The 52,406-nt window shown below is 53.7% G+C and carries 41 protein-coding genes; 17 read left to right on the top strand and 24 right to left on the bottom strand.

Annotation, left to right across the window (positions count from 1 at the left end; genetic code table 11):
* Positions 1 to 7: 7 nt before the first annotated feature.
* On the bottom strand, positions 8 to 1,273 hold the full coding sequence (locus J2I48_RS27205) for an McrC family protein (RefSeq protein WP_207338694.1): 1,266 nt from the start codon (positions 1,271 to 1,273) through the stop codon (positions 8 to 10).
* Positions 1,274 to 1,278: 5 nt separating this feature from the next.
* Positions 1,279 to 2,127, bottom strand: coding sequence for an META domain-containing protein (locus J2I48_RS27210; protein ID WP_207338695.1), 849 nt, complete (start codon positions 2,125 to 2,127; stop codon positions 1,279 to 1,281).
* Positions 2,128 to 2,298: 171 nt separating this feature from the next.
* Here J2I48_RS27210 and J2I48_RS27215 point away from each other — a divergent pair, with 171 nt between their 5' ends.
* From J2I48_RS27215 to J2I48_RS27225, 3 genes are all read left to right on the top strand, one after another.
* The gene (locus J2I48_RS27215) at positions 2,299 to 3,303 is read left to right on the top strand and encodes an NAD(P)H-dependent glycerol-3-phosphate dehydrogenase (RefSeq protein WP_207338696.1); all 1,005 of its coding nucleotides are present in this window, start codon (positions 2,299 to 2,301) and stop codon (positions 3,301 to 3,303) included.
* A 153-nt stretch (positions 3,304 to 3,456) separates the two neighbouring features.
* Positions 3,457 to 6,405, top strand: a complete 2,949-nt coding sequence (locus tag J2I48_RS27220) for a M16 family metallopeptidase (protein WP_207338697.1) — start codon at positions 3,457 to 3,459, stop codon at positions 6,403 to 6,405.
* A gap of 19 nt (positions 6,406 to 6,424) precedes the next feature.
* Positions 6,425 to 6,820 (top strand): DoxX family protein, encoded by a 396-nt coding sequence (locus J2I48_RS27225; RefSeq protein ID WP_207338698.1) that lies wholly within the window; start codon positions 6,425 to 6,427, stop codon positions 6,818 to 6,820.
* 123 nt (positions 6,821 to 6,943) lie between these two features.
* On the opposite strand, the gene J2I48_RS27230 is transcribed toward J2I48_RS27225, so the two are convergent.
* Positions 6,944 to 8,176, bottom strand: a complete 1,233-nt coding sequence (locus tag J2I48_RS27230) for a DUF1501 domain-containing protein (protein WP_207338699.1) — start codon at positions 8,174 to 8,176, stop codon at positions 6,944 to 6,946.
* Between the two features lie 140 nt (positions 8,177 to 8,316).
* Positions 8,317 to 9,765, bottom strand: a complete 1,449-nt coding sequence (locus J2I48_RS27235; RefSeq protein WP_207338700.1) for a DUF1800 domain-containing protein — start codon at positions 9,763 to 9,765, stop codon at positions 8,317 to 8,319.
* Between the two features lie 164 nt (positions 9,766 to 9,929).
* On the opposite strand from J2I48_RS27235, the gene J2I48_RS27240 reads away from it, so the two are divergent.
* The gene (locus tag J2I48_RS27240; protein WP_207338701.1) at positions 9,930 to 10,367 is read left to right on the top strand and encodes a hypothetical protein; all 438 of its coding nucleotides are present in this window, start codon (positions 9,930 to 9,932) and stop codon (positions 10,365 to 10,367) included.
* Between the two features lie 32 nt (positions 10,368 to 10,399).
* On the opposite strand, the gene J2I48_RS27245 is transcribed toward J2I48_RS27240, so the two are convergent.
* From J2I48_RS27245 to J2I48_RS27260, 4 genes are all read right to left on the bottom strand, one after another.
* Complete coding sequence (locus J2I48_RS27245; RefSeq protein WP_207338702.1) at positions 10,400 to 10,921, bottom strand: DUF6169 family protein; 522 nt, start codon at positions 10,919 to 10,921, stop codon at positions 10,400 to 10,402.
* Positions 10,887 to 11,087 carry a hypothetical protein gene (locus J2I48_RS27250; protein WP_207338703.1) on the bottom strand — a complete coding sequence of 67 codons (201 nt, stop codon included), beginning with the start codon at positions 11,085 to 11,087 and terminating at the stop codon, positions 10,887 to 10,889. The genes J2I48_RS27245 and J2I48_RS27250 overlap by 35 nt, the downstream gene beginning before the upstream one ends.
* Positions 11,088 to 11,326: 239 nt before the next feature.
* Positions 11,327 to 12,685 carry a DNA cytosine methyltransferase gene (locus tag J2I48_RS27255; RefSeq protein ID WP_207338704.1) on the bottom strand — a complete coding sequence of 453 codons (1,359 nt, stop codon included), beginning with the start codon at positions 12,683 to 12,685 and terminating at the stop codon, positions 11,327 to 11,329.
* A gap of 104 nt (positions 12,686 to 12,789) precedes the next feature.
* A complete protein-coding gene (locus J2I48_RS27260; RefSeq protein ID WP_207338705.1) occupies positions 12,790 to 15,297 on the bottom strand; it encodes an ATP-binding protein in 2,508 nt (835 codons plus the stop codon).
* A gap of 52 nt (positions 15,298 to 15,349) precedes the next feature.
* On the opposite strand from J2I48_RS27260, the gene J2I48_RS27265 reads away from it, so the two are divergent.
* On the top strand, positions 15,350 to 15,781 hold the full coding sequence (locus tag J2I48_RS27265; RefSeq protein WP_207338706.1) for a very short patch repair endonuclease: 432 nt from the start codon (positions 15,350 to 15,352) through the stop codon (positions 15,779 to 15,781).
* A gap of 82 nt (positions 15,782 to 15,863) precedes the next feature.
* On the opposite strand, the gene carB is transcribed toward J2I48_RS27265, so the two are convergent.
* From carB to J2I48_RS27295, 6 genes are all read right to left on the bottom strand, one after another.
* Complete coding sequence (carB, locus tag J2I48_RS27270) at positions 15,864 to 18,737, bottom strand: carbamoyl-phosphate synthase large subunit (protein WP_207338707.1); 2,874 nt, start codon at positions 18,735 to 18,737, stop codon at positions 15,864 to 15,866.
* A gap of 354 nt (positions 18,738 to 19,091) precedes the next feature.
* On the bottom strand, positions 19,092 to 20,441 hold the full coding sequence (locus J2I48_RS27275; RefSeq protein ID WP_207338708.1) for a phospholipase D-like domain-containing protein: 1,350 nt from the start codon (positions 20,439 to 20,441) through the stop codon (positions 19,092 to 19,094).
* A gap of 59 nt (positions 20,442 to 20,500) precedes the next feature.
* Positions 20,501 to 20,806, bottom strand: a complete 306-nt coding sequence (locus J2I48_RS27280; protein ID WP_207338709.1) for a hypothetical protein — start codon at positions 20,804 to 20,806, stop codon at positions 20,501 to 20,503.
* Between the two features lie 3 nt (positions 20,807 to 20,809).
* A complete protein-coding gene (locus J2I48_RS27285; RefSeq protein ID WP_207338710.1) occupies positions 20,810 to 21,367 on the bottom strand; it encodes a hypothetical protein in 558 nt (185 codons plus the stop codon).
* A gap of 19 nt (positions 21,368 to 21,386) precedes the next feature.
* Positions 21,387 to 21,614, bottom strand: a complete 228-nt coding sequence (locus J2I48_RS27290; RefSeq protein WP_207338711.1) for a DUF433 domain-containing protein — start codon at positions 21,612 to 21,614, stop codon at positions 21,387 to 21,389.
* Between the two features lie 76 nt (positions 21,615 to 21,690).
* Positions 21,691 to 21,888: a hypothetical protein gene (locus J2I48_RS27295; RefSeq protein ID WP_207338712.1), complete on the bottom strand. Its 198-nt coding sequence runs from the start codon at positions 21,886 to 21,888 to the stop codon at positions 21,691 to 21,693.
* A 102-nt stretch (positions 21,889 to 21,990) separates the two neighbouring features.
* Here J2I48_RS27295 and J2I48_RS27300 point away from each other — a divergent pair, with 102 nt between their 5' ends.
* From J2I48_RS27300 to J2I48_RS27330, 7 genes are all read left to right on the top strand, one after another.
* A complete protein-coding gene (locus tag J2I48_RS27300; protein ID WP_207338713.1) occupies positions 21,991 to 23,151 on the top strand; it encodes a CaiB/BaiF CoA transferase family protein in 1,161 nt (386 codons plus the stop codon).
* A 357-nt stretch (positions 23,152 to 23,508) separates the two neighbouring features.
* A complete protein-coding gene (locus J2I48_RS27305; protein WP_207338714.1) occupies positions 23,509 to 25,161 on the top strand; it encodes a T9SS type B sorting domain-containing protein in 1,653 nt (550 codons plus the stop codon).
* 88 nt (positions 25,162 to 25,249) lie between these two features.
* Complete coding sequence (locus J2I48_RS27310; RefSeq protein ID WP_207338715.1) at positions 25,250 to 27,757, top strand: OmpA family protein; 2,508 nt, start codon at positions 25,250 to 25,252, stop codon at positions 27,755 to 27,757.
* A gap of 139 nt (positions 27,758 to 27,896) precedes the next feature.
* Positions 27,897 to 28,748 carry a 4-(cytidine 5'-diphospho)-2-C-methyl-D-erythritol kinase gene (locus J2I48_RS27315; protein ID WP_207338716.1) on the top strand — a complete coding sequence of 284 codons (852 nt, stop codon included), beginning with the start codon at positions 27,897 to 27,899 and terminating at the stop codon, positions 28,746 to 28,748.
* Between the two features lie 98 nt (positions 28,749 to 28,846).
* A complete protein-coding gene (locus J2I48_RS27320) occupies positions 28,847 to 29,449 on the top strand; it encodes a cytochrome c oxidase subunit 3 (protein ID WP_207338717.1) in 603 nt (200 codons plus the stop codon).
* 70 nt (positions 29,450 to 29,519) lie between these two features.
* A complete protein-coding gene (locus J2I48_RS27325) occupies positions 29,520 to 30,710 on the top strand; it encodes a putative sugar nucleotidyl transferase (protein ID WP_207338718.1) in 1,191 nt (396 codons plus the stop codon).
* An 84-nt stretch (positions 30,711 to 30,794) separates the two neighbouring features.
* Complete coding sequence (locus J2I48_RS27330) at positions 30,795 to 31,976, top strand: DNA polymerase III subunit (protein WP_207338719.1); 1,182 nt, start codon at positions 30,795 to 30,797, stop codon at positions 31,974 to 31,976.
* 108 nt (positions 31,977 to 32,084) lie between these two features.
* Here the strand turns inward: J2I48_RS27330 and J2I48_RS27335 are convergent, their stop codons facing one another.
* The gene (locus J2I48_RS27335; protein WP_207338720.1) at positions 32,085 to 36,458 is read right to left on the bottom strand and encodes a T9SS type A sorting domain-containing protein; all 4,374 of its coding nucleotides are present in this window, start codon (positions 36,456 to 36,458) and stop codon (positions 32,085 to 32,087) included.
* A 242-nt stretch (positions 36,459 to 36,700) separates the two neighbouring features.
* On the opposite strand from J2I48_RS27335, the gene J2I48_RS27340 reads away from it, so the two are divergent.
* The 3 genes from J2I48_RS27340 (at position 36,701) to J2I48_RS27350 (ending at position 40,548) form a co-directional block, all read left to right on the top strand.
* A complete protein-coding gene (locus J2I48_RS27340) occupies positions 36,701 to 38,128 on the top strand; it encodes an OmpA family protein (RefSeq protein ID WP_207338721.1) in 1,428 nt (475 codons plus the stop codon).
* 172 nt (positions 38,129 to 38,300) lie between these two features.
* Positions 38,301 to 39,101 (top strand): ion transporter, encoded by an 801-nt coding sequence (locus tag J2I48_RS27345; RefSeq protein ID WP_207338722.1) that lies wholly within the window; start codon positions 38,301 to 38,303, stop codon positions 39,099 to 39,101.
* Between the two features lie 295 nt (positions 39,102 to 39,396).
* Entirely contained in the window at positions 39,397 to 40,548 is a 1,152-nt protein-coding gene (locus tag J2I48_RS27350; RefSeq protein ID WP_207338723.1) for a pyridoxal phosphate-dependent aminotransferase, read from the top strand.
* Between the two features lie 81 nt (positions 40,549 to 40,629).
* Here the strand turns inward: J2I48_RS27350 and J2I48_RS27355 are convergent, their stop codons facing one another.
* Positions 40,630 to 41,766 (bottom strand): acyltransferase family protein, encoded by a 1,137-nt coding sequence (locus J2I48_RS27355; RefSeq protein WP_207338724.1) that lies wholly within the window; start codon positions 41,764 to 41,766, stop codon positions 40,630 to 40,632.
* Between the two features lie 179 nt (positions 41,767 to 41,945).
* Between J2I48_RS27355 and J2I48_RS27360 the strand changes: the two genes are divergently transcribed.
* Both J2I48_RS27360 and J2I48_RS27365 read left to right on the top strand, forming a co-directional pair.
* The gene (locus tag J2I48_RS27360) at positions 41,946 to 42,716 is read left to right on the top strand and encodes an ABC transporter ATP-binding protein (RefSeq protein ID WP_207338725.1); all 771 of its coding nucleotides are present in this window, start codon (positions 41,946 to 41,948) and stop codon (positions 42,714 to 42,716) included.
* A gap of 39 nt (positions 42,717 to 42,755) precedes the next feature.
* Positions 42,756 to 44,438 carry a hypothetical protein gene (locus J2I48_RS27365; RefSeq protein WP_207338726.1) on the top strand — a complete coding sequence of 561 codons (1,683 nt, stop codon included), beginning with the start codon at positions 42,756 to 42,758 and terminating at the stop codon, positions 44,436 to 44,438.
* Positions 44,439 to 44,492: 54 nt separating this feature from the next.
* On the opposite strand, the gene nuoF is transcribed toward J2I48_RS27365, so the two are convergent.
* The 8 genes from nuoF to J2I48_RS27405 form a co-directional block, all read right to left on the bottom strand.
* Positions 44,493 to 45,833, bottom strand: coding sequence for an NADH-quinone oxidoreductase subunit NuoF (nuoF, locus tag J2I48_RS27370; protein ID WP_207338727.1), 1,341 nt, complete (start codon positions 45,831 to 45,833; stop codon positions 44,493 to 44,495).
* A gap of 9 nt (positions 45,834 to 45,842) precedes the next feature.
* Positions 45,843 to 46,346: an NADH-quinone oxidoreductase subunit NuoE gene (nuoE, locus tag J2I48_RS27375; protein WP_207338728.1), complete on the bottom strand. Its 504-nt coding sequence runs from the start codon at positions 46,344 to 46,346 to the stop codon at positions 45,843 to 45,845.
* A 6-nt stretch (positions 46,347 to 46,352) separates the two neighbouring features.
* Complete coding sequence (locus J2I48_RS27380; RefSeq protein ID WP_207338729.1) at positions 46,353 to 47,597, bottom strand: NADH-quinone oxidoreductase subunit D; 1,245 nt, start codon at positions 47,595 to 47,597, stop codon at positions 46,353 to 46,355.
* A gap of 79 nt (positions 47,598 to 47,676) precedes the next feature.
* Positions 47,677 to 48,174, bottom strand: a complete 498-nt coding sequence (locus J2I48_RS27385) for an NADH-quinone oxidoreductase subunit C (protein ID WP_207338730.1) — start codon at positions 48,172 to 48,174, stop codon at positions 47,677 to 47,679.
* Positions 48,175 to 48,266: 92 nt separating this feature from the next.
* Positions 48,267 to 48,812 (bottom strand): NADH-quinone oxidoreductase subunit B, encoded by a 546-nt coding sequence (locus J2I48_RS27390; RefSeq protein WP_207338731.1) that lies wholly within the window; start codon positions 48,810 to 48,812, stop codon positions 48,267 to 48,269.
* Positions 48,813 to 48,831: 19 nt separating this feature from the next.
* Positions 48,832 to 49,206: an NADH-quinone oxidoreductase subunit A gene (locus J2I48_RS27395; protein ID WP_207338732.1), complete on the bottom strand. Its 375-nt coding sequence runs from the start codon at positions 49,204 to 49,206 to the stop codon at positions 48,832 to 48,834.
* Positions 49,207 to 49,347: 141 nt separating this feature from the next.
* A complete protein-coding gene (locus J2I48_RS27400; RefSeq protein ID WP_207338733.1) occupies positions 49,348 to 51,552 on the bottom strand; it encodes a T9SS type A sorting domain-containing protein in 2,205 nt (734 codons plus the stop codon).
* Between the two features lie 136 nt (positions 51,553 to 51,688).
* Positions 51,689 to 52,406, bottom strand: a 718-nt coding sequence (locus J2I48_RS27405) for a T9SS type A sorting domain-containing protein (RefSeq protein ID WP_207338734.1), incomplete at its 5' end; no start/stop codon positions are given.

Here is a 52,406-nt window from a genome sequence, read left to right on the forward strand (position 1 = left end):
ACGCCGACTAAACCCTAAATCCCCCCCCTCCTACTTCATCCAGCACCTTCGTCACTTCCTCATGCAGCGGTTGGGTCAGGTCAAACGGCACCACGTGGAGGTGCATGGTGTCGTCGTAGCCGAAGACGCGCAGGGGTTTTGTAAAGCCGACGTGGGCGGGGTAAATCAGGACCACTTGGGTGGCGTTGTACTTTTTGCCGTAGGCATAAAGCTGGTATAAATCGGCCTGTTCAATGCCGTAGTGGCCGTTTTGGTCGGTGGCGTCCAGCGTTTTCCACTTCGTGTCGAGCACAATGGTCTGCTCGTCTTGGCGGAGGAGCAGGTCGGGGCGGAGCTTGAATTTGGGTTGCCCGGCATGTTCGTCGATCAGGTGCGCCGATGATTCCTGCACCTCGGCACCCACCCGCCGAAACCCTGCCGCCACGTACTGCTCAAAGACGCGCTCCATGGGAAACAACAGGCAGTTGGTCACCGTCGACCCTACGCACAGGCCCGCGCCCTGCCCCCGTAGCAACCAGGTAGCCCAGCGTAAGGCCACGGCATAGCGTTGCAACAGGCGGTTGGTGGCGGTCACCGCCCGCAGGTCGGTAGTCAGGTTTTGTGAACTGGGAATATCGGCCAGAAAAGCCAGCAGCTGACGGCAGCGGGTCTGGCTCGCCACCACCTCCGAACGGGCCATAACGCGCAGCAGGGCCGCTTTTAGCACCCGGTTTACAGCAATATTAGCGGTGTGTTCGTCCTGGGTCACGGCCAGGCGGTCGGGCTGGAAATAGGGTTGCTGCACCTGTTCGGCCATCCGTATTTTCCCTCTAAGCGTGGCGGTTTCGGCTTCTTCGGCCACGTAGCTCCGTGCCAACCCCCGGCTAAGCGCCTGGGTAGTTTCGCGCAGAAAGGCGTCGATAAAGATTTCCCAAAGTGGCAGATCGGTGGCGCCGCTTTGGCCGGTATGCAGCCGGTGAAAGGCCGCGTCGGGCAGGTGGCGCAGCAGGGCGGGCAGGTAGCCCACGCGGGGCCGGATGTCGAGGCTGAGGCCACCGCGCAAATCGAGCAGGCCCACATAGCTGCGCAGGCGGACGGTATCGCGACCCCGGCTGAGGCTGTAAGTCAGGAGCGCGTCGGCGGTGGTATCGGGCGCGTCGGCGGCAAACTGCTTGATAATGTCGAAATCAACGTCGGGCAGCAGCCACTCGTCCGGCGCGGGGGTCATGTCCGGGTAGTCGGTCGCCCGGCGCAACGTAGCGCGTTCGGTGAGGACGTAGACCCGTTTTTTCATAAACTTTACTTCTCCGCCGGCTTCATGGTCAGCACATATTGCCCGTCTACCAGCAGGGTAAGGCGATCTTTTCCGATACGAAACAGCGTGGTTTGCGCCAGGGCAGCAAGGTAGTCTTCCTCAAACGGATTTGAGCATTTCTTGTTGGTCGTTGTTTTCACCACAAACTTCACATGGTCACCCTCTGCCGACACTTCGCCTTTCAGTTTATTGCAACCGGTGCTGCCTTCTACTTCGTTACCTTCCAGGTTAATGGTCAGTTCGGGCAGGGCGTTATTGGGAAATTGACCGGGGCGTACCCGTTGCCCTTTGAAGGTTTCCAGCGCCCAGGTGCCATTGAGGCGGTCGCTGCCTTTGATAAACGCCCCGTAACCTACGTATTTCCGGCCATTATTTTCCACGCGCACGGTGTAGGCATATAACCGACCCGTAAGGTTGTCACGGGTGACGGTAGGCTCAATAAACACCTTGATGCGGTTGTTTTTCGGCAGGTAATTTTTCTTGTTCGATGCCGCCACCAGGCCCGTTCCCACGCGGGCATCGAGCAGTACGCCACTGTTTTTGCCACTAGGCTGCGGCTTGGGCATGTCAGCCACCAGTGTAGAGCCGCTGAGTGGTTTGAAGACAATTTGTTTGGAAAAGTCAACGTCCATCGACCATTCTGAAGGCGTTATGCCTGCCGCCACAAAGTCGATGCCTGCCCGCCGTTTTTCGGTCCAGACCGACGACTCAGGTAGTAGCGTCGACTTAGTTTTTACGGTGGTGGAATGCGTCAGTGGAAGGGCAGCCCGTTCGCAACTGCCCAGCAAGATCAGCGCCAGGCCCGCCGCGCTCAACAGATTTCTTTGTTTCATAAGCATACTCTATAACGGCAATGGGGTAGGAATTAGTGCGAAAAAGGGAGTGGTGAGTGCTTAACGGTAGGTGGTGAGTTTGCTTTCGCGAGAAGAGATTTGGCGGCAGCAAACTCACCACTTACCGTTAAGCACTCACCACTCCCTTCTCCTCCTATCTATCTTTACCCCATGAAAAACGCCACTCCCATCCGCATTGCCATGATTGGCGGCGGAAGTTGGGCTACTGCTCTCGTTAAGATACTGTCAGAAAACAACGTGACCATCCGCTGGTGGCTGCGCAACGAGGTCGATGCTGCCCACATCAAACGCTTTAACCGGAACAAAAGCTACCTCAGCGACGTGCAGATCAACCCGCGCAAGGTGAAAGTAACCACCAAAATCAGGGAAGCCATCCGCGATGCCGACTACGTTATTCTGGCCGTGCCCGCCGCCTTCGTCTCCGACGCGCTACTGGGACTAACGCCCGCCCATTTCACCGGAAAACTCGTCGTTTCGGCCATTAAGGGCATGATTCCCAACATCAATCAGCTTGTAACGGACTGGGTTGAGGCGAAATTTGCCGTGCCCAAAGACCACATTTCCTGCATTGCCGGGCCGTGTCATGCCGAAGAAGTGGCCCTGGAGAAACAGTCGTACCTCACCATCGCGTCAACGGGTGCGGCCTGCGCCGAGGCGGTGTCGGCGTTGCTGACCTGCCGGTTTGTGAAGGCCTCACCGATCAATGATTTGTATGGCGTGGAATATTGCGCTGTCATGAAAAACATCATTGCGCTGGCCTGCGGCATCACCCACGGCCTGGGCTACGGCGACAATTTCCAGGCGGTGCTGGTGTCTAACGCCACCCAGGAAATCCGCCGGTTTGTCGACACGCTCTTCCCTGTGGCCCGCGACCTAAGCCAGTCGGCTTACCTCGGCGATCTGCTCGTGACCTGCTATTCGCCCTTCAGCCGCAACCGTACCTTCGGCAACCTCATTGGCCGGGGCTACACCATCCAGTCGGCGCAGATGGAGATGAACATGATTGCCGAAGGCTACTACGCCGTGCGCAGCATCTACGCCATCAACGAACCCCACCAGGTGCCCATGCCCATTGTGTCGGCGGTATATCGTATTCTCTACGAAGGAGCCTCGCCAGGGGCAGAGATGAACGCACTGAAGAGGGAGATGAGGTGAAAGGAGGAATGTACAATGCATAATGAACAATGTACAATGTTGCTGAACGGTCCGTTGGTTCGGCCAGAGTACGCCTGCGTCAGCAACATTGTACATTGTTCATTATGCATTGTACATTAACCCCTTCATTCCCAGTTCCCAAACTAAATCAACATGAAAAAGACGACTCACTTCTTTTTTTGCCTGTGGCTGCTCCTGACTTTTAGCGGGGTTAGTCGGGCGCAGACGGCTCAGCAGGGCTGGAAAACGGGTACCTCGCCGGGGGGGTACACCTACAAGTACCTGGCCAACGACCCTATGCAGGCCCGGATGTACACGTTGAAGAACGGCCTGACGGTGCTGCTGAGCGTGAACAAAAAAGAGCCGCGCATCTTCACGTTCATCCCCACGCGGGCAGGCTCCAACACCGACCCGCGCACCAATACCGGCCTGGCGCACTACCTCGAACATATGCTCTTTAAAGGCACCGACAAGTTTGGGTCGCTGGATTGGGCGAAGGAAAAACCCCTGCTGGATAAGGTGGATGCTCTGTATGAGCAGTATAACAAAACGACCGACGAGGCCAAACGCAAGGACATCTACAAACAGATCGACGTGGCATCGGGCGAGGCGGCCAAGTATGCCATTGCCAATGAGTACGATAAAATGCTGGCCTCGATGGGGGCGCAGGGCAGCAACGCCTTCACCTGGTATGAACAAACGGTGTACCTGGAAGACATTCCCGCTAACGCGCTGGATCGGTATTTGGCCGTACAGGCCGAACGCTTCCGTAAGCCCGTATTACGCATTTTTCATACCGAATTAGAGGCCGTTTACGAAGAGAAAAACCGGTCGCTCGATAACGACGGCAATAAGGTGGACGAGGCCCTGATGGCGGCGCTGTTCCCAACGCATAACTACGGGCAGCAGACCACCATTGGCACCGTTGAACACCTCAAAAACCCCTCGCTGGTTGAAATCCGCAACTATTTCGACAAGTACTACGTGCCCAACAACATGGCCGTGATCATGGCCGGCGACTTCAACCCCGACGTGGTCATTGCCAAAATTGATAAGGCGTTTGCCTACATGAAGCCCAAACCGGTCACGCTTTATAATCCCAAACCGGAGGCCCCGCTTACCACCGTGCAAACCCGCGAAGTAACTGGCCCCACGCCCGAATCGGTGCGGATTGGCTACCGGTTTCCGGGCGGCGTGGCCCAGAACCGGGCCGTGGCCATCATGGCCGATGAGTTGATGTCGAACTCGGCGGCGGGATTGATCGACCTTGACCTCAACAAGCAACAGAAGATATTGGGCGGCGGGTCATCGTCGCAGTTCATGAAAGATTACGGCGTCTGGAGCCTCTATGGGCGACCTAAACAGGGACAGTCGCTCGACGAAGTAAAAGGCTTGCTGCTGGGCGAAGTGGCCAAGCTGAAAAAGGGCGATTTCGACGCCACCGTGATGCAGTCGATTGTGAACAATTACAAAAAACGGCAGATCGAAACCTTTGAGAGCAACTACGGGCGGGCCGACAAACTCCTCGACGCCTTTATCCTGTCGGGCGGTAGTGCTTACCCCAGCATCATTGGCCTGAACGCTCAGCTGGCGGCGGTAACACAGCAGCAGGTGATCGACTTCGCCAACAAATACCTAGGCGACAACTACGTAGTGGTCTACAAACGCAAGGGCCAAGACAAAAACATTACCAAGGTAGACAAACCCGCCATTACGCCCGTGGAGGTGAACCGCGAGGCGCAGTCGCCGTTTTTGCAGCAGGTAAACAGCCTGCCCATGAGCGACGTGCAGCCCGTCTGGCTCGATTACAAAAAAGACATTCAGCGCGGCAAAGCTGGGAACGCCGAAGTGCTGTACGTAAACAACCCCGACAACGACCTGTTCCGGCTGGGCTACCGCATTCCGATGGGCACCTACCACAATAAGCTCCTGCCCATTGCCACGCAGTACCTGGCTTTTTTGAGCACCGACAAATACACCGCCGAGGACATCAGCAAAGCGTTCTACGGCCTGGCCAGCAACTATAACCTCTATTCCTCAGGCGATTACACAACCGTGCAGCTGTCGGGTTTGCAGGAAAACTTTGCCAAAAGCGTAGCCCTGCTCGACCACCTGCTGCGCCAGTGCAAGCCTAATGAAGAAGCCCTTGCCAGCCTGAAAGAGCGCATCATGAAGGGGCGGTCCGACAGCAAGCTCAACAAAGGGGCCATTATGCAGGGCCTGATCAACTACGCCCAGTACGGCCCCAAAAACCCCTACAACAACCAACTCACCAACGACGAACTGAAGGCCCTCACCTCGGCTCAGTTGATCGACGTATTACACACCCTGTTCGACTACCCGCAGCGGGTGATTTATTACGGCCCGCGCCCATTGGCGGCCCTCGGCACCGACCTGACCCAGGCTCACCAGATGCCCACTGCGTTTCGGGACGTGCCCACGCGGCAGGCGTTTGTGCAGGTGGCCCAGCAAAAGCCCGAAGTGCTTTTTGCCGATTACGACATGGTGCAGTCGGAGGTGTTTTGGGTGCGCAACACGGCCTCTTTCGACCCGGCGCAGCTGCCCACGGTATCGCTATTCAACAATTATTTCGGGGGCAACATGGCCTCGGTGGTGTTTCAGACCCTGCGCGAGTCGAAAGCCCTGGCCTACAGCACCTACGCCAACTATAACATTCCCGAACGCAAAGACCAGCAGTATTCGGTTAGTGCCTACATCGGTTCGCAGGCCGACAAGTTCAACGAGGCCGTGGCGGGCATGAACGAGTTACTCAACGCGCTGCCCGAATCGGGCAAGCTGCTCGAAACCACAAAGGTGGGCATGAAGAAGTCGATGCAGACCGAGCGCATTCTGAACGACGCCATCATCTACAGCTACCTCGACGCGGCTGAGCGCGGCCTCGACTACGACACTCGCCGCCAAACCTACGAGGCCCTCGACAAGCTCAGCTACGCCGACCTGAAAACGTTTGCTAGCACTCAACTGGCCAACAAGCCCTACACGCTCTGCGTGGTGGCCTCCGAAAAACGCATTTCCCCCACCGATTTGGCTAAAAACGGTGAGGTTAAAAAGCTGACACTGAACGAGATTTTTGGCTATTGATAGCAGAGACTTTTACACTATGAACCGTAACCTTGGTATTCTGGCCCTGCGGCTGGCATTTGGCTTTCAGCTGGTGAAAGTCTCGTACGAAAACGTGATTCACCCGGCAGCCAACATGCCGCAGTTTATCGATTACCTACACAGCCTGGGATTCCCGTTTCCTACGCCGGGCGCTTACGTATCGGCCTACACCGAGTTTATTGGCGGTATGTTGTGGCTGTTGGGCTTCCAGACGCGGCTGGCATCGCTGTTTATACTCATCAATTTCAGCGTCGCCTTCGGTATGGCGCACATCAACACCAACGACAGCTACCAGAACACCATGCCCTCGCTCAACCTGATGGCCGTAGCCTTTTTCCTGCTACTCAATGGCCCCGGCCGCTACTCCATCGACGAACGGGGATACCGGGTGTAGGTCAAGGGATTGGTAGTTGGTAGTTTGTGGTTCGTAGTTATCTGACCGGTCCGCCGGTGCGGCAAGCATACTCTCGCATTAGCCAACTACAAACCACAAACTACCAACCACTAACCCCTTGATCTACACTACCCCCAACCTATCAAATTTTTGCCCCAAAATGGCCGCGTCGTTGGTGCCGAGCCAATCGTGGAGGAGGGTGGCGTAGATACTGCGGAAATCAACCGAATAGCGCAGGTCGCCTTCGTCCAGATCGGTCAGCGTGGGGGCAGGGTTAAACACCTTGCGGTTGCCCATGCCGCCCAGCAAAAACACGTTGTTGGCCGTGCCGTGGTCAGTGCCGTTACTGGCGTTTTGCTTCACCCGACGGCCAAATTCGGAGAACGTCATCAGCAGCACGTCCTGCATCCGGCCCGACGCTTTCATGTCCTGCATAAACGCGCCTACGGCCTCGCCATATTGCTTCAGTAGCCGTTCCTGCTGACCCGGCTGGTTGATGTGCGTGTCGAAGCCACCAATAGACACGTAATACACCTGCGTCTCCACCCCCGACTGAATCAACTCCGATACCGTCTTGAGCCGGTTGCCCAGTTCATGTGCCGGGTAAGTCGTCTGCGTCTTGGCTACCTTCGTTTTGTCGTATACATAGGCCGCCGACGAGGTAGTTTCAGCCAGGGTTTTGTAGAGGTAAGCCACGTCGCCGTGGTGCGGGTCGGGTTTGGCGGCGGCGAGGGTTTCCACCAGGTTACCCCGCGTTTGGTTGAACAGCTTTTTCGGGTCAATCAGGGCCAGAGCGTTTTGGCCGCGCCCCTTCATCGATAGGCTCAGCGTATCATCCACCTCAATAGCCTTGGGCCGGTTGGCCACGCCGGGTTGCCCCGCACAGGCCGCGTCGAGATAGCGACCCACCCAGCCCGTTTGCAGGTATTGATCTGAATTTGAGGCCGTTTGCCAAATATCCATCGACCGGAAGTGCGACCGGTCGGGGTTGGGGTAGCCCACGTTGTTGATCACCGTCAGCAGGCCGTCGTCGTAAAGGGCGCGGAGGGGTGCCAGGGCGGGGTTCAGGCCCACTTCGTCGTTGAGGGTCAGCACCTTATCGGGCTTGATGGCAATGCCGGGCCGTTCGCGGTAGTAGATGTCGTTGCGGTAGGGTACCACGGTATTCAGCCCGTCGTTACCCCCCGACAGTTGCACCACGACCAGGATTTTACCCGTCGGCGAACTGCCCGTAAGGGCACCTGTAGCCCCGGCCAGGCCCTTTGCCTGCGTTTCAAATGCCTTCAAAAACGAAGGAATCAGCATGGTTCCCGCCGTAGCGAAAGCCGATTGTTGGAGGAAGTGTCTGCGTTTCATGGGTGAAAGAGCGAAAGAGCGAAAGAATAAAAGAATGAAAGAGTGCAGGTTGCTTACCAATCTACTAAGGTGGCTGGCGCAATCCTGGGCGTCAGCAATTTTCGCTCTTTCACTCATTTACTCTTTCACTCTTTCGACTTTTAACATAGTTGAAATTCAGGAAAGCTCATCATCGTTGTGGCCAGTTGCCGAATTGGGTTGGCCGATGATGGGTTGGTCTTTGTAAGCAAGTTACGTTGGTCGGGCGTAAGGGGCCAGGGCAGCAGGCAGGCGGCAATGGCGTCGGGCAGTTGGGCGGACGGAGTTTGGGCAAAAGCCTGCTCGAAACCGGCCCAGTCTACCTGCGTAGTGAACTTGTTGGCTCCTTTCCGCTCGAAGGGCTGCACGTTTACGTCACCATCTTCTTTGGCCCGGACGGCCACGTTGGCGTTTTTGAAGACGTAATCGGGCAGTTTCATGCGGAACAGCAAGCTCGACGAGTCGATCCAGTTGCGGCCACCGGGCCAGCCCGCCACATTGGGCGGGTAGAGCAGCAGTTGCCCCAGCGTGCGCTGAATGAACACCTGCGGCTGCGGCTCGGAGAAGGTCACGCCCACCAGGTGCCGGATACCCGCCAGCAGCTCCACCGGCGACTTGATGTGTGCCCCCACGTTGCGGTCGTCGTAGAACCAGTCGGCGGTGAAGATGCTCTCCATCAACTCGCTGATGTCGTAGTTGGATGCGTAGAACTGGTCGGCCAGCTTGTCAATGCGCTGCTGTTCGGTACGGTCCAGGTCGGCGGTTTCGTTCACAAACGCCCGGTAGAGTTTGGTCGTGATGTGCCGGGCCGTGTTGGGATTCTTGAGCAGCATGGCAATCACATCGTCGCCCCGATACGGACCGGTATGGCCAAAAATGGTCTTTTCACCGTCGTCGTGGACTTTCTCGCGGAAGATGAACTGACCTTCGGGCGTAAACTGCCAGCCCGTGAAGGCCCGCGCCGCCTCTTTCACGTCGCGTTCGGTGTAGTGCGGCGGACCAGAAACGGCCTTACCCAGAGTGAACAGCTCCATCACCTCGCGGGCGAAATTTTCGTTGGGCGCGTTCTTCCGATTCTGCTGATTGTTCAGAAACTGAAGCATGGCAGGCGTTTTCGACACTGCCAGCAGCAACTCGCCGAAGTTACCCAGCGCATGTTGCCGGATCACGTTCAGGTAGTCGAGCACAAAGCCGGGCTTCTGGTTGATGCGGCAGGCAAAGTGCCCGTGCCAAAACAAGGCCATTTTCTCACGCAAAGCCCCTTTTTGCCCCACCATCTGGTCGATCCAGGCCACGTTGAGACCGCGCTGAGCCAGAGCGGCTTCCTTGATCTTGGCTTTCAGTTCGAGCCGGTCGAGCTGACCCGCCCGCATCATCTGCTTCAGTTCACCTTTGTCAACCACCTCGCCACCAGCCAATTCCAGCGGCGTAAATGCCTGGCTATCAGCAAATAGCGATTTAACCGTGGCCCGAACAGAATGCCCACCGGCCTGTTCCAGTTGCGCCGGGGTAGCTCCAAACCCCGCCCGGCTGTAGAGGTGGCGGAGTTGCGCTGGTCGAATACGTTGCATCGGCTTCGTTGGTTAGTCTATTGATGTTAGAGAGATAACGGACGCAAGCGTTTAGTTGCACGGTAATTAAAAAATGAAATTACCAGGATTGGCAGTTACTACTATGATGGGCAGTGAGCAACCATTCGGCAGCGAGTAGGGTCTATAGAGCAAACGTATTGACCATGAAAAACATATGCCTGGCATTCCTGCTCTTGCTGGCATTGAGCAACTGCCAGAAAGATGCAGCATCCATCAACCCGCAAGCCACCGCCCTGACTGGCGACTGGGTCTGGATAGCCACGTCGGGTGGATTCACGGGCGGGCTTACCTACAAACCGGCTACCAACGAAGAGATTATCCTGCGTATCAAGGCTGGTAATCAGTTCGATGTGCTTCGTAACGGAACAGCGCTTTATTCGGGCACCTACACAACCGGAACTATGCGGAGCATTTACACCGGAAAAGACACGCCCTCTATCCAAACGCAACTACAGCAACCCTACCCGTCAGGATCGCCGCAACTAATAACCAACGGCGTTATTTCGAGCCTAAGGACCACCGGAATGGAAATTGACGATAACGCTTATGATGGGTTCGGGTGCAGCTACCGCCGGAAGTGATATGTGGTATTCTTCTGCCAGTTGCCCCGATGTCATTTGGCTACGTTATAGCCGTCCATCAACCGATTGAAAGCGGTAATGACGGCCATCTTGTTGGGGTTATTTGCCTTGATGATGAACGCGCAGTGGTACAATACGCCGTCTTTCTCGTCCAGCACGGCCTGATCGGCGCGGAAATAGTTATTGGCATTGAAATGGTCGTACCAGCGGTTGAATTTGTACCACCGGGCCATCTCGCGTCGGTCTGACGTATCACAGATGTAAATCGTGATTGTCAGGCTACTACGGTCATAAAAGTCTTTGATAATGGCCGCTACGGTGGGTGCAGTCAGGGCATCAAACGGTGGATTTTTATCAGTCGGCGAGTCCACCACCTTCAACACCAACTCGTAGATATGTTCACCAAAAGCAAAATCGTCGCCTAAGGCATAGGGACTAGGTTTGAATTTGACTTCATAACTGTTGTTGTTGTTTGTTATGAAACCATACACAGAGTCGACTCCACCAATGAAGATGTAGTTATAACCTAACAACGGGGGTTCCTCTTTCTTCATTCTCTTGTTTTAGCTTGGCAAAAGCCTCTCGTATAGCGGGATCTGATTTATACCGCTCACGGGTCTCCTGTTCGTCGCGCCGCTTTTCGTCCATATGTCTTTTCAAAAAGGCAACGAGCCTTTCATGACGTTCTTCGGCAGTCAGTTCGTGTTGGATCGTTTCCATAATCTTTGCCTGATAGCTGTTTATAAGTCAAATATATCACTTCATCGCCAAAACAAATAAGCCGCTCGAATCGGTTCTTCCCGATGCAAGCGGCTCTTAAACAGGAGAATAGCTCAATAAAATTACCGGCTCAGGTACAGGTTCCGCTCGGCGTAGACCTTCTGGAAGAAGTCGTCCTGGAGATCGTCGATGAAGTAGATGCCTTCGCCGGTGGATTTCATTTCGGGACCGAGTTCTTATCAGAAAAGGGTCGGCTGATCTTGTACAGGCTGAGGTGGAAGGCCCAGCTTAATACGGGCGCGGCGACTCCGGGTATTGTTGATGTCCATTAAAGAATCCAAGTCGGCAGTTCCTTCCAACAAATTATTCAATACTAGTCCGTGTGCTTGGGTAAATAGAGGCGGAACGGCTTCACCAATCATCTCCCGTATTTTATTCAAGTGGCCCCGCTCCAACGTTTTTCCCCAATCAAAATCCCACGGAAACGTTTGTAATAACGCACACTCACGAACGCTTAGGAGACGATTTTGGGTAGGATGAATGTTGATGTCACTACCGAGGTGGGCACTGGCAGTTGTAACGGTTGACGCGACTAGCCGCTCGTCTAAGCGTCTATAACTGGAATTACGGAAACCTTGAATAAGACGCCAATCACCAGTTTTCTTGTCTTTTACTACAGGACGCAATAGTGGATTACCACATTGAGGGCAAACAGCCATTTCGTCATTGATACTCTCGTTTTCATTGTTGCACCCTATTGAGCACGCTTTATTATCCCATGCACTTCCCCCGTTTAAAGCAGTTGCCTGAACCATTGCATAGCGCCTATCGTCAACTCCGTTATCCCAGACTGGCACTGCATGCAATGGGTCTTGGGCATCAACGGCTTCCTCTGCACGAAGTGGGTTGAGTGGGCTTAGGTTATACTGGGTGAAAAACTGACCAAAACTTATCCGTTTGTCTCCCTCGTGAGTAGGAATAGGAAATGGAATTTTTCGACTTTGATTCAACAAGACTAGACAAGGTTCATCACGGCGAACAAGCGTGATAAACGTTCTTTTTCGAGTTTGGGGTACTCCATAATCAGCCATATCGACGACAACTGGGAAAGCCGCATAGTCCACGCCGATCCGCTCAAGAAGCAAATTAGGAGCACTTATTCCGTCATCAGTATCTGGGTGTTTGACGAGGCGCGTTAAAAACTGAGGCACGTTTTCGAGCACGACCAGGCGTGGCTGTAGAGAACGCACAACATTAGCCACCACTTCTACCAGCAAGTTTCGCTCATCAACTTCCCACTTCTTAGGATCGCTGCCAGCACCCAGCCCGGCCCGCGCGGAACTCATACCCTGACAAGGCGGGCAAGCACAGAGAAGGTCTGGTCGATTACCCTCTTGGCGTTGATGCCAATCAGCAACTACCTGTTGCCAAGTGGTACGCAAATCACCTGGTACTCCTTTTGTTCCAGGGTGATTACGTTCGCAAACGTCTAAACGGTTGGGTTCTAGCTCAGCCATGACCTCAAACTGGAAGTCAGCTCTGCGATAGCCAACGTCTCCCGCTCCACAATTAGAAAAAAGGCTTACGGCTGTTAGCACGGTTGAGGCAAAATATTATGTAATGGTGAAAGTTCACACAAATATTGCAATTACTGTTCGCTAAAGCTACTCTTTTTTTTCAAAGTATCAATGGTCAAACAGCCTCAGTTACGATCTAATCTACTTATGATTAGATCCATAATCTTATCTGGTGACTGCTCCAAAAATATAAGGCTAGCTGGAATATTCAGCGTAATCAAAGGGTCTGCCAATATAGATAATGCCTGTAATTTTGCTTCGAAAATCTTTTTGTCTTTTAAAATATGTCTGTAGTCCTCCTGCCAGATGTTATGATATGTGATTGATTCATTTTCTCCAATCCTTATTTGCTCCTTCCAAATCCTGTTCAACAGAGGTTTATAATCGAAATGATCAAAAGGCTCACCCAAGGCTTCTATTTTTTGCATTTTTACAACTGGGGCCTCTACCTCAGTAAAGATCGTTTTCACGTGAGCCAATGAATAATAGTAGTTGTTCATAACTTCAGCAAGCTTAATTAATGCTTCAGTTTCCATAATTGACACACCTCCAACGGCATCACACTCTTTCAATACGGCAGGCAAGCCTTCAGGATTTTTATTAAACCCGGAGAATTTCCTAGTTATAACCACCGCATGTTCTGCTTTAGCCGCATCTCTATGTGCAGCGGCACTTGCTATTTCCGCACTATCATTTTGTAGCTCACCGGTGAGTTTCGCCTTAGCTTCGAAAGTCAGAATATACGATTCTGGACCACACGAAGCTTTCATTAAAATATCTTTTTGGCCAGAAGCACCATCACGAGTAGCAATGAAGCCCATAGATTCTAAGATGTTTACGATAGTGTGCTCAAAATTAGCTCCTGACGAACTTGCAGAAGCTTTTCTAAGGTCTTCGGCAAGTTTATGAACCGAATCGGACTTTGTTCTTGCAAGGTTCCTGTATTGACGATCCCTCCAAAAGAATATTTCTTGAATTATTCTTTCATCCAAGCCTAGATCGTATAGATACCCCTCAAAGGTTAGTTCAGATATAGCAAGTCGTTCAAACTCATTGATGAGCTTTCTTCCATTTTTTGTATTGGCCCCAAAAGTCGTTGACAAAGACTTATAATAAGGGTGCGCCGTATTGATTGCAATCAAACTGCCTCCATCAGTTAAAGCAGCTATCGCAATTTCTGAATTCAAAACTTTTCTTTCTATTGATGGAGGTCTAAGATCAAAATTCTCAAACTCCTCAGGGTAATATTGCCTACGTAAAGCTGTTATTGGCTCTTTAAAGAATTCTCTCGAATTAATAGGAATTGAATTTAGTAGAGTTGTGGATTCCTCTTCTGCTCTCTGGTCATCCAAGTCAGCTTGCCAGTTGGTTGTAACTAAGTAGATTGCATGCTGTAGGAAGGCTAATTCTTCAGCTTTGTCAGTTCCACGATGTATACGTTCTCTATCCGCCAAAAGATCTTCGTCTAACCCATCTACATTAAGAATGTACTGTGATTTATAAAAAGTACCAAACGATGGGTCATTAAGTAAAAACTTAGGATCGTTGTCATTTAATAATCTACCAAGTACCATTATAAAGAAGCCATAACTCCTCTGTGCTTCACTTGAATCTTGATTTTTTATCGACTCATTGTACAAAATGACTTTACCCCAAACTTTACCTAAGTTTGGGAACTCTATATACGAAATAGTTTTGCCGGGATTATTAGGATCTAATCCCATTTCTTCGTCAAAAATTAAATCGCCTGAAAGAAGTTTTTTTGTTACATAGTCTTCCCATCGTCTTTTTATACTATCTTTTAATTCTCTGTTTCCCAAGTCTGCACTTTTGGCTATCCCACTTTTCTCTAGAGTAGCAATTACAGGAGTTGAATCGACCCAAACTTTAAAATCAGGACGTAAAGGCATAGCATTACCTAGTACCCAAGCTAATCTACCATGGGTTATTTTTTTATCTTTTAAGTCCTCAATTATTGCTACAGTCCAACATTCATTCTCTAAGAATATATTTAAATCATCAGGAATTTTTTCAAACGCTTGTTTAATAAAACTTTCGGCCTGATTTTTTTCCAACGAGTAGATATTTACTTGTTTAGGCTCCGTGGCACTAGTACCATTTGAATAGTCGTGTTCGATTGACTGTATATCATCTTTCGAAGACGTGCCTATGTAAGCATTCTCATGCTCCATTAGTTTTTTGTAGTCCATTCGAACTGCCAAGTATTCATTGTTCTTTTTGCATATGTGCGATATGGAGTTTCCTAGAGTATAACTTGCAACTTTTCCAATTCCAAACTTTCCTATTACACTACGAATGTCCGTACCTTTTTGGACTGTTCTATTATTTTTCTTTGGGCTTTTTGAAATCTGCCACATAGCAGACAATCCGTCCACGTCCATTGAGTTACCATTGTCTAACACTAATATTCTACCAGGCGTATACTCACCATCTGTAAAAACCTTCACCTCAGTGGCGAATGCATCGAAGCCATTTATAACTAACTCCTCAATTGCTTTGTTAGGAGAGCCATACAAATGGTGAGAAAAATGCTCAATTATTGTGTAATCAATTGTAAGGGGGATATGACGAATAGGAAGACCAGCACTTGCGTCAATCAGAGGGATGTTCATATTACCAAGCACCATTATTGGTAGTATTTGTTATGTGTTAAAATGAATCGTTATGGAACAAAAGCAGGCAACTAGTGATAGAATGCGGGCGTGTAAGAGCAAGAATTCAAGTATTGAGCTTGCACTCCGAAGGGCCTTATGGGCTGAGGGTTATCGGTATCGCATAAATTACGCTAAACTACCTGGGAAGCCGGATATCGTACTATCAAAGCCCAAGATTGTTATTTTCTGTGACGGCGAGTTTTGGCATGGAAAGGATTGGGAGCGCAGGAAACATGACTTCAAAGCCAACAAGGAGTTCTGGATTAGCAAGGTTGAGCGGACCATGCAGCGCGATATTGAGACAACCGAAAAATTGCAGACGTTAGGCTGGATGGTGCTTCGCTTCTGGGAAAGCGACATAAATAAAAGACTACAGTATTGCCTAACTACCATTCGTAACGCTATCGAGTCGCGTTCGGAGAGGGAAGAAGTGTTTAATTAAGCTGATTAGCAGTCACTTGCCAAGAGAAGTCGCGTCCGCTGTCGCAACTTCTCTTGGCAAGTATTAGCACCAGTCCTCTGTCCTACCGACTAAGATATAGATTCCGCTCGGAATAGACCTTCTGGAAGAAGTCGTCCTGGAGGTCGTCGATGAAGTAGATGCCTTCGCCGGTGGATTTCATTTCGGGGCCGAGTTCCTTATTTACGTTGGGGAACTTGCTGAAGGAAAACACCGGAATCTTGATCGCGTATCCCTTCTTGACGGGGTTGAACGTGAAGTCCGTCACCTTCGCGCCGAGCATCACTTTCGTGGCGTAGTTCACGTACGGCTCCTGGTAGGCTTTGCAGATGAACGGCACCGTGCGGCTGGCACGGGGGTTGGCCTCAATCACGTAGACTTTCTCGTCTTTGATGGCAAACTGAATATTGATCAACCCCTTGGTTTTCAGCGCTACGGCAATCTTTTTGGTGTACTCCTCAATCTGGGCAATCACGCTTTCACTCAGATCGAACGTGGGTAGCAGGGCGTAGGAGTCGCCGGAGTGAACACCCGCCGGTTCGATGTGCTCCATGATACCGATGATGTAGACGTTTTCGCCGTCGCAAATAGCGTCGGATTCGGCTTCGATGGCGTTTTCGAGGAAATGGTCGAGCAGGATGTTGTTGTCGGGAATGTCGCTCAGGATCTTCATCACGTGCTGCTCCAGTTCCGTTTCGTTGATCACGATCTTCATGCTCTGCCCACCCAGCACGTAGCTGGGCCGCACTAGCAAGGGGAACCCAAGCTCACGCGATAGCTCAATGGCACTTTCCGACTCGCGCACCGTGCCGAACTTCGGGTACGGAATATTCAGGTCGCGGAGCATGCCCGAAAACAGGCCCCGGTCTTCGGCCAGGTCAAGGGCCTCCCAACTAGTACCAATGATTTTGATACCGTAACGAGTCAGCTTTTCGGCCATTTTCAGGGCTGTTTGGCCGCCCAATTGCACAATCACCCCCTCCGGCTGTTCGTGCTGAATGATGGCGTGGACGTGCTCCCAGAACACCGGCTCGAAGTACAGCTTGTCGGCAATATCGGGGTCGGTCGAAACAGTTTCGGGATTACAATTAATCATAATCGTCTCGTAACCAGCCTCTTTGGCTGCTAACACACCGTGTACGCACGAGTAGTCGAACTCGATACCCTGACCAATCCGGTTGGGGCCTGAACCCAGAATAACCACCTTTTTCCGGTTGCTCCGCACCGACTCGTTGCCCGGCAGGTCCGATACGGGTTCGGGACGGTCGAGCGTAATGGGCAACTGGTTGTTGAATGTCGAGTAGTAGTAAGGCGTCTTGGCCTCGAACTCAGCGGCGCAGGTGTCTACACACTTGAACACCCGGCGAATGTTGTGGTCCTGACGGTACTGGTAAATCTTGCTTTCGCGTACTTGTAGCATATGCGCCAATTGCCGGTCGGCGTAGCCTTTCTGCTTGGCGGTGCGGAGCAGTTCGGGCGGCAGATCGTCGAGGTCGTACTTTTCAATCTCGCGCTCCAGGTCAATCAGCTCTTCAATCTGTTGCAGAAACCAGGGGTCAATTTTGGTTAGCTTCCGGATGGTACTGAACGACATACCCGCTTTAAACGCGTCATAAATGTGGAACAGGCGGTTCCAGCTTGGGTGCGCCAGGCTCTGTTTCAGAGCAGCCATGTCGTTCAGCTCGCGGCCATCGGCACCGAGGCCGTTGCGGCGAATCTCGAGGCTCTGACAAGCTTTTTGCAGGGCTTCCTGGAAGTTCCGGCCAATGCCCATCGCTTCGCCCACCGATTTCATCTGCAAGCCCAGCGACCGGTCGGCTCCCGGAAACTTGTCGAAATTCCAGCGCGGCACCTTCACGATTACGTAGTCGATGGCTGGCTCGAAAAACGCCGACGTGGTGCCCGTGATGGGGTTCATCAGCTCGTCAAGGTTATAGCCGATGGCCATTTTGGCGGCAATCTTGGCAATGGGATAGCCCGTAGCTTTCGACGCCAGCGCCGACGACCGGCTCACCCGCGGATTCACCTCAATGACAATGATATCGTCGGTTTCGGGGTTTACCGAAAACTGGATGTTACACCCCCCCGCAAACTGCCCGATGCCGGTCATCACCCGGATGGCCAGGTCGCGCATTTTTTGGTAGAGCGTGTCGGGCAGGGTCATGGCCGGCGCCACCGTGATGGAGTCGCCGGTATGGATGCCCATCGGGTCGAAGTTCTCGATAGAGCAGATGATGATAAAATTGGCGTTGTTATCGCGCAGCAGTTCCAGCTCGTATTCTTTCCAGCCGCTCACGCTCTGCTCTACCAGCACCTCATGCACGGGCGAGGCGTGGAGGCCCGCCGTAAGGGCTTTGTCGAACTCGTCGGCGGTGTTCACAAACCCGCCGCCGGTGCCTCCCAGCGTATAGGAAGGCCGAATAACGAGCGGAAAGCCAATTTCCTGGGCAATTTCTTTACCTTCCAGAAACGACCGGGCGGTGCGGCCTTTGCAGACGCCCGCACCCAGTTCGAGCATCAGCAGCCTGAATTTCTCGCGGTCTTCGGTGGTCTCAATAGCCTTAATGTCTACCCCGATGATCTTTACCCCGTATTTTTTCCAGACACCCGCCTTGTCGCAGTCTATAGCGAGGTTAAGGGCAGTTTGCCCGCCCATTGTGGGCAGCACCGCGTCGATGGGTTTGCCCATAGCCTGGTGCTTTTCCAGAATCTCGACGATGGATTTTTTCTCCAGCGGCTTCAGGTACACGTAGTCGGCGTTGATCGGGTCGGTCATGATCGTGGCCGGATTGGAGTTGATCAGCGACACTTCGATGCCCTCGTCACGGATGGAGCGCGCCGCCTGCGAACCGGCATAGTCAAACTCACACGCCTGCCCAATCACAATAGGGCCTGAACCAATAATAAGTACCGAGCGAATGGAGGAATTCTTGGGCATGATGGAGGAGAAACAATGTACAATGAACAATGTATAATGTACAATGATGATCGCCCAGCCGGGTTGGCGTATGGGCAAAAATCCCGCAAAAGTACGGGCTAACGCCGGGATATGCCGTAGATGAGCCGGAAAAAATAGGGTCGCCTGTCCCGTATGCTACACGGGCGACTAAAAAGTCGCCCATCGGAGAAGGGGGTGTGATGCACTGCGGGTCGCCAGGCTAAAGCCGTGGCGTTCAACCATCCGGGCCTTCGCCAAGCTAAAGCATGGCGCTAAGCCATCCGGGCCGGGATGCCGCAGGCGTAGCTTCGCGGCCATGTAGTGCTTGAGCTGGGATGAGTTGATGCAAACGCGTTAGGCCGTTTCCAATGCCTGCAACTGTTGGGTCAATTGCTGCCGCGTCTCCTCAAAATAAACACCCCAATCGGCTAACTGACTGATTGTCTGATACGTCTCCGATTGTTGAAGTACTTGTACCGTCGTTTGCAGGTGAGTGGCAAGTGCCTGTAACCGCGTCCGCTCGTGTTTTAGCAGTGCTTTTTCCGTCACGGTCTCGGAGCGGGGCACGAACGTTTCGCCCCGTTCGAGGGTGGACAGAATCTCGTTGACGCGGGTCAGGTCGTTGCGGTCGTTGGCGGCTTTGAGTTCGGCAAAAAGAGTTTCGGCCTGCTGTTTCAGGGCCTCAGAAACCACGTCGGGGTGGCAAAGCTGGGCGGCTTTGCGGAAATTGCGTTTAAGGTCGCGCTGTTCATCGGGCGATAGCTCGAAGCGGGGTTGCTGCCGGGTTTCGGTGTATTGCTGATTGTAGTGTGCGTAGTCCGTTTCGGCTTCGGCCTGCTCGTCGAGAGTGACGGCCTGCGCCCGACGATGACGTAATAAGCTCAGAATCAGATCGCCCAGCCAGAGCGAATGTTGTACGCTGAACTCGTGCAGCGTTTTTTCAATGTCGGCTTTTTCGGCTTCGAGGGCCTGCACCTGCAATTCCAGAATGCGGATTTCAATTTTCAGGGCACTGAGTTCCACATCGACGTAGGCCGTGAGGGCGGAATGTGCCTTGCCAAATACCTCGATCTTGCCCACGGCCTCAGCAAACTGCCCGCGTTGGAGCAGAGCCACAAGCTGTTCCAGGTCGTCGGTGAGGTGCTGTTGGGCCAGCTTGTCGAGGTGTGGGCCAAGCTCATCGGTTTCATCGAGGGCGATGAGCGTTTTAATGAGGTCGAGGCGTTTGAGCACCTTGCCCAGATCGAGCGGGGTTTTGCCGGGCGCGGGGGCGTAGCGGTCGCGCAGTTGCTGGAACTCGGCTACAAACTGCTGGGCCAACGGTTCGGCCTCGGTCGAGATCGTGACGTTTTCGTGGTTCTGCCGCGCTTTGTAGCTCCAGTTAAAGGACCCGGTAATGACCGTATGCCCGTCGATGACGCAGAATTTGTTGTGCATGAAATTACGTTTTTCACCGCCAACAATACCGATGTACCCACCGCGTTTTCTCAATTCATCAAAGTTTAAGCCATCGGCTCTAAAGTTGGTTCCATCACTGGAAATAAGCAGATTCACTGATACACCCTGATTTGCTAACTTGCACAGTACCTGAAAGATTTCACGATCTGTAAACCACGCAATAGCTATATCAATACGTTCTTTAGCGTTTTCTAATTCGGATAGAATTGTTTCATGGATTCGTGTGAAATGTGCAGTAGTTTGCATAGTCACTATATTTTCAAAGTATTGCGGCGAACAAAATCAGCTTACAAATTGACATAAAATCAAGAAAAATAGCCCGTAGTGAGTTGTTGATAAAACAATTTGTCAATAGGAAAAAAGGGATCTTTACAAGACTTAATTAAAGATACGATTGTATCTGAATGTTTTCGCAACTCACCGTATACCAACTCATCGTTAAAGTAGTCGCAGCCTAAACCAATGATAACTTTAGCGTTGATATCTAACAGCTTATACTCAAATCCATCATAGCTTGCATTTGGAGAGCTGAATCCATATGAAGCTTTGTATCCTGTAATAGGGCAAAAGTCAAACCCAATACCCGAACCGTTATTATTAAGAATTCCCATTTTTTAATTCGTTTGAAGATTATAACAGTTGTACTTGACAATCAATTCGTTTGTTATTGGATTAGACATTAGTTTATTTCTCATTTTTTCTAGATTTGTTCTATGATTCAATAATGCTTCGTCTATTCTATCCAGATAATCTGGAAACCTATCTTGTATCTCTTTCCACCTTAAATGCAGATTGGGTGATTGATCTAACCTTCTCCTGTAATGGTAAAATAAGTAATAAAGATTATGCATTTTCATTTGGTCAGTATACATATCTATTTTCGCTTTGATTTCATTTTCTTCATATTGACTGAGAGATTCTCCATATTCTCTAACTGTAGGCCATTTATTCGTTTTCAGCCACCGACTCTCAAATTCTCCATTCGAATGAATTGCATGTAGCAATCTCTCCGTTGACAAAGCTAGTAATCCTATACTATCATTTATTTCATTTTGCATAATTGTATATTTCGACAACAGCTTATTCGTCAGCGCCAGTTGGTTTGAGACGCGTGCTAAGGCGGGAAATTGGGATGTGGTGACGAGGGCGGTGGACGGATTTTCGGGGGTCATTGGCGGGGATTATTAACGATCAGGCGACCTGCAAACGGGTGCGGCGTTCACTGTCGGCGGCAAAGGCCAACGCCGCCTGAATGTGCGCTATTGTCAGTTCTGGGAAGTCGTCCAGGATGTCTTCGTTGGTCATACCTGATGCCAGCCAGCCTAAAATATCCTGTACGGCAATGCGGGTGCCGATTATGCACGGTTTGCCAAACCGGATAGCCGCGTTGAGGCTAATGTATTGTTGATAATTGGTCATAGGTATGATAGGTCGGTAGGGGTTTTCACACATCAGGTCGTTGAGGTGAGCAGTTCGTTTATAGATGTTGTTTTCATTAGCGACCCAATGCCTTAAAAATAGACTCCCGGCTTACGGGCTGGCTTCGTTCGGCTTCCTGCATCAGCAGACCCATATCAATATCTTCTTTGTCATCGTCAGCAATGACTGTAGCAGCAATGTGCATCCGCTCCAATAAAGCTGATAACAGTCCGAATTCGGCTTCATCTTTTGGAGTAATCAATAGTGACTGCATAACTGGTGTTGGTTGACAGAATGAAGTTACACCTTTCCCGGTAAACCAGGCTTACGCCACGGCAAAACCCTATCCCACCCTCCCTTTTCGTAACTTGCCCCTATGTCTCGAAAACCCCTTTCTGGCCCGCTGGTGGGCCTGCGCGTGCTGGATCTTACGCGCCTGTTGCCCGGTCCGCTGGGGACTATGATGATGGCCGATATGGGTGCCGAAGTGCTTAAAATAGAGAACCCCAATAGCCCCGACTATGTGCGTATGTTTCCGCCGTATCAGAACGGCGAGTCGCTGAATTACATCGCCTACAACAGGTCGAAGAAAAGCGTGCTGCTGAACTATACTATACCTGAAGGCCGCGAAACGCTGCTGAAACTGGCCGAAACCGCCGACGTGCTGGTGGAGCAGTTCCGGCCCGGCCACATGGACCGGCTGGGGCTGGGCTACATGGCGGTGCACGAACGCAACCCCCGGCTGGTCTACGTGTCGGTAACGGGCTACGGGCAAACGGGTCCCTACGCGCACCTGGCGGGACATGACCTCAACTACCTCGGCGTGGCGGGCGTACTGGGGCTGACGGGCGAACCAGACGAAGCTCCCGTAGTGCCCGGTGTGCAGCTCGCCGATATTGCCGGTGGGTCATACGGCTGCGTGATGGCTACGCTGGCCGCCATCTACGCCCGCGAACGCACGGGCGAGGGGCAACACGTGGATGTATCCATGACCGACTGCGTGATGCCGCTACTGTCGGTGGCCTATGCGCTGCACGAGGGTGGGCAGAAGCCCGTCAGGGGAGAGATGCCGCTGTCGGGTGGGCAACCGAATTATGGGGTGTACCGTTGCGCCGACGAAGCCGATGGCCTACCCCGCTACGTGGCGCTCGGTACGCTGGAACCCAAGTTCTGGCAGAAGTTCTGCACGGTGGTGGGTCAGCCCGACTGGCTCAAGTTTATCATGCCCCAGTCACCTACGCAACGCGCTGATTATAAAGCAACTATTCAACAATTAGTACAGCAGCGCACCCAGGCCGAGTGGGTAACGTTGGGCACAGAACACGACCTGCTCATTACGCCCGTAAACATGCTCGACGACCTGGCCGCCGACCCGCACCTGCTGGCTCGACAGATGATTTCTACTCAGGAACACCCCGTAGCAGGAGCCGTAAGGTCGGTAGGAGTGCCGCTGAAATTCTCTGCTACGCCCGCCCAACCTGCCTGGCCCGCTCCCCAATTAGGACAGGATACAGGCGATGTACTCACGGGGATTTAGTAAACTGAAGAGCAACAAAACACGGGTTTATCATGTGACAGTTGCGCCATTGGAACGTCAAAAAAGCAGATACCCAACCAACTTGATATAGTAGCTGGAGGTTGCCAGTAGGGCAATTATCTGGCATGATTTATGAGGTCCGGCCCTGACTTTGCCGTCTAGTATACAGGTCAGCGTTTCGGTGCGTAAAAACACCCATTGAACTGGTTTAAATCAGGATTACCCGGGGGCAGTGTACGCACAGTAATGTTGGCATGAATTTAGTCAAGGTAGGGTATAAGGAAATCCAACTGCATGAAACGCTTGATAAAACGGTCTACTCGTTGGCTTATGGGTTTAGTTCTCGGATTTGCACTTTTGGCAACGTCCGACCTGATGGCCGTGGGGTTAACCAAACCGCTATCGGCCACGTGTTTACCGCCTAACCCACCCCTCATTGCTGGCAACCGGGCGCCCTTGTGCCGGGGGCAACAAACCGACCTGACTGCGTCGGGCTGCGGTGGCACGGTGATCTGGTCGACGGGGGAACGGGGGGCGAGTATCCGCGTTTCGCCGCACCAAACTACCCGCTACACCGCCGTTTGCCGCCTACCTGATGGCTGCGTGAGTTGCTTCGCCGAGGCGTTTACTGTCACCGTGGGCACACCTGATGCACCCACCCTGCACACCACTACTCCCACAGTCTGTGCGGGTGATGCCCTGACCATTACGGCTGCTCACTGCGCCGGTACCCTTACCTGGACCAACCCCACCCTAACGGGCAAGTCCATCATAGTACGACCTACACAAACCACTGGCTATCAGGCTACTTGTCAGCAGGGTGCCTGCGTTGGGCCACTTTCGGCGGTGCTCACGGTAACGGTAGCACCTCCCACCACACCCCTGCTGCGCGTAGCCAACGGGCAATCTGTCGTTTGCGTTGGTCAACCCATTACGGTAGAAGCTGATGCCTGCGCCGGGCAGGTGCGCTGGTCGGACGGAGGCACGGGTATGCGCCGGACGTTGGTGGCCAGTCAGACGTTGCGCCTGCGGGCCGTTTGCCGGGTGGGCAGTTGCCAGAGCGACAGTTCGGCGGTGCTGACTGTTCCGGTGCAACAACCCGTACTAACCGTGCTGGCACAGACCACCGTTCAAAACGCCTGCCCTTTCCAAACCGCCGACCTCACGCGGGCCATCGGTGGTGCTTTCGACAAATCATTAACGTATGAGTTTCGAGCTTCGGCCAACCTCAATTCGCCGCTGCTAAACTCGCCGGGGGCTGTGCTGGCGGGGGTTTATTACGTGACCAGCAAGCCCGCCAATGGCTGTTCCAGCCTCCCGGTGGCCGTTTCGGCGGTTATTACTGCTTGCACCAACGCCATCGCGCCCTGCCTCAGCAACCCACCCATGGCCTCCCTCCGCCTCGACACGCTCGATGCGCAACGCGGCCTGGTATGCTTGCAGGCCAGGCTGCGCGGGTTTGATAGTTCGCCCCTCAGCTGGACCTACACCGGGTCGGGCCTGATGACCGACGGGCAAAGTTTACGTCCACGTTATGTAGCTTCTGAGGCCGACCACAAAATGGGGCAGATTACGTTTGCACTTACCACGCCCGACCCCGACGGCACAGGCCCCTGTACGGGTGCCAGTGCCAGGCTGACGGTGAACCTGACCAACCCGCAGTCGCCCACGGTAGTAGTACCAAAAGGCGACACCCTGCATGTGATCAACCAACCCGAAGCCAGCACGGTGTTTATTCCCGAAGGCTTTTCGCCTAACGACGACGGTATCAACGACCTGTTTGTGATCCGCAACGTACCCGCCGGGCTAACTGTGCAACTGGAAGTTTTTAACCGCTGGGGCCACCGGGTATATGCCAATGCCGATTACAGGAATGACTGGGACGGCACGGCTAACCAGGGGATTCGTGCCAATGACAAAGGCGCAGGCCTGCCCGATGGAACGTATTTTTATGTGGTAAAGACAAGTGACGGACGCGAATTTGTCCGGTTTATGACTATTGCCCGCTGACCGACGCCGCCGGTAAGCTCACTAAACAGGCTTATTCAGGCGTTATTTTGGGTGAATTGCTCTTAATGACATCAATTCAATAGTGACTATGAGATGGCTTTTACGTTCCTGCGTCTGGATACTGCTCTTCCTGAGTGGATATTCGGCCATGGCCAGCCCCCAACAGCGACCTGACTCGCTGTTGCTTAAGGCAGACCGTATGCTCAGCTACCGGGCATATGGCCGGGCCATCGACCTGTATCAGCAGGCGCTGAACGGTAAGAACCTGACCCCTGTTCAGCGGGCATCGGCGCAGGCCAGCCTGGCGCAGGCGTACCGGTCGGTGGGAGACAATGTAAAGGCCGAAGCAGCTTTCCGCGAATGGATGACCCAGGCAGCTGCCAACAATGAGTCGGCCAGTACGGTGCTAGCGTATGCGCAAACGCTGGCCAGCAATGGCAAGTTTGCCGAAGCCGACGTGCAGTTCAGCCGGTACCAGACGCTGAAAGAGCAACAGCGCAGCCGCATACCGGCCAGTATTCCCACCGCCGCCGATGGGCGCCCCGCCGCCACCCGCCGCGAAGCCGTGCGCTACCAGATCGACGACCTGAGCCTGAACACAGGCAACGAAGAATTTAGCCCTATGTTCTACCAAAACGGGCTGGTCTACGTGTCGGGCAGCAAAGGCGGTTCAACCATCGAAACGTCGGGCAGTGGCGGTGGTGCGGGCTACCTCGACCTGATCTACATCCCTGACCGCAACCAGCTTACCAGCAAACAACGCTACGATGCCGACGGAGAGCTGATGAAAGGCAAAGCCGCCGCCGTGGGGTCGGGCGCACCGAGCCGCACGCCCGATAAGGTGGGCAAAGATTTTTACACGCAGGCCACCGCCAACGACAATAAAACGGCCGTTGGCTTCGACGCGGGCATTCGGGTGGCCGAAGGTCTGGGCTACGACGACAAACAGGGCGTTGACCCCTCGAAACGGTTTTCGCAGTCGCTCAACACCCGGTATCACGAGGGGCCGTCTACGTTTTCGGCCGACGGCACGCAGATTATTTTCACGCGTAACAATTATAACAACGGCAAGGCCAAAACCAGCGCCGAAAACGTCAATAAGCTGAAACTCTATACCGCCCGGCAGGTAGACGGGGCCTGGACCGACGTGGTGGAACTGCCCTTCAACAGCGATGAATATTCGGTGGGCCACCCCGCCCTGGGTCGCGGTCCCGACGGCACGCCCGATCAGCTGCTGTTCTTCGCGTCTGACATGCCCGGTGGCCTCGGCGGCACTGATCTTTATGTAACCCGCTGGTTGAACGGACGTTGGAGCGAGCCGCAGAACCTAGGACCGACTATCAACACTAAAGGCAACGAGCTGTTTCCCTTCTCCGACGACAAAGGCAACCTCTACTATTCCACCGACGGCCGCAAGGGGCTGGGCGGGCTGGACGTATTCTATGCGGCTATGGCGGGCACCACCGTGCGGTCGGTAGAAACTATCGACGCACCCATCAATTCGCCCGGCGATGACTTTGGCCTTATCACCGACGGCACCCGCCACGCCGGTTTTCTGAGCAGCAACCGCAACGGCTCGGACGACATTTTTCGGTTCACCCGCGAAAGCTCGCTCTACGGCTGCCGTGACCTGACCCTGCGCGTGATTGACCGCGAAGCCGACATGCCCCTCGACAGCGTGACGGTGCTGGCCAAAAGCCGCCGCCCCGGCCAAACCGATCAGGTGCTGACCGTCGATGCCAACGGTATTGTGCGCTTTTGCCTCGACGGTGACAGCGATTACCTCTTCACCGCCCGCCGCGACGGCTACATCAACAGCACCATCGGTTTTTCGACCAAAGCCATGACCGACGACCAACCGTCGCAGCTGGAGATGACGATGCTGAAACCCACCATGATCATCGACACGGTCTACACCGAAACCAAAACGCTGGCCCCGCTGGACCCCAAAAAACCCCTCACCCGCTCGCGGCTGCGGGGCGCAGTGCTGGGCGAAGGCGACAGTTCACCCATTGAAGGAGTGACGGTGAAGCTGAAAAACGAGTGCAACGGCGATATCCTATCTACCGTGACGGGTCCCGATGGAGGGTACGAGTTTGATCTGGTTGAGGGCTGCGACTACACACTTATTGCCTCGAAACCGACCTACGGCACCAATTTCAGCCGGGTGCGCAAACTGGCCAAAAAGTCGAAACCCAAACTGGTGGCCGCCGACGTGAAGCTGCTGCGTGTGGGCGAGGTAATCCCGATGGACAATATTTACTACGACCTGGGCAACGCCACCATCCGCACCGATGCCGCCCGCGAGATAGACCGGCTAGTGTCGACGATGCAGAAATACCCCTCGCTGGTGATCGAGATTCGGTCGCACACCGACAGCCGGGGCGAGGCTGCCCGCAACCGGGAGTTGTCTACCCGCCGTGCCCGCGCCGTGGCCGACTACCTGGCGTCGAAAGGCGTTCGCCGCAACCGCATCCTGGCCACGGGCTACGGCGAATCGTTACCCGTCAACAACTGCACCGACGGCGTGATCTGCACCGAATCAGAACATCAGCGCAACCGCCGTACGGAGTTTAAAATTCTGTCTATCAAGTAAGGTTTAATGAACAATCGGTCCGCCGATGCGGTACAATGAATAATGTACAATGGCTTCGCGCGGGAACATCTGATCGCGAAGCCATTGTACATTATTCATTGTACCGCATCGGCGGACCGATTGTTCATTTATTTACCCCATGCTCTCCTTCCCATCCTGCAAAATCAACATTGGCCTGCAACTAACCGACCGTCGGGCCGATGGGTTTCATAATTTGTTATCGGCCTTTTATCCCGTTGGCTGGACCGACGTATTAGAGATTATTCCCGCTCCTTTAACTGAACAATCAGCAGATGAAAATGTTGATAGTGATCTAGTTACCTTCACCACCAGCGGCCTGCCAATTCCCGGCGATCCTGCTCCTGCGCGTAATCTGTGCGTGCGGGCCTATCACCGCCTGAAGGCCGACTTCGACCTGCCGCCTGTGCAGATGCACCTCCACAAGGTTGTGCCCATTGGCGCCGGCCTGGGTGGCGGCTCAGCCGACGCAGCGGCCACGATCAACCTACTCAACGTGCAATTTGGCCTGGGGATGACCGTGGCGCAACGCGAAGATTATGCCCGTGAGTTGGGTAGCGACTGCGCTTTCTTCATTCAAAACAAACCCCAATACTGTATTGAAAAGGGGGACATATTTGAGCCAATCGACCTCGATTTAAAAGGCCTTTATATCCTGCTGGTATATCCCAACCTGGCCATCTCTACCGCCGAAGCCTACGCAGGCGTGACGCCCCGCCAGCCCATTACGCCCTTGCGCACCCTACTGGAAGCTCCCATTGAGCAGTGGCGCGGCACGGTCCATAACGATTTCGAGGATAGTCTTTTCCCCAAATATCCCCTCCTGGCCGAGATCAAAGCCCAACTCTACGACGCAGGCGCACTTTACGCCAGCCTCAGCGGCAGCGGCTCTACCCTCTACGGTATTTTTAGCGCCCCCCCGAATTCCCCACCCCCCTTTTCGCGTTACACAGTCTGGGAAAGTAAATTGTGAAAGGGTGAAAGAATGAAAGAGCGAATAGGCTGACGCAAGAACACGCTGGCGTCAGCCTATTCGCTCTTTCACTCTTTCGCTCTTTCGCTCATTCGCGCATGAGTCGTTTCACCCGGCGGCGGGAGCCGTTTCGTTTTATGGTCTGGTTGGGCATTGGGGGCAGCGTATTGCTCTTTACGGTGCTGCTGGGCGTCTATATTGTGCGCCAGACCGGGCCGGGCTGGGCTAGCGTAGCCTTGCCTAACGTGTTTGTACTCAGTACGGTAGTAATCCTGCTTAGCAGCCTGACGTTGCACAATGCCAACCGTGCCTTTCAGCACGAGCAGTTTTCGGGCTATCGGATCAACATGGCCACCACGCTGGTGCTCGGCACGTTGTTTATCCTATTGCAGGCCTGGGGCTGGCGGCAGATGGTGCGGGCGGGCGTGGGCCTGGAAGGCAACCCTGCCGGTAGCTTTGTTTACCTGCTGTCGGGCTTACACCTGCTGCATATTTTGGGGGGGCTGATATTCATTGGCATTGCCTTAGTTGAGGCCGTTCGGAAGCGAGCCTATGTGGAGTCGTTCGTGTATAGCGTTAACCCACCTAACCAGCTCAAGATCAAGCTCATAACCCTCTACTGGCACTTCGTCGACGTGCTGTGGGTGGCGCTGTTTATCTTTCTGCTCTTCCACCATCATATTGCCTGGGCTACCTGGTAAATCAGTTTCCCCAAACAGTCTGCCGTATCTTCGCAGTTGGGTAACAGACGCACCCAACTCAGTTTTTCGCATGAACTACATCCTCTTCGACGAGCCGACGATTCGCACCGCTTTGTTGCCATTTACCTTTACCCGGCCCGTAGCCGACATCCGCATCGGCATCTGGACGATTACCGAAAAGTGGCAGCAGTGGCTCCAGAAGCCCGTTTCGCATCTGACGGAAGGCTATTTGCAAACTAAATTTCCGGCCATTTATACCGAAGCCGAGACGATCTACATCAATGGCGCGGCCTGCCCGTCGCGGGCGTTTTTGGCCACGCTGGAAACGCTGACTCCTGAAACGGCCCTGCTGCTGCCCGACCAGACCGTGTTGGCCGTGCGCACAAGCAAACGCCTGGACAAAGCGCCCGTCGCTACCGACTTCGCGCCCGTTGAAGTCGGGCCAGACACGCCCGTGATGATCCGGGAAATGCCCGACATCTTTGCCCTCAACGGCGATCAGATCCGGGTCGATTTCGCCAAACTTACCGATGGCAGGCAGTCGGCACCCATCACAGATCCATTCACGAGGGTGTACGGCGGCAACAGTATATTTGTGGAAGAAGGCGCGGTAATCCGGGCAGCCACGCTCAACGCCGAAAATGGCCCGATCTACATTGGCCGCAACGCCACCATCAGCGAAGGCACGATCATGATTGGTCCGTTTGCCCTTTGCCACGATGCCACGGTGAACTGGGGCGGCAAAATGCGCAGCAATACCACTATTGGCCCATTTTGCAAAGTGGGGGGCGAAGTGGGCAACTCGGTTTTCTTTGGCTACAGCAACAAGGCTCACGACGGCTTTCTGGGTAATTCGGTTATTGGCGAGTGGTGCAACCTGGGTGCTAACGTTAACAACTCGAACCTCAAGAACGATTACGGCCCCGTGAAGCTGCACAGCTACGCCACCGGGCAACTGGAAGACACAAAACGGCTGTTTTGCGGCCTCATGATGGGCGACTACACCAAAGCGGGCATCAGCACCATGTTCAACACCGGCACGGTGGTGGGCGTAAACGTTAACGTGTTCGGGGCCGGTTTTCAACCCAAACACATCCCCTCATTCACCTGGGGCGGTGCCGCCGAAGGCTTTTCGCCCTACCGCCTCGATAAAGCCCTGCACGTAGCCCGCGAGTCCGTAGGTCGCCGCAACATCCCTTTCAACGACACTGAAGAAGCCGTTTTGCGAGCAATCTATTCAGTGGTAAGTGGTGAACGATGAGGGGTGAGTTTGCTTCCGCCAGCGTAACTGCTCTGGCGGAAGCAAACTCACCCCTCATCGTTCACCACTTACCACTTACTATACATGCTTTTCTCCGACATCGTTGGCCACGACGACACTAAGCAGACGCTGGTGCGGGCCGTTCAGACCAATCACCTGGCCCACGCGCTCCTGTTCGACGGGCGGGCAGGTAGCGCCAACCTGGCTTTGGCGCTGGCCCTGGCTACCTATGTCAACTGCGAAACGCGGTCGGGCGGGGGTAGTGATGGCGGGTTGTTTGGCAGTCCGCTCCCGGCGGGGGTACCGCTTTCTGACGGCTGCGGGCAGTGTTCGTCGTGCATGAAAATGAGTCGGCTGGTGCATCCCGATTTGCACATGGTGTATCCGGTGGCTAACCTCGGTAAAGGCAAGAATACCAGCGAGGCCGTACTACCCGAGTGGCGTAAGTTCCTGATTGACAACCCCTACCGTACCTTGTCGGACTGGCTCGATGCCACCGGGGGCGAAAACAAGCAGGGTAATATTGCTGCCGAAGAAGCCCGGAATATCCTGCAAAAGCTCTCGCTGAAGGCCTACGAGGGTGCTTATAAAATTATGATCATCTGGCTGCCCGAACTGATGAACGTAGCCTCGGCCAACGCGCTGCTGAAGGTGCTGGAAGAACCACCCGAACGAACGCTGTTTTTGCTCGTGACCAACCAACCCGACAAACTGCTGGTGACGATTTTGTCGCGGGCGCAGCGGGTAGCCGTGCGCAACTTCACCGATACCGAAGTAGCCACCCACCTGCGCCAAACCCTGAACCTCGACGAAACCCGCGCCCGCCGCCTCGCCTACCTCACCGACGGCAACCTGGCCCAGGCCCTGAAAATGGGCCAAACTAAGTCCGATGATACCGTGGGCGATCAGCACGCCTGGTTTGCCGACTGGATGCGGGCGTGCTACCGCCAGGACCTGAACTGGCTCGTGAAACAGGCCGATCAGTTCGACACCCTACCCAAAGACCGCCAAAAAAGCCTGTTCGATTACAGCCTGCGCCTTTGCCGTGACCTATTCCTCTTCCAACAAGGGGCTACACAACTACTGCGCCTGCCCGACGATGAACTGAAGTTTGTACAAAACTTCGGCAAAACCCTTCGCCCGGACCTTATCGACCGCATGGTGGGTGACCTCAACGAAGCCGCCTACCACATCGAGCGCAACGCACGCCCCAAAATGGTGCTACTGGACCTATCGCTAACCTTTGCGCGGCTTATTAAAAATTAGTCATTGGTCATTACGCTGCGCTGTCATTCATTGTCATTCGCTGCGCCGCTGTCATTACTGGTAGGTTCGCGTCGGTAACGAACGACAGCGCAGCGTAATGACCAATACCTACTCTTTCATCACCTTCACCACTGTCTTTACCCCATCGGCGGTGATAGTTAGCATGTAGAGGCCGGGGGCGAAGAGGCTTAGGTCAAGGTCGGTTTGGAAGGCGGGACCGGGGCGATCATGGGCAGTTGTGTAGACCGTCCGGCCGGTGGCGTCGGTTAGTGATAAACTGACTTGCTGGGGGTTAGGCCAATCGCCTTTAATGCGTAGCTGTCCTGCTGTGGGGTTGGGGTAAGCTATGACCGTAACACCCGTAGGCTCAACGCCCAACGCATTCAGCACCGTCACTGTCACACGGCCCGTTGCCTGCCCCGCACCACAGAGGGTGTTACCAACACCCAGCAACTGAAACGTAGTAGTGCTGTCGGGCTGAAAGGGGTAGAGGTAGGGCGAGTTAGTAACGGTGAACCGTTCAGTACCATAGCGGTTGTTAGTCAGCGTCACCGACCAGGGACCTATGCCACTCAGGCTGATCGTCAGTGACGTTAGCTCGCCCCGGTAGGCCGTAGTGGCCGCGGTGAGGACGCCCGTCAGGCTGCCCCGCACCGTCAGCGGTGTTGATACCGACCCCAGCAACGACGGGTTGCTGGCCCCTACCCGCACCTGGTAACCCGCGCCAGGCAGTACGTCGGGAGGGAGTACGGCCGCCAGTGTGGTGGCGCTGACGTTTTGGGTGGTCAATGGGCGGTAGTTCTGGCCGGTGCTGTCGGAAAGAAAAATGGTAAACTGGTTGCCCGGCCCAAACGTACCGCGGGCGTCGAGGGCTACAGTAAGCGTACCGCCAATGCAGACCTGCGCCACCGTCCCCTGTGAACTTACACTCGCCACCCGCACTTGTGTGGGCGAGTTGGGCAGTACCGTTACCGACACCGTTCCGCTGGCCTGTCCGGCTCCGCACACGTTGGCTACCTGTGCTACCTGATACACTCCGCTTTGACGCGGCGCAAACGTAAATGTATTGTCGAACGCAGTCAGCGTCTGCGACGAGCCATCGGTGAGGGTCAGTGACACGGGCAAAAAGCCACTGACCACCTTGGCCGACACCGTTACGGTCTGGTCGGGGTATTGTACCGAACTGGTGGGGCGCAGGGCTACCACCGGCGGGTCGCCCACGGTAATGCTGGGGAAATTAGAGAAGCCCGGCAGGTTTGGCACCGACGATTCCAGCACCACCTGATACGACCCCGACGCTACGCCCGGATCGACCGTAAACGGCAGTTTATCAATGGGTTTGGCCGACTGACCCAGTCTTATTTTAGTACCTGACGCGTTGACCAGATAAGCCGTAAACCGCGCATCGGCTGCAAACTCACCCGATATTTCGTAGGATAAAATAGCCTGGTCGCCACCCCGGCAAATAAGAAATTTGCTGAGCGAGATTGACCGCAAACCAGGTCGGTAAGCAACACGAACGCTGCCGTCGGCCACGCCAAACCCGCAGAAAGCATCATAGACCGATGAGATCTGATAATTAGTGGTGGCTGCACTGTTAGCCAGCAATTTCACCGTCACGGGCAGGTTATCAATAGCCGCGTAGGTCTGGTTGTTGATCCGATACTGAATACGGCTGTCGAGCATAGCAGGCAGGCCATTGCCGGGATCTACCAGTTGTACGTTCACGCTGTTCTGGTTTTCGTCGAGCAAAATGGTGCCTGCGCTGGGTGGTACGAGCCTGATTTTGGGGTACTTATACACCAAAAACGTACCCGCCGACAACGCACTGTAATACTGCACAATGGCCACCGTGGTGAGTACCCGAACGGTATAGGCCGTCCGAAACGAAATTGTGCTGGGTAGGGCGCACTTCAGCCGGTTGCCCTGAAAGCGGGCGGGCAACGTTTGCACCACGTTGCCGTTTAGCAGCAGTTGCAGCGCGTGCGTAGCCCCGGCGGGTATCTCACCCCGCACCACCACATGCACCGACAGCGAATCGTTTTCGCAGAACGTGGTCTGGCTCAGTTGGGGTTGTAGCCAAAACGGTTGTACCCGCACGGTTACAGTACCCGTACCAGCCGCCACACCACAGGCATTCCGCGCCGACCGGATAGTGTAAGTGGTAGTCTGGGCGGGCGTCACCGGCAGGTCGGTCGAGACGTTGGTCAGGGTAAGTCGGCGACCGTCAGAAAGCACCACGTCGGTGTTGGAGGCTCCAGTGGTGAGCAGGCGCAGGGTGGTTGGTTCGCCAATGCGGGTGACAGCTTCGGTGGTGCCCGTCACCGTGAAAAGGCGCACTACCTGGGTAGGATCAACGAAAACAAATGACCGGGGCTGGCTGGCGGGCGTGGGGCCACCCAGGGCAATAACCCTGATTTTCTGCACACTATGAATACCCAGGTTAGCCGGAATAGCCGCATTGATAGGGCTGCTGGTACTAGCGCCAATGAGCTTTCCCCGAAAAATACCATCGTCGTCGGCCAGTTCTACCCGGAACGTGTTGCCCGTATTACCCACCGCCGTAAATGAGACAGGGATGGTTGTGCCGACACAGATAGTGGTCGGAATAGGCCCCATGTAGAGGGCAGTGGTATCAGTTCGTTGCACCGAAATAGCCACCGTGCCCGTGGCCGTTCCTACGCCACACCGGTTTTGTACTGACGTTACGCTAAACTGCCCATTGGCGCGTGCCATCACCCCCACAGGCGTGGCCACCGATTTAGTATCGCCAAACCCTATGTCGCCGGGCACGGTCTGCCGTGTTCCGTCAGAGAGGGTGATATCGGTAGGCGTGGCATGACCCGTCAACTGCGCAATGGGATAAACCAGTTGTGGCCGGGCTACTGTTATGGGCTGGCTCTCGAGTATCAGCTGCGGCTTGTCGGCAATGGCCACTACCCGCCGAAAAACGTTGCCTGCGCTGCCGTTTCGGGCCATTTGCAGGTAAAAGTTGCCTGTCAGCAACGCTCCCTTCGGGCCATAGGCAGGGTTGTTGATATAGTCGGCAGGAAGGGCGCGGGGCGTGGCCACTAGTATGCCAGTACCAGGCTGACTGCCGGGGGTAACGCGCAACACGTCGAGGGTAACCTGCCCACCCACTAGCTGATCGTCATCAGAAAAGGCGGTTGACCCGCGCAGGCCGTAGGTAGCAGGGTCAGTTGAAACAGTGGCTTCGTTGGTGGTAAAAAAGACGCTCACTTCCTGCCCGGCGCAGAGTGCCAGGGTTGAGAGGGAGTCGATGCGAAAGCCGGGACGCACCGTTACCGTGGCGCTGCCACTGCCTGCCTCGGCCCCCCGACTACCGCAGTTGCTCGCCACATTGCGCAGGGTGTAGGTGGTAGTCTGGGCTGGTGCCACGCGCAGCAGCCGCGCCGGGCTTGTTTCGGTGGCCTGGATGGTTTGTTCGGTGCCGTCACTCAGGGTGAGCACCATCAGTCCCTGCGTGGCCACGGTAGCATTGAGCAGGGCAGTCTGGCCAAAATTGATGGTCCGGTTGCCCGATAGCTGCACCGTGGGCAACTGGCGGAGCTGAATGTAACTGGCCTGATCGCCGAAGTTATCTTTATAATAAGCCGATACCCCCGCCGATTCAGAAAAAAGCCGCAGCCGGTAGGCACCCCCCGCCGCCACGGGCGGCACCACCACCCGTGCGGGGCTTGCCGTGCCCGATGCCGACACGGTATAGGCTTGTTGCTTGGGATCAATCGGCTGAAATTCAACCTTATAGGTTGGCGAACCCGTCAGTTGCCGGTCGGTTGAATAATGCACGTCGATGGTTTCGCCTGCGCAGGGTTCACGCGTCGACAGCCGGGTAACGAGCAACCCCGCCGTGCCCACGCTCACACTGGCTTCGCCGCTGGCCGTGCCCCGCCCACAGTTGTTTTCAATGTAGGTAACGCGGTAGGTGGTGCTTTGGCTGGGGGTTAGCACGGGCTGTACAGCCTCGGCCAGTTCGTCAGTGTAGACCGCAATGGTGTCGTTTAGCCGAATAACGTACGGACCGCCGCCACGTAACTGTAAGAGTGGCCGAAACGATTCGCCAGGGTTGATGAAATACGGTCCCACTACCGGCGATACTACCTGTACCCTGGGCGACCGGGCCAGCTTAAATGGAGTCGAATCAGTGTAGGCAAATGGGTTCGAACTGTATACGCGCAGTCGGAAGTAGTTATCTGAGAGGTTGGTTGGTAGCGGCACAAAGGCAATCGTCGACGTTACGTTCTCAACCAGCCGCGCCACTACGTAATTACTGCCATCGATTAATTCGATCCGAACGGGTTCATTAGGTACGAAGCCATTGACGTAGGAAAAAGCCAACTGGATGGTGCTACCGCCACAGAGTGAGGTAGGTAATGCCTGAATCTTGATGGACTGCGCTCTGGCGGTTAGGGCGGTAAGCAGTAGCGGGAGCACTACCAGCCAAAAGCCAGACCGAGGCATGTATCGGCTGAAAAAAACACGTTCGATGGGATAAAGCGACCACATTCGGTAGGGCAAAGCTTGGGTTGACCGAAAATTAGCCAATTCTGGTCGAACCCGTCTGCATTACATAAACATTGAGCCTCATCTGTTACTTTATGGTTAACAAGTACGTCTATTAAGGATAAAGTTATAATTTACCATTATTTCATTGTCTTTTATCTGTTTCACGTGCATTGTAGCACACAAACCCCCTTCCTTGTATGGCAGTTAACCTACTAGAAATGGCCAAAGGTTATTTAACCGATGCCGTCATCAATCGCGTTAGTGGATCGCTAAACGAAAGCCCCGAAAACACGCAAAAAGCCCTGACAGGCGCACTACCAGTTTTTTTGAGCGGTCTTATTTCGCGCAGTAGCTCACCCGATGGGCCTGGTTTCCTGACAGGTATGTTGCAGAATTTCATGCAGGGACCTTCGGCTTCTGTCCAGCCACCGGCAGATGAAGACCATACTGCTATGATGCAACAGGGCGGCGGCTTGCTCAACTCGATCTTTGGCTCCAGTTCCGGCCTTATCAGCGGTGCACTGGCCCAGTACGCTGGCGTAAAAAGCGAATCGGCATCGGGGCTGATGGGCATGGCAGGCTCGGTTATTACGGGTTTGCTGGGCCGCCAGATGGGTTCGCAGGGGGCAGGTGGACTGGTTAGCCTGCTGGCCGATCAGCGCGAGGCCGTCACGGCAGCAATGCCATCGGGTCTGTCGTCGCTGATGGGTAATATTCCGGGCCTGAGCGCGCTGGGTGGCCTCACGGGGTCGGCTGGTTCGGCCCTGAGTGGCGTAACGGGAAGCTTGGGTTCAGCCATTGGCGGGGCCAGCAGTGTTGCATCAACAGCTTTCAACGACGTGCGGGGTAGCGCAACCGGTGGAGCAGGCAGTATGGCTAACGATGACCGGGGCGGTAAAGGATTCAATTTCCTACCTTGGGTGTTGGGCGCTATTGCCATTGCCGCACTAGTGTATTTCCTCCGGGGCTGCGGCGACAAGAAAGATTCGACGGCCGTGACCAGTTCTACCATGAACGACACTACTTCGGCTTCGACCCGCGACGTAACCGCTACCGCCGACACCATTGGTAACACAGCCGGTGCCATGATGGACACCGCCAGCAGTGCCGTAGGCGAGGCCGCTGATAAAGTAGGTGATGCCATTTCTGGCGCAGCAGCTTCATTAGGGGCTTTTGGTGCCAAAAAACTGCCCGATGGCGTGGAGTTGAATATCCCGGCCAATGGCGTTGAAAACCGCCTGATCGCCTTCATCGAAGACAAATCGAAAGAAGTTGACAAGAAAACCTGGTTCGATTTCGACCGGCTGCTGTTTGAAACGGGCAGCGCTAAACTCAAGCCCGAATCGCGGGAGCAGTTGCAGAACATGGCCGCCATCCTGAAAGCATATCCGGCAGTGAACCTGAAAATTGGAGGCTATACTGACAATACGGGCAACGCGGCCAACAACAAAAAACTGTCGCAGCAACGCGCCGACGCCGCCATGGCCGAACTGGTAAAACTGGGTGTGAGCAAAACCCGGCTAGAAGCTGAAGGCTACGGTCAGGAGATTCCCATTGCTGACAATAGCACGGCAGAAGGTCGCCAGAAAAACCGCCGCACGTCGGTTCGTATAACGAAGAAATAGCCTCACGCAGCGCAATATACGTTTTGCTATACTGATAAATGGTCTGTTGATGTGGTTCCAACGAACGGCATCGGCAGGCCATTTTTTTTGATTTTGTTTTCAGGGTTTGGCGGATGCTATCTACTGCTACGAGTCGCTAATTTCGCACAGCACCCAAAACAACTTTTCTCTTTTGAACAACCTCCGCCGCACCCTCTACCGTATTCTTGAAACCTCGGCGGGCAACCGGCGTGGCCTGAGCCTATTGTTCAACATAGTGCTCATCACGATTATTACGCTCAATGCCATTGCCATTGTGTTGCACACCGTGCCCGCCTATAATCGGCAATACGCCCGCCTGTTCTACGATTTTGAGCTGTTTTCGGTCGCGTTCTTCACCATCGAATACGGTCTGCGGGCGTGGGTGTGCGTCGAGAATGACCGGTATGAACATTGGTTCTGGGGCCGGCTCCGCTATCTGCTGTCGGCTTCGGCCATTATTGATTTGCTGGCCATCTTGCCCTTCTACGTCACGCTCTTTGCTACCGATTTAGCCATTGTACGTATTCTGAGGCTGTTTCGCATCTTCCGGCTGTTTCGCGTTTCGCGCTACTCCCGCGCCTACCGGATGATTTTGCAGGTGGTGCGCGATAAAAAAGAAGAACTGGTGCTGAGCCTGACCATGGTGGGGTTTATGCTCATCATCATTTCCAGCGTGATGTATTATGTGGAACACCCAGCCCAACCCACTGTGTTCTCCAGTATTCCGGCCACGATGTGGTGGGGCATCAACGCCATGGCCACAGTTGGCTACGGCGACATCCATCCCGTCACGCCCTTCGGTAAGCTGTTGGCTGGCCTATCGGCCGTGCTGGGTATCGCGCTTTTTGCCCTTCCCACCGGTATTCTCGTCTCCGGCTTCACGGAACACATCCGGCATCAGAAAGCCCCCCGCCGCTGTCCACACTGCGGGAAAGAAATGGTGAGAGAATGAAATAGCGAAAGGGTGAAAGAGTGAAAGAGTGGCTGACGCATGGATTTGCTCTTGCGTCAGCCACTCTTTCACCCTTTCGCTCTTTCACCCCTTGTATTATACAAAGACTATAATGTATTATATTTTACATTATTCATATATAACCAAATATTACATTGTTTTATCTGCTTACCACCAATAATAATTCGGCAAAAATTATCTATTACCTTATATTTGTTCAATGACAAAACCACGCGCCAGTACCGCCTGTGAGCTTGCTATTAAACGGAATACAACCTGATAACAACGTTACCTTATGCAACTCAACCGTCGTGACTGGCTCCGGGCTGGTCTTCTTGCGGGTGTTGGCGCTGCCACTGCCCCCGCCGCCTATTGTGAACCATGGCTGGATAAGCCGCTCCGACTGGATGAGCCAGTTCCAGCTAAAAAACCGGCACTGAAGGCCCGGCTGCTGGCCAACGAGAATCCCTACGGCCCCTCGCCAGCGGTGTTGAAAACCATCAACGAAGCCGCGCCCGACGGATATCTCTACGCCATGGACTATGCCAAAGCGTTTAAGGCAATGGTGGCCAAAGAAGAAGGCGTACCCGAAGAGTGCGTGTTGCTGGGTGCTGGTTCGGGCGAGTTGCTCAACGCCACGGCTATGTATTTCGCCTACAAAACCCCCGCTGGTAACAACTTCGTTTATCCCGACCCCACCTTCGATGCCCTGCCGCGCGCCGCCGTCAAGCATGGGATGATAGCCGAAAAAGTGCCCCTCGTGGCCGCTGATGGCTACGACCAGAACCTCCAGAAACTAAGCGACCGCATTTCGGGCAAAACTAGCCTAGTCTACCTCTGCAACCCGAATAACCCCACGGCCATTCTGACCGACCCCGCCAAACTGCGGCAGTTTATTTCGGCCACGGCCGCCAAAACGCCCGTCTTCATCGACGAAGCCTACATCGACTATGTGGCCGACCCCAAAGCTGCCAGTATGGTTGATCTGGTACGGCAGGGGCAGAACGTGATCGTAAGCCGGACTTTCTCGAAAGTGCACGGATTTGCAGGCCTGCGCATTGGCTACCTGCTGGCCAAACCAGAACTGATTGCCCAGATTGCGCCCTTTTCGCCAAACGGTGGTGGCCTTAGCATGACCTCACTCCGAGCTGCCCTGGTAAGCATGCCCGACAAGGAGTTTATCAAATGGTCGCTGGGCAAAACCGCCGAATCGAAAGCATTTCTGGATAAAACGCTGAAGACTAATGGCTACACGCCGCTGCCGTCGTCGGCCAACTTCGTGATGTTCCCGATCCGCATGAAAGGTGAAGATTTCGTAGCCAAAATGTTCGATCAGGGCGTGGGTATACGCCAGTGGAAATTCGATGGCCAGTATTGGTGCCGCGTTAGCCTGGGTACTATGCCCCAAATGCAAGCCTTCGCCGATGGGCTGAAGACGCTGTCATAAGGGTAAAAGAGTGAATGGCGAAAGAGTGAAAGAGTGCCGGACCACACTCTTTCACTCTTTCGCCATTCACTCTTTTTACCTTTACACCTTTATAATCACCTGCTGCCGGTACATGACCCAGAGGATCACGGCCCAGATGCCGACCAGGGTGAGCGCACCAACCAGCGAAGCCAGCGTGGGGTCGGGCACGAGCGGCACAATAAACGACTGGTAGAGATACTCTTTTACGCCGAACGTGCCGCCTTTGGGGTTGGGCAACGTGAACATATTCATGATGCGCGGAATAAGACCCGACAGAAAAAAGACGGTGATCGCGTTAACTCCATATGCTACAAACACGCCACTCCAGCGCCGGTAGCCTTTAAGATCGACGAGGTAGTAACAAATGGCCAGGCAACACATGGCCAACCCGCCCGCCAGCAACACAAACGAACTGGTCCAAAGGCTTTTATTAATTGGAAATACATAATCCACCAACAGGCCAACCCCCGCAATCCAGGCACCTGATAAAAACAAAAACAGTGGTTTGTAGCTCTTCCGGGCCGTTGGGCCGTAGGGGTCATCCTGTAGCCACCAACCCGCCTGCATACCCAGCAACCCCGTCGCAACGGCAGGTAGGGTACTCAGAATACCTTCGGGGTCCCAAATACGCGTGGCGCGATACAGATGGGCGGGTGTAAGTAGAGTCACGTCGAGCCAGGCTGCTATGTTTGTGCCAGGCTCCAGATTGGCATAACCCACCCCCGGCACGGGTATAAGGGTCATAATCAGGTAATAGCCCAGCAGAATTAATGCCGCCAACACAGCCTGCTGACGAGCCGTGTAGCGTAACCAAATCAAGGAACAAACAATGTAGACTAGGCCAATACGTTGTAAGACGCCCGGGATACGGACGTTGGCAAAATCGAAGCGGGGAAATAAATTCAAGAACAGACCCAGCGCAATCAGGGTAAGCCCTCGCCGAATAATTTTTCCCTTCACACCAGGTGTCGACCGGAACTGATTGCGGGCCAGCGGCTGATGACCACGCAGGGCATAAGTAATAGAGACACCAACAATAAAGAGGAAAAAAGGAAAGATAAGGTCGGTGGGGGTCCATCCATTCCAGGGGGCATGTTCCAGGGGGGCATAAATGTGTGCCCAATCGCCGGGATTATTGACCAGGATCATGGCGGCCACAGTTATACCGCGAAAAACATCAAGCGAGCGAAGACGCATACAAGGCTGGGTTCAGAAATCGCCACTTATCGCAGCGCGTTACCAATTATCCAAAAATACAACCCTTTCCCACGGACCGTGCGTAGTTTCAACTAGTTTCCCACGAAAGTTGAGTAAGGCTTTTGCATATAGGACAGCTTGTGGCGCAAGATGTCACCTACCCATTATTAAAGAAGCAGATGACGCCCGTCATTACCATAAACAACCTCCATCAGTTCTACGGCACTACCGAAATTCTGAAGGGAATCAACCTTAGTGTGGCACCTGGCCAGGTGGTAGGCTACATCGGTCCCAACGGCGCAGGTAAATCAACCACGATCAAAACACTCATAGGCCTTCTACCCGACTTTCAGGGCGAGGTGTCGGTGTTGGGCTTAGACCTCCGCACCCAAGCTATGGAAGTGAAACGGCGCATTGGCTACGTACCTGAAAATGCTGCTCTTTATGACCTGCTCACCCCCACTGAGTACCTCCTTTTTGTAGGTCAGCTCTATGAACTGGATACGGTCATGGTCAATAAAAAGGCGGCTGAATTGCTTGACTTGTTTGATCTGAGCCAGCACGCCAACAGCCGCATGAGCACGTTTTCAAAGGGAATGCGCCAGAAGGTACTGCTCATTTCGGGCCTGTTGCACAATCCGGACCTGATTTTCCTGGACGAACCGCTGTCGGGTCTCGATGCGAACACCGTGGTGCTGGTAAAACAGATCATTCGTCAGTTGGCCGATTCGGGTAAGACCGTTTTCTACAGTTCGCACATTATGGATGTAGTAGAAAAACTCTCGGACCGAATCATCATTATCAACGCGGGCCAGATCATCGCCGATGGCACCTTCGCCGAACTACAGGCCACCCGCACCACCTCGCTGGAACAGCTTTTCGGACAACTTACCGGCAACAACACCCAGACCGCCACCGCAGAAGCCTTTATTCAGGCGCTGAATCAATGAGCGAATGAGTGATTGAGTGAATTATCCTACAACGCAAACATGAAAACAGTTACGCTCTGGCTTACTGACCGACTGCCGTTTTTGTGGCGCGGGCTGGGGGTCAACTACACACAACTGCGGGCCATCCTGGGTGTGAAACTCACGCTCGATAATCGACGCCCGGCTACGGTTTTTCAGCGGTGGGACAAAAAAGAAACCGACAGCAACTACAGCTTCTACATTAGTCTGGCCATCTATGCCTTCATGGGCATTTTCGCGGCCCTAATGCTGGCCTTTGTGCCACGAGCCGCGCTGGTACCAGCGGGGGTATTTTTCTTTGGCTACATCATGGTCATCTGCGCGCTCACGCTCATCAACGATTTCTCGTCGGTAGTGCTCGACACGTCTGATAACCAGATTATGCTGTTCCGACCGGTAGATGGGCGCACCATACTGGTTGCCCGTATTATACACGTTATCAGCTACTTATTCACGCTTACGCTGGCCATTTCCATTACCGGCATTGTGGTCATAGGGGTAAGGTTTGGCGTGGGTGCAGGCCTGTTGACACTGCTGCTCAGCCTACTGATGGCCGTGCTGATGGTATTCATTACCAATGTAGTATACCTGGGCCTGATGCAGTTTACGAGCGAAAGAAAGCTGCGCGAATTGATCAACTACGTTCAGATCGTAACGGCCATAGTCTTCTACGCGGGCTTTCAGATCATGCCGCGATTGATCGATAAAGCCAGCTTTAACGAACAATCGTTTTTGTGGAAATGGTGGCATTACCTGCTTCCTCCATACTGGGCCGCTGGTAGCCTGGATATGATCATTAACCACCATGTCGACGCGCCCCATCTGTTGCTGCTGAGCCTAATGCTCTTTATGCCGTTTGCGGGGTTATGGGTCATGGCTCGTGTACTGGCACCCGCCTTCAACCAGAAGCTGGGCAGCCTCGACGCTACCAATAATGCACCAGAACAAGCTGCTTTGGCCCTTTCGGCCTCACCAAAGCCTTCGATAGCCGACCGGCTGGGGGCGTGGCTCACGACCAGTTCAATAGAGCGGGCGGCGTTTTCCTTCGTCTGGCACATCAGCGACCGCGACCGGCAGTTTAAGCTAAAAGCATACCCTCAGCTAGGCTATGGACTGGCTTTTGTGCTATTCACGTCACTGAACAAGGCCGGTTTCATGGGCGGAGCCGAAGGTGTCCCCATCAACCATTTGCTGATTCTGTATATGGGCGTGCTGTTTATGATGGCGGCGATGGGCCTGACGGCGGTATCAGACAATTTCAAAGCCGCCTGGATCTACGCATCGGCCCCCATAACCCGCCCCGGCGAGCTATTGGCTGGGCGGTTCAAAGCCGTTGTAGTGAAATTGATGCTACCCTATTTTGCGCTACTGGCAGGGTATGTTTTCTACCTGAAGGGTCCCGGCGTGGCCTTCGACGTTGTGTTTGCCTTTGTCAACTCGCTGGCCATGCTGCTGATCAGCGAGTTTTTTCAGAAACGACAATTTCCCTTTTCGGCCTCGCAGGATGCCCTCAAGCGCAACATGACTGCCCGTACTTTTATGATTCTACCCGTCTTCGGCCTTGTCGGGTTTCTGCATTGGGGGCTTAGCAAATACATCCCCTACGGTACAGTAGTGGCGCTGCCAATCATGGCCGGTTTTGTCTGGCTGCTTTTCCGGGCTTTCCGCCAAACGTCGTGGGCAGAGATCAGGCAGGACGCATAAAAAAACGCACCGATGCCATCACTTAGAGTAATGGCATCGGTGCGTTTTTTTCTACTAGGCCAACACCATATCGCCCCGGAAGACGGCGCCCGGTTGGGTGGCCTCAAAAGGGTTGGAAATGTGCCATTCAAACTCGTCGCGGAAGTGCCGAATGGCGCTGGCAACTGGCCAGGCAGCGGCATCGCCCAGTGGGCAGATGGTATTGCCTTCTATTTTCCGGGCTACGTCGACCAGCAAATCGATATCGTGCATACTACCGTGGCCGTGCTCAATGCGGTGCAGCACTTTCTCCATCCAGCCGGTGCCTTCGCGGCAGGGGCTACATTGGCCACACGACTCATGGTGGTAGAACCGGCTGAAATTCCAGGTATTGCGCACAATGCAGGCCGTTTCGTCGAACACGATGAACCCGCCCGAACCGAGCATAGTACCCGTCTGAAAACCGCCCTCCGAAAGTGATTCGTAACTCATCAGACGAGGTTCGCCGTTGGCCAGTTTAAGGGCTAAACCAGCGGGCAAAATGGGTACCGACGAACCACCCGCCACCAGGGCTTTCAGGTGATGCCCGTCGCGAATGCCACCGCACCATTCGTCGGAATAAATAAATTCTTCAACCGGCACGCCCAGTTCAATTTCATATACGCCGGGCTTCTTGATATGCCCCGACGCTGAAATCAGTTTGGTACCCGTACTGCGGCCAATACCAATGGCGGCGTAGGCATCGCCACCGTTGTTCATGATCCAGGGCGTGGTAGCAATCGACTCTACGTTGTTCACCACCGTGGGCGACTGATAGAGGCCTTTTACGGCTGGGAAAGGCGGTTTATTGCGCGGATTACCCCGTTTGCCTTCCAACGATTCGAGCAACGCAGTTTCTTCGCCGCAGATATAGGCACCACCTCCAGGCTGCACCACCAGTTCAAGATCGTAGCCGCTGCCCAGGATATTTTTGCCCAGGAAACCAGCCGCTTTAGCTTCGGCAATGGCTTTTTCCAGAATCTTGATGACGTACATCAACTCACCGCGCACATAGATGAACGAGGTGTTGGCCCCCAGCGCAAACGACGACACAATCATCCCCTCAATGAGCAGGTGGGGGATGTTTTTCATCAGATAGTGGTCCTTGAACGTACCCGGCTCTGACTCGTCAGCGTTGCAGACAAGGTAGCGGGGTACGCCTTCGGGCTTGGCCAAGAAGCTCCATTTCATGCCCATCGGGAAACCGGCACCGCCACGCCCCCGAACACCTGCTTTTTTCACCTCCTCTACCACGGCTTCGGGCGTCATAGTCTTAATCGCCTTTTCAACAGCCGTATAACCACCCTGCTTCCGGTACACATCGAAGGTTTCGATGCCGGGAACGTTAATGTGTTCGGTTAATATTTTCTTGCCCATAACGAAAGGTTAGTTAGACAGTTCATCGATGATTTCATCGACGCGCTCATTGGTCAGGTTTGTGTAGTATTTCTCCCGAATCTGGAATACAGGTCCCATGCCGCAAGCCGCCAGGCATTCCACTTCTTTCAATGTAAACCGACTGTCGGGGGTAGTCTGCCCTGTTTCAATGCCCAGCTTTTGCTTCAGGTGGGCATACACTTCTTCACCACCCATCAGGCAGCAAGGGCCAGTCCGACAATATTCGATCACATGCTTACCAACCGGCTCCAGATGGTACATGGTGTAGAATGACGCTACCTCATACACCTCAATCGGCTGAATATCGAGCATGGTGGCTACGTAATCCATGCCTTCGGGGCTGGTCCAGCCTTCTTGTTCCTGCAAAATGTGCAACAAGGGCAACAAGGCCGATTTCTGCTTACCCGCCGGATATTGCGCAATCACGGCTTTCGCCTGCGCCAATCGCTCAGGCGTAAATTCAATGGTATTTGTCGTGTTGGAAGTATTCATTGGTGTTTACGCGTCCAGTTCGCCGGCAATTACGTTTAGGCTACTCATGATCACGATAGCGTCTGACAGGGTTGTGCCTTTGCACATTTCCGGAAAAGCCTGATAATAAATGAAACTTGGCCGACGGAAGTGTAGGCGGTATGGCGCCCGCCCACCGTCGCTGATAAGGTAGAAACCCAGTTCGCCATTGCCCCCCTCCACAGCGTGGTATACCTCGCCTACGGGTGCATCAATTTCGCCCATCACGATCTTGAAGTGATAGATCAACGCCTCCATATTCTTGTACACCTCCTGCTTTGGTGGCAGGTAATAATCTGGAGCATCGGCGTAGTAGGGACCTTCGGGGAGCTTGTCTAGCGCCTGCTCAATAATGCGCAGACTCTGCCAGATTTCTTCGTTACGAACCATAAACCGGTCGTAGGTATCGCCGCTTTCGCCCACAGGAATCTCAAACTCGAAATCTTCGTACGACGAATACGGGTTCATTACACGCACATCGTAGTCAACACCCGCTGCACGTAGGTTTGGCCCAGTAAAGCCGTAATTCAACGCCCGCTCGCCGGTAATTGGCCCTACGTCGACCACACGGTCCATAAAGATGCGGTTGCGGTTAAAGAGCTTTTCAAACTCTTTCATCACCGGCGGGAAGTCCTTCAAAAACTTACGAATTTTCCGAATTGCCTCGGCAGACAAGTCGCGTTCCATACCCCCGATCCGGCCCATGTTGGTGGTCAGGCGGGCACCACACATCTCTTCGTAGATTTCGTAGATATTTTCGCGCTCTTCAAACAGGTACAGGAAACCCGTAAACGCACCCGTGTCAACGCCCAGGATGCCGTTGCAGATGAGATGATCCGAAATGCGGGCCAGTTCCATCATGATCACCCGGATATAGTCGGCGCGTTTGGGTGTTTTCACACCCAGCAGCTTTTCTACGGTCATCATCCAGCCCAGATTGTTGATCGGCGACGAACAGTAGTTCATCCGATCGGTGAGGGTGGTGATCTGGTAGAAAGGGCGGCGTTCAGCAATTTTTTCAAACGCCCGGTGGATATAACCAATCGTCTGCTCGCCCGACACGATCTTCTCGCCATCCATTTGCAGGATGTTCTGAAAAATACCATGCGTGGCGGGGTGCGTTGGCCCCAGGTTCAACGTGGTCAGTTCGTTGACGTACTGAATTGGCCCTTCCGGGGTGGCGGGGGTGTTGCGTGCCCCCACGGCATCGATACTAAGATCTTCAGTTGTCATAAATTGAATGAGTAAATGAGTGACGGTCCAACCATTCGCTCACCGATACGTCGGACCGTCACTCATTTACTAATTAGTTTCACCGCCCAAACAGGGCATCAATTTTGTCTTCGCGGGTGCCGTCTTCCAGGGGGTATTGCTTGCGCATGGGGTGATAATCCATCTCCTCCATGTTCAAAATCCGGGTTAGGTTGGGGTGCCCGTCAAACAGGATTCCGTAGAAATCAAATGTCTCACGCTCCATCCAGTTGGCCGACGCATAGAGCACCGTAGCTGAAGGGACGTGGATGTCAGCCTCAGACACAAACACTTTAATTCGTATTCTGAAATTGTTGACCAGGCTGTGTACGTGATAGACCACGCAAAACTCCTGCCCAGCGTTGTCGGGGTAGTGCACACCCGTCAGGTCGGTCAGAAACGACACTTTGTAGGTTTTGTGGTCTTTCAGGTACTGAAGCAATGGAATAATCTGTTCGCGCGTGGTGGTCAGCGTGAGCAAACCAAACGGCTCATCGAGGTCGGTAACATAGTCGCCAAACTGGCGAACAAGTTCCTGGGCAACTTCCTGGTTGGTCATTAGTGAATGAGCGAAAGAATGAAAGAGCGAAAGAGTGCTCGCGTCGCCATGTGCTGATACAAACGCTCTTTCACTCTTTAGCTCTTTCGCAATTATTGAATGCCGTATGAATTGAGCAGCAGTTGATATTCATCGGTGTTGCGGCGGCGCGTCGATTCGTTGCGGGCCATTTCCTGAATTTGCATCAGGCCGTCGATCACCTGCTCGGGGCGGGGCGGGCAACCCGGAATATACACGTCTACGGGAATAATCCGGTCGATGCCCTGAAGCACGCTGTAGGTGTCGAATATGCCGCCGCTGCTGGCGCAGGCACCCATGGCAATCACCCAGCGGGGTTCAGCCATTTGCAGATACACTTGTTTCACAATGGGTGCCATTTTTTTGGCAATGGTACCCATCACCATCAACAGGTCGGCCTGCCGGGGCGAAAAGCTGGGACGTTCAGAACCAAACCGTGCGAAGTCGTAGTGTGAGGCCATTGAGGCCATAAACTCAATTCCACAGCAGGAAGTGGCAAACGGCAACGGCCAAAGCGAATTAGCCCGCGCCATACCTACCACTTTATCCAAGGATGTAGCAAAGAACCCGGCACCTTCGTGGCCTTCGGGTGCCTCCACCATTTTAACAGATGACGTCATTGTGTGTTTGTTGATACTGTTATTCCCACTTCAAAACACCCTTGCGAATCACATAATAAAAGCCCGCCAGCAGCAGCCCCATAAACAGGATCATCTGTATGAAGCCCTCCTGCCCTAGCTGCATGAAGTTAACAGCCCAAGGATACATGAAAATAACCTCTACGTCGAAAAGAACGAAAAGAATAGCCACCAGAAAGTACTTGATTGAGATTGGGGCACGCGCATCGCCCTGAGCTGGAATACCACACTCGAAGGGGTCATCTTTCTTAACGCTATGACGTTTGGGACCGATACTATGCGTCACAAGCATGGTGACAATAATAAACCCTAGGGCCAGACCTAACTGGATAAAAATAGGAATGTAATCGGAGGGTAAATACGACGCTGTATTCATAGAGAGCAGGGACAAAAACGACCGCAAGTTAGCTATAAAAGGAACATAGTTGATGACAGTTCCGTGCCATAGAGTTGCCCCGGAGACCATAAAAAAGCCCTCTTTAGGAGGGCTCTAGTACAACTCAAACTAAAAACAGCCTCAAGGAATAATCAGCACCCGGCGGGCTACGTTAAAGCCCTGCGACCGAACCCGTACAACGTATTGCCCCGCAGTGAGGCCCTGCACGTTGATTACTTTTCGCTCATTGAACGAAGCTACTTTTGCCGAATAAACCGTCTGGCCCGCCAGGGTAGCAATAGTAATATCAGCGTTTTGAAGGTCTTCAATGGTTTCAATGGCGATAACCCCGTTCGACGATGGGTTGGGATAAACGTTCATGCCGCCACCAGCGTCGCCGGTAGTATACTGCAACTCATTCGAGAAGTTTGAGTAGCATGTGATACTACCACTGGGCAGAGTGAATACGGCCTTTGCCCGCGCCGAATAAGGCCCTGAGTTGACCGCTTTGGCTGTGGAGCCATTTTGGTTGTTTAAAAACTGCGTTCCCCGTCGCCAGTCGAACTGCTCATTGTTGGGGAAACCCGGCAGGTTAGCCTGGAGCGTGAAAGCCCCAACCTGCTCAATGGTAGGCGTAATTAGTTTGGGCCGTATTACCAGCGAGATGCCCGTCGACGTGGTTGATTTACAGCCATATGTATTCACCGCCTGCACCGAATAGGTACCAGCCGTGGCTACATTGATTGTACGCTGCGTACTGCCATTGCTCCAGACAGCCTGCGACTGAGGTGTCACGTTGGCTACTAACGACAGCACCGAGTCGGCACAAACCTGTTGCTGAGTCGCCGCAACGGCAGTTCCCTGCTGGGCTACTGATACGGTAGGCACGGTTGGTTGAATAGGGTTGCTCACCTCTACCACCGGCGATAGGTATGTATTGCCCGAACCGTCTTTTAGCTTTGCCTGATACACACCTGGCTGGGTAATGGTAATGGCACGCCCCGTTTGTCCCGTACGCCACTCATAGCTTTGGTAACCTGTTGGCAGGCTCACCGATACACTATTATTGGTCGGACCACAGTTGACGGTTGCCACAGGTTGCGCTTGTGGCAGCAGGGGAATAGAGCCAACAAAAAAAGATGCACTCATACTCTCGTACCAGGCTTGGGCCAACTGCAATAGCCCATCGCCCGAAAAGTGAATACCATCAGGGCGATTTGGCTGAATCACGTCGGTAAAAGGACCGGCATAGACGTTATTGTTAAACGTGTTGATGACCGACGTTTGGGCGTTTGTAAACTTGGTATTATTACTGTAGATAAATCCACAGGCCTTCTCGCAGTCTTTGTTGCCTTTGCAGCCACTGATACAGTTGCCGTCTGGAAAGCCAATTCGTGACGAACGAGCCAACACCCAGGCTGGATAGCGCCGCGTATCGGAACGCGTTTTATCGACTAGCGTCTGCATGGCCGCCCGGTACTCTTCCTGGGTGAATTTGAGAGCATCGTTGTTCTGGTCGAGCAGGTTGTCATTTTCGCCCTGCTGCCACAAAACAGCTCGCATACCCTGTAGCGAACAATAATAGCGCAGCGCTATACGCAGATTAGCGTAGGGCATTCCCTTTGGAAAAAGCTCATTGGGTGTACCCAGGGCAAAAATGTTTTTGGTGTACTTATCGTCGAAGCTCTCAATCCAGTTGCGAATCGAGGTTGCCTCCCAAGCTGTGTTGATAAACAGAACAGGCACATTGTACTGTTGCGCCAGTAAGTCACCTAACTTACCCCAGCACCAGGCACTTTGCCCGCGCGGGCCAATAATCGAGTTAGCACCCAGTTGCTCGAACGTTGGCGACGGCGGGTCGGCTAGCGAATTGGCTACAATGTTGTTATAGGTTACGCAGTTCACCCGATCATCGGCAGCTGACGCGGCACCGTAGTCTAGAAAACCCTGTGCGTTGGATTGCCCCGTGATAATGAACACTTCGCCAATACCCACTTTGCGGATTACGTCCTGCGCAATGACCTTACCGTTCTGAAAAGCCTGTACCTCCAGCCTATACCAGCCGCCTGACCCTTGCACCGACCCCTGAAATACACTGCCCTGAGGGTTTCGCTGAAAGGTAGCCCAGGAAGTGTTAATACCTTGCCCGACTACTTCAGCCACCAACCGGGCCTGTAGGCTATCAACGGCCTGGTAATAGGTACCTGACAGAAAGATCGTACTCTTGTTGTCGTTGTTTCGTTGAAAAACAGCCCGACTTTCGGGGTATGTAATTTTTATGCCTGTTTGCGCCAGCGCACTTGTGGTAGACAGGCCAAATAAACATGCGTATAAAATCCGACGCATACACGTTCGTTTCATTAGTGAATTAAACCCGACACAGCCAGGTGATTCGGTCATTGTCATGCACAGCAATTAGTGCACACAATGCCTTGCTTTCGGTCTTCAGAACCGTAAAAGTAACGCAAAATGCCCGTTATTATTACTGGCCTATCTGGATGCGCTTCGAGGTTTTCAACCCCGTAGACTGTAATTGCAGGATGTACGGGCCAGGTAGCAGCATATATAGTTGAAGCTGCTTTCGTTCGCCTAGCGTGGTAGCATCTGTTTTATAAACCACCTGTCCTGAAAGTGTATAGATGGTGATAGCCGCATTTGACAGATCTTCCAGGCTTTCAATTAAAAAGTTGCCATCCGGGCTAGGGTTCGGGTAGATGCTCAGCGCCTCACCATTGGTGGGCAACGCGTAATCGTATGGCGTAGATGGTAATGATAAACAGACCAATGTAGGCGAATACGTGTTCGCCGTTCGCACAGAATACTGTCCACTCTGTGTAACCCGCAATTGAGCCGTAGCTACCGTGAGCGAATCAGTACCACGTCGCCAATAATAACGCTCATTGGCAGGTGCACCGCTGGCTTCGAGCAAAAATGTACCAACTTGTTGTAACATGGGTGGGGCTGGACGAGGGCGGGTGGCGGTAAGAATAAAGCCACTATTAGGCGAAAGGCACCCGTTGTTGTCGCGGGTACGGGCGCTAAACGTCCCTCCCTGTCTGACAATCAGCACCTGCGTGGAATCGCCGGTTGACCAGATCGTGCGGAACGGCGAGTTGGACTGTAATGTCACAAAATCGCCATCGCAGAAAATCAACTGCCCTTTTGCTGTGATCACTGGCGGGCTGGGTAGCGGATTAACT

Origin of the sequence: Fibrella aquatilis, assembly GCF_017353255.1 — a bacterium.
GTDB lineage: Bacteria > Bacteroidota > Bacteroidia > Cytophagales > Spirosomataceae > Fibrella > Fibrella aquatilis.

Coding starts and splice junctions, on each gene's coding strand:
- J2I48_RS27205 (WP_207338694.1), bottom strand. CDS start 1,273: ATGAAAAAACGGGTCTACGTCCTCACCGAACGCGCTACGTTGCGCCGG.
- J2I48_RS27210 (WP_207338695.1), bottom strand. CDS start 2,127: ATGAAACAAAGAAATCTGTTGAGCGCGGCGGGCCTGGCGCTGATCTTG.
- J2I48_RS27215 (WP_207338696.1), top strand. CDS start 2,299: ATGAAAAACGCCACTCCCATCCGCATTGCCATGATTGGCGGCGGAAGT.
- J2I48_RS27220 (WP_207338697.1), top strand. CDS start 3,457: ATGAAAAAGACGACTCACTTCTTTTTTTGCCTGTGGCTGCTCCTGACT.
- J2I48_RS27225 (WP_207338698.1), top strand. CDS start 6,425: ATGAACCGTAACCTTGGTATTCTGGCCCTGCGGCTGGCATTTGGCTTT.
- J2I48_RS27230 (WP_207338699.1), bottom strand. CDS start 8,176: ATGAAACGCAGACACTTCCTCCAACAATCGGCTTTCGCTACGGCGGGA.
- J2I48_RS27235 (WP_207338700.1), bottom strand. CDS start 9,765: ATGCAACGTATTCGACCAGCGCAACTCCGCCACCTCTACAGCCGGGCG.
- J2I48_RS27240 (WP_207338701.1), top strand. CDS start 9,930: ATGAAAAACATATGCCTGGCATTCCTGCTCTTGCTGGCATTGAGCAAC.
- J2I48_RS27245 (WP_207338702.1), bottom strand. CDS start 10,921: ATGAAGAAAGAGGAACCCCCGTTGTTAGGTTATAACTACATCTTCATT.
- J2I48_RS27250 (WP_207338703.1), bottom strand. CDS start 11,087: ATGGAAACGATCCAACACGAACTGACTGCCGAAGAACGTCATGAAAGG.
- J2I48_RS27260 (WP_207338705.1), bottom strand. CDS start 15,297: ATGAACATCCCTCTGATTGACGCAAGTGCTGGTCTTCCTATTCGTCAT.
- J2I48_RS27265 (WP_207338706.1), top strand. CDS start 15,350: ATGGAACAAAAGCAGGCAACTAGTGATAGAATGCGGGCGTGTAAGAGC.
- carB (WP_207338707.1), bottom strand. CDS start 18,737: ATGCCCAAGAATTCCTCCATTCGCTCGGTACTTATTATTGGTTCAGGC.
- J2I48_RS27275 (WP_207338708.1), bottom strand. CDS start 20,441: ATGCAAACTACTGCACATTTCACACGAATCCATGAAACAATTCTATCC.
- J2I48_RS27280 (WP_207338709.1), bottom strand. CDS start 20,806: ATGGGAATTCTTAATAATAACGGTTCGGGTATTGGGTTTGACTTTTGC.
- J2I48_RS27285 (WP_207338710.1), bottom strand. CDS start 21,367: ATGACCCCCGAAAATCCGTCCACCGCCCTCGTCACCACATCCCAATTT.
- J2I48_RS27290 (WP_207338711.1), bottom strand. CDS start 21,614: ATGACCAATTATCAACAATACATTAGCCTCAACGCGGCTATCCGGTTT.
- J2I48_RS27295 (WP_207338712.1), bottom strand. CDS start 21,888: ATGCAGTCACTATTGATTACTCCAAAAGATGAAGCCGAATTCGGACTG.
- J2I48_RS27300 (WP_207338713.1), top strand. CDS start 21,991: ATGTCTCGAAAACCCCTTTCTGGCCCGCTGGTGGGCCTGCGCGTGCTG.
- J2I48_RS27310 (WP_207338715.1), top strand. CDS start 25,250: ATGAGATGGCTTTTACGTTCCTGCGTCTGGATACTGCTCTTCCTGAGT.
- J2I48_RS27315 (WP_207338716.1), top strand. CDS start 27,897: ATGCTCTCCTTCCCATCCTGCAAAATCAACATTGGCCTGCAACTAACC.
- J2I48_RS27320 (WP_207338717.1), top strand. CDS start 28,847: ATGAGTCGTTTCACCCGGCGGCGGGAGCCGTTTCGTTTTATGGTCTGG.
- J2I48_RS27325 (WP_207338718.1), top strand. CDS start 29,520: ATGAACTACATCCTCTTCGACGAGCCGACGATTCGCACCGCTTTGTTG.
- J2I48_RS27330 (WP_207338719.1), top strand. CDS start 30,795: ATGCTTTTCTCCGACATCGTTGGCCACGACGACACTAAGCAGACGCTG.
- J2I48_RS27335 (WP_207338720.1), bottom strand. CDS start 36,458: ATGCCTCGGTCTGGCTTTTGGCTGGTAGTGCTCCCGCTACTGCTTACC.
- J2I48_RS27340 (WP_207338721.1), top strand. CDS start 36,701: ATGGCAGTTAACCTACTAGAAATGGCCAAAGGTTATTTAACCGATGCC.
- J2I48_RS27350 (WP_207338723.1), top strand. CDS start 39,397: ATGCAACTCAACCGTCGTGACTGGCTCCGGGCTGGTCTTCTTGCGGGT.
- J2I48_RS27355 (WP_207338724.1), bottom strand. CDS start 41,766: ATGCGTCTTCGCTCGCTTGATGTTTTTCGCGGTATAACTGTGGCCGCC.
- J2I48_RS27360 (WP_207338725.1), top strand. CDS start 41,946: ATGACGCCCGTCATTACCATAAACAACCTCCATCAGTTCTACGGCACT.
- J2I48_RS27365 (WP_207338726.1), top strand. CDS start 42,756: ATGAAAACAGTTACGCTCTGGCTTACTGACCGACTGCCGTTTTTGTGG.
- nuoF (WP_207338727.1), bottom strand. CDS start 45,833: ATGGGCAAGAAAATATTAACCGAACACATTAACGTTCCCGGCATCGAA.
- nuoE (WP_207338728.1), bottom strand. CDS start 46,346: ATGAATACTTCCAACACGACAAATACCATTGAATTTACGCCTGAGCGA.
- J2I48_RS27380 (WP_207338729.1), bottom strand. CDS start 47,597: ATGACAACTGAAGATCTTAGTATCGATGCCGTGGGGGCACGCAACACC.
- J2I48_RS27385 (WP_207338730.1), bottom strand. CDS start 48,174: ATGACCAACCAGGAAGTTGCCCAGGAACTTGTTCGCCAGTTTGGCGAC.
- J2I48_RS27390 (WP_207338731.1), bottom strand. CDS start 48,812: ATGACGTCATCTGTTAAAATGGTGGAGGCACCCGAAGGCCACGAAGGT.
- J2I48_RS27395 (WP_207338732.1), bottom strand. CDS start 49,206: ATGAATACAGCGTCGTATTTACCCTCCGATTACATTCCTATTTTTATC.
- J2I48_RS27400 (WP_207338733.1), bottom strand. CDS start 51,552: ATGCGTCGGATTTTATACGCATGTTTATTTGGCCTGTCTACCACAAGT.